Source organism: Corallococcus sp. Z5C101001 (assembly GCF_007352635.1).
GTDB lineage: Bacteria > Myxococcota > Myxococcia > Myxococcales > Myxococcaceae > Corallococcus > Corallococcus silvisoli.
Window position 1 is genome coordinate 624,505 of sequence record NZ_VKLU01000001.1, and the last position, 56,744, is coordinate 681,248.

At 70.6% G+C, this 56,744-nt stretch carries 49 protein-coding genes (2 of these 49 only partly in view); 23 read left to right on the forward strand and 26 right to left on the reverse strand.

The genetic code is table 11. The features are described from left to right. From FOF48_RS02620 to FOF48_RS02630, 3 genes are all read right to left on the reverse strand, one after another. Positions 1-301: the start of a DUF1611 domain-containing protein gene (locus FOF48_RS02620; protein WP_143898395.1), read on the reverse strand. It extends 2,687 nt beyond the left edge of the window; 301 of the gene's 2,988 nt are visible here — the first part of the coding sequence; it begins with the start codon at positions 299-301; its stop codon lies off the left edge, out of view. A gap of 42 nt (positions 302-343) precedes the next feature. Further along, positions 344-553 carry a hypothetical protein gene (locus FOF48_RS02625; RefSeq protein WP_143898397.1) on the reverse strand — a complete coding sequence of 70 codons (210 nt, stop codon included), beginning with the start codon at positions 551-553 and terminating at the stop codon, positions 344-346. 172 nt (positions 554-725) lie between these two features. Continuing rightward, positions 726-1,502, reverse strand: coding sequence for a hypothetical protein (locus FOF48_RS02630; protein ID WP_143898399.1), 777 nt, complete (start codon positions 1,500-1,502; stop codon positions 726-728). Between the two features lie 147 nt (positions 1,503-1,649). On the opposite strand from FOF48_RS02630, the gene FOF48_RS02635 reads away from it, so the two are divergent. Further along, entirely contained in the window at positions 1,650-2,141 is a 492-nt protein-coding gene (locus tag FOF48_RS02635; RefSeq protein ID WP_143898401.1) for a hypothetical protein, read from the forward strand. A 70-nt stretch (positions 2,142-2,211) separates the two neighbouring features. On the opposite strand, the gene FOF48_RS36275 is transcribed toward FOF48_RS02635, so the two are convergent. After that, entirely contained in the window at positions 2,212-2,859 is a 648-nt protein-coding gene (locus FOF48_RS36275) for a hypothetical protein (RefSeq protein WP_186001734.1), read from the reverse strand. Beyond that, positions 2,856-4,820, reverse strand: a complete 1,965-nt coding sequence (locus tag FOF48_RS36280) for an AHH domain-containing protein (RefSeq protein ID WP_186001735.1) — start codon at positions 4,818-4,820, stop codon at positions 2,856-2,858. Before FOF48_RS36280 ends, FOF48_RS36275 begins: the two co-directional genes overlap by 4 nt. 233 nt (positions 4,821-5,053) lie before the next feature. Between FOF48_RS36280 and FOF48_RS02660 the strand changes: the two genes are divergently transcribed. The 8 genes from FOF48_RS02660 (at position 5,054) to FOF48_RS02695 (ending at position 13,103) form a co-directional block, all read left to right on the forward strand. Continuing rightward, entirely contained in the window at positions 5,054-6,148 is a 1,095-nt protein-coding gene (locus tag FOF48_RS02660; protein ID WP_186001736.1) for a vWA domain-containing protein, read from the forward strand. Between the two features lie 95 nt (positions 6,149-6,243). Continuing rightward, the gene (locus tag FOF48_RS02665) at positions 6,244-7,275 is read left to right on the forward strand and encodes a hypothetical protein (RefSeq protein ID WP_143898402.1); all 1,032 of its coding nucleotides are present in this window, start codon (positions 6,244-6,246) and stop codon (positions 7,273-7,275) included. Between the two features lie 209 nt (positions 7,276-7,484). Beyond that, complete coding sequence (gene nfi, locus FOF48_RS02670; RefSeq protein WP_143898404.1) at positions 7,485-8,201, forward strand: deoxyribonuclease V; 717 nt, start codon at positions 7,485-7,487, stop codon at positions 8,199-8,201. Next, positions 8,198-8,413: a DUF2905 domain-containing protein gene (locus tag FOF48_RS02675; RefSeq protein WP_143898406.1), complete on the forward strand. Its 216-nt coding sequence runs from the start codon at positions 8,198-8,200 to the stop codon at positions 8,411-8,413. The genes nfi and FOF48_RS02675 overlap by 4 nt, the downstream gene beginning before the upstream one ends. 249 nt (positions 8,414-8,662) lie before the next feature. Beyond that, positions 8,663-11,011, forward strand: coding sequence for a GMC family oxidoreductase N-terminal domain-containing protein (locus tag FOF48_RS02680; RefSeq protein WP_143898408.1), 2,349 nt, complete (start codon positions 8,663-8,665; stop codon positions 11,009-11,011). 101 nt (positions 11,012-11,112) lie between these two features. Beyond that, entirely contained in the window at positions 11,113-11,628 is a 516-nt protein-coding gene (locus FOF48_RS02685) for a DUF2267 domain-containing protein (protein WP_143898410.1), read from the forward strand. A 42-nt stretch (positions 11,629-11,670) separates the two neighbouring features. Then, positions 11,671-11,928 (forward strand): acyl-CoA-binding protein, encoded by a 258-nt coding sequence (locus FOF48_RS02690; protein WP_143898412.1) that lies wholly within the window; start codon positions 11,671-11,673, stop codon positions 11,926-11,928. A gap of 5 nt (positions 11,929-11,933) precedes the next feature. Next, complete coding sequence (locus FOF48_RS02695) at positions 11,934-13,103, forward strand: metallophosphoesterase (protein ID WP_143898414.1); 1,170 nt, start codon at positions 11,934-11,936, stop codon at positions 13,101-13,103. A 12-nt stretch (positions 13,104-13,115) separates the two neighbouring features. Here FOF48_RS02695 and FOF48_RS02700 read toward each other — a convergent pair whose 3' ends face one another. The 3 genes from FOF48_RS02700 to FOF48_RS02710 are packed head-to-tail and all read right to left on the reverse strand — an operon-like array spanning position 13,116 to position 16,480. Next, entirely contained in the window at positions 13,116-13,541 is a 426-nt protein-coding gene (locus tag FOF48_RS02700; RefSeq protein WP_143898416.1) for a hypothetical protein, read from the reverse strand. A 49-nt stretch (positions 13,542-13,590) separates the two neighbouring features. Further along, positions 13,591-14,703, reverse strand: a complete 1,113-nt coding sequence (locus tag FOF48_RS02705; RefSeq protein ID WP_143898418.1) for a hypothetical protein — start codon at positions 14,701-14,703, stop codon at positions 13,591-13,593. A 16-nt stretch (positions 14,704-14,719) separates the two neighbouring features. Beyond that, positions 14,720-16,480, reverse strand: a complete 1,761-nt coding sequence (locus FOF48_RS02710) for a VWA domain-containing protein (RefSeq protein WP_143898420.1) — start codon at positions 16,478-16,480, stop codon at positions 14,720-14,722. A gap of 489 nt (positions 16,481-16,969) precedes the next feature. On the opposite strand from FOF48_RS02710, the gene FOF48_RS02715 reads away from it, so the two are divergent. Both FOF48_RS02715 and FOF48_RS02720 read left to right on the forward strand, forming a co-directional pair. Further along, positions 16,970-17,641, forward strand: a complete 672-nt coding sequence (locus FOF48_RS02715; RefSeq protein ID WP_143898422.1) for an RNA polymerase sigma factor — start codon at positions 16,970-16,972, stop codon at positions 17,639-17,641. A gap of 46 nt (positions 17,642-17,687) precedes the next feature. After that, positions 17,688-18,875, forward strand: coding sequence for a hypothetical protein (locus FOF48_RS02720; protein WP_143898424.1), 1,188 nt, complete (start codon positions 17,688-17,690; stop codon positions 18,873-18,875). Positions 18,876-18,938: 63 nt separating this feature from the next. Here the strand turns inward: FOF48_RS02720 and FOF48_RS02725 are convergent, their stop codons facing one another. The 4 genes from FOF48_RS02725 to FOF48_RS02740 form a co-directional block, all read right to left on the reverse strand. After that, complete coding sequence (locus tag FOF48_RS02725) at positions 18,939-20,213, reverse strand: AraC family transcriptional regulator (RefSeq protein ID WP_186001737.1); 1,275 nt, start codon at positions 20,211-20,213, stop codon at positions 18,939-18,941. An 11-nt stretch (positions 20,214-20,224) separates the two neighbouring features. Then, on the reverse strand, positions 20,225-20,767 hold the full coding sequence (locus FOF48_RS02730; protein WP_143898426.1) for a zf-HC2 domain-containing protein: 543 nt from the start codon (positions 20,765-20,767) through the stop codon (positions 20,225-20,227). Beyond that, positions 20,760-21,401 carry an RNA polymerase sigma factor gene (locus FOF48_RS02735; protein ID WP_143898428.1) on the reverse strand — a complete coding sequence of 214 codons (642 nt, stop codon included), beginning with the start codon at positions 21,399-21,401 and terminating at the stop codon, positions 20,760-20,762. Before FOF48_RS02735 ends, FOF48_RS02730 begins: the two co-directional genes overlap by 8 nt. A gap of 118 nt (positions 21,402-21,519) precedes the next feature. Continuing rightward, positions 21,520-22,002 carry a PaaI family thioesterase gene (locus tag FOF48_RS02740; RefSeq protein WP_143898430.1) on the reverse strand — a complete coding sequence of 161 codons (483 nt, stop codon included), beginning with the start codon at positions 22,000-22,002 and terminating at the stop codon, positions 21,520-21,522. A gap of 142 nt (positions 22,003-22,144) precedes the next feature. On the opposite strand from FOF48_RS02740, the gene FOF48_RS02745 reads away from it, so the two are divergent. From FOF48_RS02745 to FOF48_RS02760, 4 genes are all read left to right on the forward strand, one after another. Beyond that, positions 22,145-24,469: an ATP-dependent helicase gene (locus tag FOF48_RS02745; RefSeq protein ID WP_143898432.1), complete on the forward strand. Its 2,325-nt coding sequence runs from the start codon at positions 22,145-22,147 to the stop codon at positions 24,467-24,469. Positions 24,470-24,614: 145 nt separating this feature from the next. Next, positions 24,615-26,318 (forward strand): DUF1592 domain-containing protein, encoded by a 1,704-nt coding sequence (locus FOF48_RS02750; protein WP_143898434.1) that lies wholly within the window; start codon positions 24,615-24,617, stop codon positions 26,316-26,318. After that, positions 26,315-27,742: a DUF1552 domain-containing protein gene (locus FOF48_RS02755; protein WP_143898436.1), complete on the forward strand. Its 1,428-nt coding sequence runs from the start codon at positions 26,315-26,317 to the stop codon at positions 27,740-27,742. Before FOF48_RS02750 ends, FOF48_RS02755 begins: the two co-directional genes overlap by 4 nt. A 99-nt stretch (positions 27,743-27,841) precedes the next feature. Continuing rightward, positions 27,842-29,023, forward strand: a complete 1,182-nt coding sequence (locus tag FOF48_RS02760) for a lytic polysaccharide monooxygenase (RefSeq protein WP_143898438.1) — start codon at positions 27,842-27,844, stop codon at positions 29,021-29,023. A 78-nt stretch (positions 29,024-29,101) separates the two neighbouring features. Here FOF48_RS02760 and FOF48_RS02765 read toward each other — a convergent pair whose 3' ends face one another. From FOF48_RS02765 to FOF48_RS02775, 3 genes are read right to left on the reverse strand one after another with little or no spacing between them, the layout of a single operon-like run. Next, entirely contained in the window at positions 29,102-32,356 is a 3,255-nt protein-coding gene (locus FOF48_RS02765; protein WP_143898440.1) for a collagen binding domain-containing protein, read from the reverse strand. Between the two features lie 37 nt (positions 32,357-32,393). Then, positions 32,394-32,774 (reverse strand): hypothetical protein, encoded by a 381-nt coding sequence (locus FOF48_RS02770; RefSeq protein ID WP_143898442.1) that lies wholly within the window; start codon positions 32,772-32,774, stop codon positions 32,394-32,396. Further along, on the reverse strand, positions 32,771-33,643 hold the full coding sequence (locus tag FOF48_RS02775; protein WP_143898444.1) for a TIGR02587 family membrane protein: 873 nt from the start codon (positions 33,641-33,643) through the stop codon (positions 32,771-32,773). The genes FOF48_RS02770 and FOF48_RS02775 overlap by 4 nt, the downstream gene beginning before the upstream one ends. 241 nt (positions 33,644-33,884) lie before the next feature. Here FOF48_RS02775 and purU point away from each other — a divergent pair, with 241 nt between their 5' ends. Further along, complete coding sequence (purU, locus tag FOF48_RS02780; protein ID WP_143898446.1) at positions 33,885-34,748, forward strand: formyltetrahydrofolate deformylase; 864 nt, start codon at positions 33,885-33,887, stop codon at positions 34,746-34,748. Between the two features lie 4 nt (positions 34,749-34,752). On the opposite strand, the gene FOF48_RS02785 is transcribed toward purU, so the two are convergent. The 4 genes from FOF48_RS02785 to FOF48_RS02795 are packed head-to-tail and all read right to left on the reverse strand — an operon-like array spanning position 34,753 to position 38,700. Beyond that, a complete protein-coding gene (locus tag FOF48_RS02785; protein WP_255441831.1) occupies positions 34,753-36,138 on the reverse strand; it encodes a hypothetical protein in 1,386 nt (461 codons plus the stop codon). Between the two features lie 8 nt (positions 36,139-36,146). Next, positions 36,147-36,950 (reverse strand): tol-pal system YbgF family protein, encoded by an 804-nt coding sequence (locus tag FOF48_RS36285; protein WP_161663809.1) that lies wholly within the window; start codon positions 36,948-36,950, stop codon positions 36,147-36,149. Beyond that, positions 36,947-37,588, reverse strand: a complete 642-nt coding sequence (locus FOF48_RS02790) for an RNA polymerase sigma factor (protein ID WP_186001738.1) — start codon at positions 37,586-37,588, stop codon at positions 36,947-36,949. The genes FOF48_RS36285 and FOF48_RS02790 overlap by 4 nt, the downstream gene beginning before the upstream one ends. Then, on the reverse strand, positions 37,585-38,700 hold the full coding sequence (locus tag FOF48_RS02795) for a hypothetical protein (RefSeq protein WP_143898448.1): 1,116 nt from the start codon (positions 38,698-38,700) through the stop codon (positions 37,585-37,587). Before FOF48_RS02795 ends, FOF48_RS02790 begins: the two co-directional genes overlap by 4 nt. A 357-nt stretch (positions 38,701-39,057) precedes the next feature. Here FOF48_RS02795 and FOF48_RS02800 point away from each other — a divergent pair, with 357 nt between their 5' ends. Next, entirely contained in the window at positions 39,058-40,326 is a 1,269-nt protein-coding gene (locus FOF48_RS02800) for an MFS transporter (protein ID WP_143898450.1), read from the forward strand. Between the two features lie 3 nt (positions 40,327-40,329). Here FOF48_RS02800 and FOF48_RS37480 read toward each other — a convergent pair whose 3' ends face one another. Beyond that, entirely contained in the window at positions 40,330-41,415 is a 1,086-nt protein-coding gene (locus FOF48_RS37480) for a PQQ-binding-like beta-propeller repeat protein (RefSeq protein WP_268903911.1), read from the reverse strand. A 101-nt stretch (positions 41,416-41,516) separates the two neighbouring features. Between FOF48_RS37480 and add the strand changes: the two genes are divergently transcribed. Further along, positions 41,517-42,680 carry an adenosine deaminase gene (gene add, locus FOF48_RS02810; RefSeq protein WP_143898454.1) on the forward strand — a complete coding sequence of 388 codons (1,164 nt, stop codon included), beginning with the start codon at positions 41,517-41,519 and terminating at the stop codon, positions 42,678-42,680. 111 nt (positions 42,681-42,791) lie between these two features. Further along, entirely contained in the window at positions 42,792-43,265 is a 474-nt protein-coding gene (locus tag FOF48_RS02815) for a hypothetical protein (protein ID WP_186001739.1), read from the forward strand. A gap of 70 nt (positions 43,266-43,335) precedes the next feature. Here the strand turns inward: FOF48_RS02815 and glgC are convergent, their stop codons facing one another. Beyond that, the gene (glgC, locus tag FOF48_RS02820) at positions 43,336-44,565 is read right to left on the reverse strand and encodes a glucose-1-phosphate adenylyltransferase (RefSeq protein WP_143898456.1); all 1,230 of its coding nucleotides are present in this window, start codon (positions 44,563-44,565) and stop codon (positions 43,336-43,338) included. A 205-nt stretch (positions 44,566-44,770) separates the two neighbouring features. Here glgC and FOF48_RS02825 point away from each other — a divergent pair, with 205 nt between their 5' ends. Both FOF48_RS02825 and FOF48_RS36290 read left to right on the forward strand, forming a co-directional pair. Then, positions 44,771-45,652 (forward strand): GGDEF domain-containing protein, encoded by an 882-nt coding sequence (locus FOF48_RS02825; protein WP_143898458.1) that lies wholly within the window; start codon positions 44,771-44,773, stop codon positions 45,650-45,652. Positions 45,653-45,657: 5 nt separating this feature from the next. Continuing rightward, a complete protein-coding gene (locus tag FOF48_RS36290; RefSeq protein ID WP_186001740.1) occupies positions 45,658-45,831 on the forward strand; it encodes a hypothetical protein in 174 nt (57 codons plus the stop codon). 33 nt (positions 45,832-45,864) lie between these two features. Here the strand turns inward: FOF48_RS36290 and FOF48_RS02830 are convergent, their stop codons facing one another. From FOF48_RS02830 to FOF48_RS02850, 5 genes are all read right to left on the reverse strand, one after another. Beyond that, positions 45,865-46,893 (reverse strand): NAD-dependent epimerase/dehydratase family protein, encoded by a 1,029-nt coding sequence (locus FOF48_RS02830; protein ID WP_143898460.1) that lies wholly within the window; start codon positions 46,891-46,893, stop codon positions 45,865-45,867. Beyond that, entirely contained in the window at positions 46,890-51,299 is a 4,410-nt protein-coding gene (locus FOF48_RS02835; RefSeq protein ID WP_143898462.1) for an AMP-binding protein, read from the reverse strand. The genes FOF48_RS02830 and FOF48_RS02835 overlap by 4 nt, the downstream gene beginning before the upstream one ends. Positions 51,300-51,316: 17 nt before the next feature. After that, positions 51,317-52,927 carry a lactate racemase domain-containing protein gene (locus FOF48_RS02840; RefSeq protein ID WP_120605790.1) on the reverse strand — a complete coding sequence of 537 codons (1,611 nt, stop codon included), beginning with the start codon at positions 52,925-52,927 and terminating at the stop codon, positions 51,317-51,319. Between the two features lie 26 nt (positions 52,928-52,953). Beyond that, entirely contained in the window at positions 52,954-53,619 is a 666-nt protein-coding gene (locus FOF48_RS02845; protein ID WP_143899092.1) for an HAD family phosphatase, read from the reverse strand. 105 nt (positions 53,620-53,724) lie between these two features. Then, positions 53,725-54,729, reverse strand: coding sequence for an NAD(P)-dependent oxidoreductase (locus tag FOF48_RS02850; RefSeq protein WP_143898465.1), 1,005 nt, complete (start codon positions 54,727-54,729; stop codon positions 53,725-53,727). A 380-nt stretch (positions 54,730-55,109) separates the two neighbouring features. Here FOF48_RS02850 and FOF48_RS02855 point away from each other — a divergent pair, with 380 nt between their 5' ends. Together FOF48_RS02855 and treY are read left to right on the forward strand one after the other, a co-directional pair. Next, the gene (locus tag FOF48_RS02855; protein ID WP_120527703.1) at positions 55,110-55,442 is read left to right on the forward strand and encodes an SWIB/MDM2 domain-containing protein; all 333 of its coding nucleotides are present in this window, start codon (positions 55,110-55,112) and stop codon (positions 55,440-55,442) included. A 188-nt stretch (positions 55,443-55,630) separates the two neighbouring features. After that, positions 55,631-56,744, forward strand: the beginning of a protein-coding gene (gene treY / locus FOF48_RS02860) for a malto-oligosyltrehalose synthase (protein WP_186001741.1). Its footprint extends 1,994 nt past the window's final position; the window shows 1,114 of its 3,108 coding nt (coding positions 1-1,114); it begins with the start codon at positions 55,631-55,633; its stop codon lies off the right edge, out of view.

Below are 56,744 nucleotides of genomic sequence, written 5' to 3' on the forward strand. Positions count from 1 at the left end.
TGTAGAGGTCCAGCCGCGACGTGCGCTCCAGCTCGCGCGTGGCGATCCGCTGGAGCAGGCGCAGGTAGCCGGTGTAGCGCTCCTCGCACGCGAGGAGCTGTTCCACGAGGCACGGGGTGAAGGACATCACCAGCGTGCCCGCGAAGCGCTGGGCGTCCCAGCGCTCCAACATCCGGAACAGCGGGAGATACGTCTCCGTCAGCGCTTCGAAGAGCCAGTTCTCCGGCTCATCGAAGAGGGGCCCCTCGCCCAACACCTGCGGCATGTGGGTGTTGAGGATCAGGGTGAGGCGCGTATTCATGGAGGGACCACGAGACGGGAGACGCCGGAGCGGCGCGAGCGGCTAGGCGCAGTCCTCGGAGGGGGAGGTGGCTCCATCCTCCGAGCACACCCGGTGGGCCGGGTTGTTGAGGTCCTGCCAGACCGTCCCCGGCCCCGACGCGACGAGCGAGTAGGTGGTGGAGGAGAAGTTCGACGTGGCGAAGCCCAGGACGTCCGGGCCTCCATTCACCAACTCCAGCAACTCCGAGACATCCTTGCGCGTGTAACGCATGGCGAGGGCTCCAGGCTGAGGGGGACGTGAAGACGGAATCCTATGAAGGGCCCGTGCAGCGAGCAAGCCAGGTAAGAGTGGCTTCCCGAAGAATGTCCGTCGTCGCCCCGGACGCTTGAGGCCTCGCGGTGCCGCTGGCGCCCCTGTCTCCAGGCACGCGACGGGACATGGCTCAGTCGTTGGTGAGCGCTAGGGCCAGGGTGCGCCTGTCGCGGTCCTGGAGGGCCGAGCCCTGCCGGTACAGGGTCCGGGTCGTCCAGCAGGCCTCTTCGTCGGTGAGCGCGCCCAGGTCCTGGAGGTTGTCGGCCAGCCGCTGTGCTTGCTCCGCGCCGATGCCGGAGTTGAGTTCGACGAAGGCCTGGGTCACGTCCTCCTCCGCGGACGTCCGGGGCTCGGGGGATTGCCGCAGTTCGGCCGCCAGCGAGCTGGCCACGATGTCGCTGAAGCGCTGGAGGGACGCGTCGTCCATGCCGTTGACCAACCGGCCCAGCGACTCCTGCGGGAGATCGCCCCGGCCGACCGCGGCGCAGTCCATCGCTTCGGCTTTCTCCACCATGCGGGAGAGGAGCTCCATCCGCTGGACCAGCTGCTCGTCGGAGAGGCGGTTCAGCCCCGAGCGCGTCTTCAGCCGGATCTCCAACTCGCGCTCGTCTGGCTTCATCCCTGGCGTGGACTCGAACCAGTGGCGGATTTCAGGATGGGCCTTCGTGGCCAGGGCCCACGCCCGCAGATAGCGCTCCATGCCGGTGGCGGGCGTGCCAGAGGTCAGCGACTCCACCACGCGGTCGTAGCTCATGGGGCGCTGCTCGTACGCCCGCCAACCCAGACCTGACGCCAACCCCGCGACCACGACGCATGCCAGCGTGGCGTACCTTCCTGCCTTGAGCGTACGGGCCAGGAAGCCCGCGAGGGCCCCCGCCACACCGCCCACCAGACCGCTGATCAGCAAGCTCGACCCATCCATTCATCCCCCTCTGCGTTGATGCGTTGGCGCGAATGTAATGGATTGGCGCGGGGGCGGGAACGCGCTCACCGTGCCACCGGGCTTCTGGAGAGGACGGCTCCGGTGTCAGCGCGCTCGGCTAGGGTGGGCACCATGAGCGACCGTGCGGACATCGTCATCCTGAAGGGCGGAAAGGTGGAGATCCATCATCACCGTTGGGGGGCGACCGCGCTCGTCGAGCTGTTCCAGGACGGGCCGGAAGCCGCCGTCATGGCCTGCCGTGACAATGGCTCCGTGCGCACGAAGCGCCTGGACGACCTGCTGGCGGGAGCGGTCCTCGACCTGGATCGGCGGACGTTGATCCTCGCCGGAAAGGCCGAGGTGATTTTCGCCGGGTCGGAGCTGAAGTGGCCAGAAGACGCGGTGCTTCAGAACCTGGCACCCCACTGGCCGGGATGGACGCTGGGCTATGAGCCTTCCTATGTGATTGAGCCGCTGGCGCTCTATGTGCGGGGGCTGGGCATTCCGCTGGCGTCGCTGAATGAGCCCCATGTGGTGGCCGGCTTGCTCGGGAAGCCTCGCTGGACGGCGTTGGCCTACCGGCTCGACGCGGTCAGCGGGGGCGGAGCCGCAGGAGGACGGTAGGCACCGCGGCGCCGCGGAGCCCACGCCGAGCGCGAGCACCTTCTGGCGTGGGCGCGGCGCTCTCCGAACCTCAGCGCTGGGGGCGCCACCACAGGCCCTTCAGTCCGGCCTGGATGCACGCCTGCCGTGCCTCCTCCGTGAAGCAGTAGAAGGCCAGCTCGGGGACGGCGAACACGGGAGGGAAGCCGCCCGGCGGTGGGCGGAGCACGAGGGGGTTGGCCGCCTCATGTGCCAGCATGACCTCGCCAGACTCGTGGAAGGGGACGCCCTGGACGAGCGTGCGCTCGCGGTCCAGGCAGTCGGTCTCCTCCAGCAGCTGCAGGATGACGAACTCCTCGTTCTTCAGCGAGGCATCCGTCACCGGGTACGAGGTCCGCTGCCGCGTGAACCGGTCGCGCACGAGGGGTTTGATGCGCTCCGCGTAGATGACCGTGGGGATGAGGCGGTGCCGGAACGGGCCCACCGCTTCGAGCACGCGCACCATGCGCCGGGAGAGCAGCAGCATCCCGAAGGGCGCGGTGAACACGTGGTCGAGCCGGGCCACGTTCTCCAGGTTGCCGACGAACTCGATGACCTGGGGCGCGCCCTGCTCGCGCTGGTAGTCGACGCGGGGCTCGTGGAACGTCGCGGCGTCGGAGCCTTCGAACTCGATGAGCACGGCGTCGAACTCCCCCTCGTCCTCGATGTGAGAGGTGTCGGCCGTCAATGCATACATCATGCGATGTTCGACTCCGCGGGAGAGGGCAGCTCCAGCATGGCCAGCTTGAGCCCCACGACGATGCCATCCTCTCGCAGTTCCTTGAGGACATCGATGGGCAGCGTGCCGGTCTCGATGGCCTTGCGAAGCTCGTTTTCAACTTTCTGGATCGCGTCTTCGATGGCCTTGGGCGTCCAGCTGGCTTGAGGACCCTGCTTCAGCAGGGCCCGCTGGGCGGTATCCAACCGGGCGCTGACGTACTTGCTGTAGAGCGGATGCTGCCCCGAGTGACTGAGCTTCCCCTCCACGTTCTTCGCGACGGGCATGTCGAGGATGTTCGTTCCCCGGTCAATCGTATACCCCTTGACCCGCTCCAGGGCCTCTCGGAGCAGCGGGTGTTGCTGGGCGATGGCGTCGGGGATGAGGTGGTGCATGACGTTGCCGGAGGAGATGCGCGCCGCCGCCGCGCTCCGTGCCGCCGTGCCCTGGGTCTTCTCCACCCAATCCAGGTAGTTCTTCCGGTAGCGGCTGTAGACGCTGATGCGATTCGTCTTGCCGGCCTTGAGCACGACCATCCCGTTCTCGGTCACGGTGAGGGCTCCGTACTCGTTGCCCAGGGCCTGCCCGTTCGGTCGGCGGATCCGGTAGGGCTGGGGGCCCTCGCTCAACTTCTCCAGCCGGTAGCCCGCGTCCTGGAGCTCCTTCTTGAAGGCGTTGAACTCCGGCGTGCCTTCCTTCGGGATGCGGCGCCCGACGAACTTCTGGAGCTTGTCCCAGTTCGGGAGCTCCTCCAGCAGCTTCTCCAACTCCGCGTCCCCGAGCGGGCGCTCCGTCAGGGGCGACTCGAAAGCGGCGTTGTTCTTGACGGCCTTCGGTACCAGGGGCGTTCCGAACTCCCAGAGATTCCACGGCAGGGCAAGGGGCGGGCCGGCTGTGATTGAACCGGGCTGGAACACGGGAACCGCCACGGACTGACCGCCCATGCTCATCATGGCATAGCGGGGAGGGGTGATCTTCACGGCGCTGGCCAGCTTGAGCCCCTTGCCCATGTTGGACTTAACGCCCAGCAGCGCCAGCGCGGCCATGGCGATGCTCGTCAGCATCCGGAGGAAGGACTTGCTGGCTTCCTCGAGCTTTTCCCGCGAGCCATGGGCCTGCCAGGCCTGGGTGAGCCACCGCTCCGCGTGCTTCACGGCCTCCACTCCCGCGTCGAGGATCCCCTTCGCGCCGAAGGCCGCCAGCCCCAACTGGATGAGCGCGGCCGCGAGCTGGCCGACCCCCGTGGGCGTGGCCGCCAGCAAGGCGGACAGCGCCTCCGCGGTGAGGAAGGCCACGATGATTCCGGTGATCTCCAGCCAGTGCTCCCGGATGACATCGGCATACTCCTTGGCGACCTCTCCAAAGTACTGACCCGACTGCGTGACGGAGGTGACGATGTCCACCAGCGGTTGGGTGATCTGGCGCGCCTTGGCCAGCGCGCCACCGGTGAGGGAGCCGCTCGCCACGATGCCTTGGAGCTGGTTGGCGTACGCGATGCTGACCAGCCAGATGCGCTCCCCCGCGACCAGCTGAACGTCTCCGCGGACGCGCCGCACGCCCTTGCGGTCGCGCTCCGTGTTCACGTGGAGGATGACATTCTCGTAGAAGCGCAGGTCCCTCCCTGGCTCGATGCCCTGCCGGTAGATGCGCGCGGCGATGGGTTCCAGCCGGTCGCCCGGAAGGACCGGATGGAGCGTCGCCGTGGGTTCGGGCAGGTCGGTGGTGATGCGCAGGCGCTGCATATAGCCCCGCATCAGGTACTCGCCCGCCAGGGTCGCCACGTAGGCCCACCCGGGCGCCTGGGCATGGTCGTAAATGAGCGTCACCCGCGTTCCCGAGGGCAGGGGGGCGCGCGTCAGGCACTCCGAGCCTTGCATCTCCGCCGGGAGCGTCCGGAGGTTCGCGCCATCCCGATGATCGATGAACCCGAACTGGAGCGTCATGGTCCCCTCCGTTGGAGCGCACCCCGGAGGGGCGCTCGGGACGAACAGGATTCAACGACGCGGACGCGGAGTGAAGGACTGATGGAGTGGGTATGACAGGCCTTTCCTGGCCTCCGCGCCGGCCTGGGGCGGAATCCAGGCCCGGAGTGCCCCGGCGAGGCTCCGTCCATGTCAGACCCCACACGTATTGTTCTACCTGTCGCCGCAAGAAACGGACGAGGGGGAGCAACGCCATGGGGATGTCTGTGATTGATAATCGCGTCGAGGTCGTCTTCAGCTTTGACACCACGGGCAGCATGTACCCCTGCCTCGCGCAGGTGAGGAAGAAGCTGGGGAGCGCGGTGGCCCGGCTCGCGAAGGAGATCCCCGGCATCCGCATTGGCATCATCGCGCACGGGGACTACTGCGACGCGAAGTCCACCTACGTGACGAAGGCGCTGGACCTCACGGACGACGTGAAGGCGCTCACCCGCTTCGTGGAGAAGGTGGGGCAGACCGGGGGCGGAGACGCGCCCGAGTGCTACGAGCTGGTGTTGCACGAGGCGCGAAGCCTGTCCTGGACGGAGGGCTACACGAAGGCGTTGGTGCTCATCGGGGACGACGTGCCGCACCCGCCCCAGCACAACCCGAAGAAGCTGGACTGGCGCAAGGAGGTGGCCGCGCTCGGGGGCATGGGCGTGCCGGTGTATGGCGTGCAGGCGTTGAACCGCCGCCATGCGACGGCCTTCTACAAGGAGCTGGCGGAGAAGTCCGGCGGCTTCCACCTGAGCCTGGATCAGTTCGCGCACGTCACCGACATGCTGCTGGCCGTCTGCTACAAGCAGTCCTCGGACGCGCAGCTCCAGGCGTATGAAGCAGAGGTGTCGAACGAGGGCCGCATGAGCCGTGGCCTGAACGCCATGTTCAACACGATGCTCAAGCGCGCCACGTCCACGCTCTTCGGTGAGACGGACCTGCGGGCGGTGCCGCCAGGGCGCTTCCAGGTGCTGGAGGTGGACGAGGACAGCGCCATCAAGGAGTTCGTGACGGAGAACGGCCTGGGCTTCAGGACGGGTCGCGGTTTCTACGAATTCACGAAGACGGAAACCATTCAGGGCCGCAAGGAGGTGGTGCTGATGGACCGCAAGACGGGCGACCTCTACAGCGGTGAGCGGGCGCGGGAGATGCTGGGTCTGCCTCCGGGCGAGACGGTGCGCATCCGGCCCGCGAGCCTGGAGAAGTACGTCGTCTTCGTGCAGAGCACGTCCGCGAACCGGAAGCTACGGGGCGGTACGAAGTTCCTCTACGAGGTGGAGGACTGGGACGGGGCGCGCGGCGTGGCGGCGTGAGCGCGCTGCTCCGACCCCGCGGTGAGGCCAGCCCCTTGCGGCCCGGCGTGTGACGCCACTACAAACACACGGTGATCAACCGAGGGGGTTTTTCCGTGTATCGAAAGAATGTCCTCAGCGCCGTGCTCGCGCTGGGGTTGCTGACCACGATGAGTGCCCAGGCCGAGGTGGTGTTCGCCCAGGCGAACTTCCTGCTCAACAAGAACCAGCTCTCCGCGGTGAACTACCGCGGCAAGGGGACGAACATCCCCGTGGGCGCGAAGGTCGAGGTCCTGAAGCGCGACGACGACGAAGTGCGCTGCAAGGTGGTGGACTCCGGCGCCGAGTTCCGGTTCGTGACCCACCGCAGCCTGGGCAAGCCCATCGCGGTGCTGTTCGCCGGCTTCTTCGCCAAGGATGACCCGGCCGCGCGCATCGCCGCCCTGTCACCGGAGGATCAGAAGCAGGTCCGGGCGGGTGAGCTGGCCCGTGGCATGTCGCGGGAGGCCGTGCTGCTCGCCCTCGGGCCGCCGCCGCCGCACCGGACGCCGTCGTACCAGAGCAACCGTTGGACGTACTGGAGCTCGAAGCTCTCCACGTTCGAGGTCGTCTTCGGTGAGGACGGCAAGGTCGCGTCGTTCAGCAACGAGCCCGTGGCCGCGCCCGCGCCCACTCCGGCGCCGGCGGAGAAGTTCTTCCACGCGACCGCGAACTTCCATTTCGAGGAGGGCACCGTGTCCTGGGTGAACTACCTCAAGGGCCCCATCCTGCCGTTCAACACGCGGGTGGAGGTGCTGGACAAGGGGTCGTCCAAGGTGAAGTTCAAGGTCGTGGATTCGGGGCAGGAGTTCGTGTTCGAGAACGACTCGCGCTCGGGCGCGGACACCTGGAAGCTGTTCCAGGCGGCGTTCGCCCCGGAGGACCAGGCCAGCAAGCTGGAGGCGCTGACGGCGGAGGACCGCAAGAAGGTCTCGGCGTCGGAGGTGGAGCCCGGCATGTCCCGCGCGGCCGTGCGCATGGCGTGGGGGCCGCCGCCGCCGCATGAGACGCCTTCGTTCGACTCCAGCACCTGGACCTACTGGAAGACCAAGCTGTCCAAGGTGCACGTGAAGTTCGGCAAGGACGACAAGGTCGCCTCCATCGAGTAGCGCGGGAGCGGATCCACGCTCCTTCGCACGAGGGCGTCCCGTTCGCAGGGACGCCCTCGTCGTTTCAGGTGGGGGCTCGCCGGGCCCGTGTCCGTCCGTGAACGCTGGAGGCAGGCCCGGGGGCCGGTGGTGGGCGGGCAGGGGGCGCGCGGCGCGGCGGTTGGACTCCGGCGGGTTCGTGCACAGTGTGGGGAGCATGGGAGGGCTGCATGGAGCCGCCGCGAGCACCCCACGCCTGGAACGTGACGCCCACGGAGGCGGTGGCGCTGCAGAAGCGCCTGCGCGAGCAGCTCATCCTCCAGCCGCCTCCAGGCCTGAAGGTCACGCGGCTGGCGGGCGCGGACATCTCCACGGAGAAGGGCAACGACACGGGCTATGGCGGCATGGTGGTGCTCGACGCGGCGACCCTGGAGCCGGTGGCCCGGGCGGTGGCCGCGGTGCCGCTGACGTTCCCCTACGTCCCGGGCCTGCTGTCGTTCCGCGAGCTGCCAGTGCTCGCGGCGGTCTGGGAGCGGCTCGCGCTCCGGCCTGACGTGCTCGTCTTCGACGGCCATGGCACCGCGCACCCGCGCCGGTTGGGCATCGCCTGCCACGGTGGGCTGCTCTTCGACACTCCGTCCATTGGCTGCGCCAAGTCGCTGCTCGTGGGCACGCCCGGGAAGCTCGCGGAGCGCCGGGGGGCCACCTCGCCCATCCTCCACAAGGGAGAGGTGGTGGGCATGGCGGTCCGCACGCGCACGGGCGTCAGCCCTGTGTATGTCTCTCCCGGTCACCGCATGGACCTGGACACCGCGGTGGAGTGGGTGCTGAAGGCGAGCCCGCGCTACCGCGAACCAGAGACGACGCGCCACGCGCACCGGCTGGTGAATGCCTTCCGCCGCGCGGGCGGCGAGGCGGCGGAGCTGGAAGGGGGGCACGCCGGATGAAGCCCATGGGGCTGATGCTCGTGGTGGCGGGCCTGGGGCTCGTGGTCGTGGGCCTCCTGGTGTGGGCCGGGGCCTTCACCTGGTTCGGCCGGCTGCCCGGAGACATCCGCGTCGAGAGCGGCAACACGCGCTTCTACGCTCCGCTCGTGTCCATGCTGGTCCTCTCCGTGCTGCTCAGCCTGGGTGCCTGGGTGCTGCGCCGGCTCTTCTAGGCGGATTTTCTCTCAAGGACGCGGGGGCTCGGCGTCTGTCCGGCAGAACCTGTCCCGTCGGGTAGGCCGTGGGCTGTCCAGGCGGACAGGAAGGGGCCTGTCCGGAGGGACAGGGGGAAGACACCGACCGGGCGGGGAGTGGATCCGCGCCGGTGAACCGCGCAGCATGCGGCCCCCACCCTGGCGGTACCGGCTGGGAATCCAGGCAACATCCGGAAGACGGCGGGGGGCAGTCCGCCAGGAGCGAGCATGCGCAGGTTGTCGTCCCCATGGAGCGAGCTGGCCTCTCACTACCCGGTGGTCGTCGTGGGTTCGGGCTATGGCGGGGGGATCTCCGCCAGCCGCCTGGCGCGCGCGGGACAGCAGGTCTGCGTGTTGGAGCGCGGCCGGGAATTGCATCCCGGTGAGATGCCGCGCACGCCCACGCAGGCCATGGCCGAGTTCCAGCTCCACTGCGCCCCGGGCCAGGGGGACCTGGACGTGGGCAGCCCCACCGGCCTCATCGAGGTGCACCGCAACGGCGACGTGTCCGTCATCGACGGCTGCGGTCTGGGCGGCACGTCGCTCATCAACGCGGGCGTGACGATGCGGCCGGATCCGCGCGTGTTCGAGGACCCGCGCTGGCCCGAGGCCCTGCGCGCCGACCTGCACGGACTCCTGGAAGATGGCTTCGCGCACGCGGAGACGATGCTGCGGCCCCTGCCGTACCCGGAGGACCACCCGCCCCTCCAGAAGCTCAAGACGTTCGGCATCTCCGCGGAGAAGCTGGGCGGACGGCTGACGCGGCCGCCGGTGGCGGTGACGTTCGAGGCGGGCGTCAACGCCGCGGGCGTACGGCAGCCGGCCTGTTCGCTGTGCGGCGACTGCGCCACGGGCTGCAACACGGGCGCGAAGAACACCGTCCTGATGAACTACCTGCCGGACGCCCACGCGCACGGGGCCCGCATCTTCACCGAGGTGGCGGTGCGCGCGGTGGTGCCGGACGGCGCGAAGTGGCGCATCTACTACCGCCCCCTCAACACCGGCCGCGAGCGCTTCGACGCGCCCGACGCGTGGCTCACCGCCGACCGGGTCATCCTGGCGGCGGGCACCATGGGCACCACCGAAATCCTCCTGCGCTCGCGCGAGCGGGGCCTGCCGGTGTCGGCGAAGCTGGGCCACCGCTTCAGCAGCAACGGCGACGTGTTGGCCTTTGGCTACAACCTGGACATGCCCGTCCACGGCGTGGGCCACGGTGAGCACGACCACGCGAAGCGGGACCCGGTGGGCCCCTGCATCGCGGGCGTCATCGACGCGCGCGACACCGCGCGGCTGAACGAGGGGATGATCATCGAGGAGGGCGTCATCCCTGGCGCGCTCGCCTCGCTGATGCCCGCGGCGCTCGCGGGAGCCGCGGCGATGGTGGGCGAGGACACCGACGAGGGCATCCTGGACTGGGTCCAGGAGCGGCTGCGCCAGGCGGACAGCCTGGTGCGCGGCCCGGACCACGGCGCGGTGGAGCACACGCAGACGCTGATGGTGATGTCCCACGACGAAGGGAAGGGCGAGCTGCGGCTGGAGGGCGACCGCGTGCGCCTGCACTGGCCGGATGCCGGACGCGACCCCCAGCTCACCCGCATCGAGGAGCGCCTGCGCCGGGCCACCGCCGCGCTGGGCGGCACCTTCGTGCGCTACCCGCTCTGGTCGGAAGCCTTTGGCAAGGAGCTGCTGTGCACGCACCCGCTGGGCGGCTGTGTCATGGCGGAGCGGGCGGAGGACGGCGTGGTGGACCATGAAGGGCGCGTCTTCTCCGGTGCCTCCGGCAGCGCGGTGCATGAGGGGCTGTACGTGTCCGACGGCTCGGTGGTGCCGCGCTCGCTGGGCATCAACCCGCTGCTCACCATCTCCGCCGTCGCCGAGCGGGCGTGCGCCCTGATGGCGCGGCGCCATGGCTGGACCATCGACTACGCGCCGCTGCCGGAGGCGGACGCCCGTCCGGCCCCCGGGCCCGTGGGGGTTCGCTTCACGGAGACGATGCACGGCTTCGTCTCTGGCGACGTGGACGCCCCGCACCTCGAGGCCGGAGACCCCGAGCGCGACGACGCCACGCCCCTGCGCTTCATCCTCACCGTGACGGCGGAGGACCTGGACGCGACGCTGCGCGATGCTCGCCACCCGCTGAAGCTGATGGGGACGGTGACGGCGCCCGTGCTGTCTTCACATCCGCTGGTGGTGACGCGCGGCGAGCTGCGTCTGATGACACGCGAGCACGCGCGGCCCGGCGGCCAGCGGATGGAGTACCTGCTGCACCTGCTCAGCGAGTCCGGTGAGCCGTACTACCTGGAGGGCTACAAGGACCTCTACGACGACCCGGGCCCGGACCTGTGGAAGGACACCACCACGCTGCTCGTCTCCCTGCACCGAGGGGACGGGCCCGACGCGCCGTGCATCGGCCGGGGCTTCCTGCGGCTGACGGCGGAGGAGTTCGCCCGGCAGCTCACCACCCTGCGCGTGCTCAATGCCCGGGACGGCGGGCAGCGGTTGGAGGCGCTGGGCCGCTTCGGCGGCTTCTTCTTCGGCGCCCTCTGGGACACCTACGTCCGGCGCGTGGCCGCCTAGCAGCCGGGCGGCCGGCGGACAGTGCAGCAGGCCGCGCTCGCGTGCCCTCCGGGGCGGGCATGGTCACCCTGTTTCCCACCGGGACCGATAGGGAGGACCCCATGGCTGAAGACCGTGATCCGCAGCGCCGCTCGGGCGCGCCCCAGGACGAGGAGCGTGCGGAGGAGCGGCGCGAGCTGTCCATCGAGGAGCGGCGTGCGCGGCGCAGTGCGATGCGAGCAAGTCAGACGTATGCCCGCTTCATCGACCACCTCTGCGAACGGGGAGGCATGTCTCCCAGTGTCGCCCAGCAGGCGGCTGTCTCCGTCCTCTGCGGGCTGGAGCAGCGGCTGCACGCGGAGGAGTCCCACGATTTGGAGGCGCAGCTGCCGCGCAAGCTGACGGAGCTGTTGCATCGCTGTGAGCGCCACGACGCCGAGCCGCGCCCGGAGACGTTCGGCCGAGACGAGCTGCTCAGCCAGGTGGGGGAAGACCTCGCCCTGCACCCGGACGCGGTGGAGCCGGTGGTGCGGGCGGTGCTGGACGCCGTCCGTCACCAAATCAGCGAAGGCGAAGCCGAGGACGTGAGCGCCCATCTGCCGCAGGACATCCGCCATCTTTGGCTGCCGACGATGTGAGGCCGGCTGTTAAGGTCTCCGGCGCACCCTGCCGGAGACCCCATGGCCCTCGATGATGACTTCAGCGCCGCCCAGACCCGGGTGAAGACGCTGTCCAAGGCACCCTCGAACGACACGCTGCTGGAGCTGTATTCCCTCTTCAAGCAGGGCACCGAAGGGGACGTGCAGGGCAAGCGCCCCGGCATGCTCGATGTCAAGGGCCGCGCGAAGTACGACGCGTGGGCCGGCCGCAAGGGGCTGGCGAAGGACGCCGCGAAGCAGCAGTACGTGGCGCTCGTGGCCCGGCTCCTGCGCGGCTAGTCCCCATGCCCCGCTGGCTCAGCATGGCGTTGTTCCTCGTACCGGTCACCACGCTGTTGCTGGTGGCCAACGTCTACCTGTACCGCCGCCTCGTGCGGGATGTGAGCACGAGCGTGGCGGCGCGCCGCGCGGGGTTCGTGCTCTTCGCCGGGGGCTTCATCGGCTCCCTGGGGGCGCGGCTCCTGGGCGCGAGGCTGGACACGGAGGCGGCGCGGGCGACGGGCCTCCTGCTGCTCATCTGGATGGGGCTGGTGCTCTACCTGCTCCTGTTCACCCTGGTGCTGGACGTGGGCCGGCGCGTCGTCACCCGCGTGCGCAAGGCCCCGGAGCCGCCGTCACCCGCGCGCCGGGCCTTCCTCGCGCGCGGCGTGGCGGCCGGCGCCACGGTGGCGGGCGCGGCGGTGAGCACCTACGGCACCTGGCGTGCGTTCCATCCCCCGGAGGTGCTCGACATCCCGGTGCGGCTGCCCCGGCTGCCCAAGGCCCTGGAGGGCTTCACGCTGGTGCAGCTCTCCGACATCCACATTGGCGGGGTGTTGCAGCGCCGCTTCGTGGACGAGATGGTGGCGCGCGTCAACGCGCTCAAGCCGGACCTCATCGCCGTGACGGGGGACCTGGTGGACGGCTCCGTGCCGGAGCTGGGGCGCTACGTGGCCGGCTTCGGCGCGCTCAAGGCCCGGCACGGCGCGTACTTCATCACCGGCAACCACGACTACTACTCGGGTGTGGACGCATGGGTGGCGTTCGTCCAGGGGCTGGGCATCACCGTGCTGCGCAACCGCGCCGTCTCCATTGGCGATGCGGGCGCGTCCTTCGACCTGCTCGGCGTGGACGACTGGAGCGCGTGGAAGCTGGGCGAGCCCGGCTACGACCTGGACGCGGCGATGCGCGGACTGCGGCCGGATCGCGCATCGGTGCTGCTGGCGCACCAGCCGTCCAACTTCGACGAGGTCGCCCGCCGCGACGTGGGGCTCCAGATCTCCGGGCACACGCACGGCGGTCAGATGTTCCCCGGCAACCTGCTGGGAGACCTCGTCTGGGGCGAACAGAACGCGGGCCTGAGCCGGATGGGCAACAGCCACATCTACGTCAGCCGCGGCTGCGGCTTCGTGGGGCCGCCCATGCGCGTCGCCGCGCCCCCTGAAATCGCCCGCATCATCCTGCTGCCGGGCTGAGCGAGACAGGCGTCACGGCTTGCGAGGGGCCCCGTCCGACGGAGGCTCCGCATCGAGCGGGATTCCCGGACCGGGCCGGGGGCGGCCGTACAGCAGACCCGAGGCGATGCGCAGCGGCGCGGCCCATGGCGGCTCGTCCCGCACCCGCACGTCCTCGCCGCCAACGCGCGCCACCATCCCGTCCGGTGCCACCACGGAGAAGCGCAGGGACCGGCCCAGCGCCGTGCGCAGCGCGGCCATGGTCGTCTCGTCCTCCTCGGAGAACCCGAGGGGCCCCTCCGGATGGCTGTGGGCCACCTCCACCAGCGAGTCTCGCAGACTCCAGATGGCCTCCCACCGGGCGCGGGAGTCAGGCAGCGCCACGGGGTCGTCGAACGAGTCGCCCCACAGCACCACGTCTTCCGGCCCGATGAGCAGACACACCTCACGTGTCGACATGTTCCTCTCCCTTTCGTGGCGCCCGGGCTGACGCGGGGGGCGCGCGGTTTCAGACATGCCGCGTGATGACCAGCGCGTCCGTGTCGATGGCTTCCTTCAGCACCGACGGCAGGCTCTCCAACGTCACCGCCGCGTCCGCGCCCGCCAGACACACGCCCGCGTCGCGCACCCGCAGCGTCGCCGCCTCCACCACGGTGACGAAGCGCTCGCCCATGAAGGTGTAGATGACCTCCAACAGGCCGGAGCCCAGCCTCCGGTGGCTGAGCAGCCGCGCGCCCGCCTTGTCCAGCGCGCGCTCCACCCATGCGCCGAGCTCCGCCTCCGCTCGCCAGCGCTCCCCGGGCGTGAGGCCCTGCCCGTCCCAGGTCTCCAGCGCCCGGGCCGTCTCGCGCGCGGACGCATCCCGCCGCGTCTCCCACGTCTCCCGTTCCCGGCCCGTCAGCGCCCAGGCCAACTCGCGCGCGGACGCATCCCGCCGCGTCTCCTGTTCCCGGACCGCCAGCGCACGCGCCGCGTCGCGCGCCTCCGCGTCCCGCCGGGCCTCCTGCTCCGCCTGCATCCTCAGGAAACGCGCGCGCTCATCCGCGAGTCCACGCAGGCACAGTTCCGCCGCCGCGCGCCCCTCCCGCGCCACGTCGAGCACCCGCGCACGGGCTTCCCTGGGCGCGAAGGGGATGCCGGTGCCGCGCGACGCCGCCTCTAGCACCGCGAAGCCGAACGCCGCGCGCAGGGATGCTCCCACGCCACGCGCGTCTCCCAGGGGACGGTCCTCCTCCAGCGCGCGGCGCGCGACCTCCTCCGCCTCGCCCTCGAACTCCACGCCCTCGAAGAGCAGCGTGCCGTCATGCCAGCGGCGCGCCGTCACCGGCGACAGGCGCGGCGGCTCTTCCTCCGGCATCAGCGCCAGGGACTCCGCTACCGCGCCCTCGCGCACCAGCCGGGTGCCCCAGAGGTGCCCCCGCACGCGCGGCAGCGACCCCAGGCCTTGGGCCGGGGCCGGCTCGCGCGCGGTGGCCTGCCGGCCCTTCACCTCGAAGCGCCACCAGCCCGGGGTGACGGGCTGGGTGATGCGCAGGCGGCGTGAAGGCGCGTCCACGGTCCCACCGCCGAAATACGGCAGCACCGCCAACTCCACCTTTCCGAGCAGCTTCCGGTAGTCCACGCCCCTGCCTCCTGTTTCACGCCGCCTTCAGGAGCGGCGTGCTCATCACCCGGTCCACCCAGCCGGACTGGCTGGCCCCCACCGTGCGCGGGGCATCCATCAGCGCCTGGAGCACGCGCGGAACCTGGTAGGGGTCCGCGAACTGCCCCACGCTCACCTCGCTGAAGGGGACGCCCAACTGCGTCGCCCCCGAGCGCACCGTGCTGCCGCGCGCCCCCGCCACGCTCACCAGCAGCGCCATGGCCGCCACGGTGTAGCCGCACCCGTGGAAGGCCTTGGCGAACTGGTCGCCCGCCTCGCCCGCCTCGTCACCCACCACCATCACCACCAGCTTCGCCTCCGCCGGGATGCGCACGCCGGAGCGGTGCAGCGCGTTCACCGCCGCCCCGTGCACCGTGCCGCCGGACGCCTTCAGCCCGGACAGCATGTGCTGCACCGCCGTGCGGTTGGCCGCCTTGGGCTTGAGCACCGTGCCCATGGTGTCGAACGCCGCCACGTGCAGCTTGTCCAGCGGGAAGCCCGCGAGGATGCGCGACAGCGCCTCCTTGGACTGTTCGATGGCGCCCTCCATGGACCCCGACTTGTCGATGAGGAACATCACCCGCACGTCCGACTCCGCCGTCGCCTCCGCCACCGCCTTCTTCGCCGCGTTGTCGCTCGCCTCCTCCAGCTTGCGGCGCACGTCCTCGCTGCGGACGTTCTTCGCGATGTTCAGCGAGCGCTGATCCGTGGCGTTCGCCACCGCCCGCTCCCAGCGCGCCTTCACGCCGGGCTCCTGCAACAGGCCCAGCTCCTCCAGCGTGGGCGTCATCAGCCGCAGGTCCCGGTCCGACAACGACGGGAGCAGCGTCGCCAGGATGGCGGGCGTGAGGCCCACGTCCTTCGGCAGCCGGCCCACGACCTCCTTGTAGGAGAGCCGCTCCAGTTCAATCCACTCGCAGATCTCCGCCTCGCTCAGGCCGTCGAAGCGCTCGCGCTTCACCAGCGTGAGCCCCTGGAGCCCCACCTGACGGTGGCCGCCGTCGGCCTGCTTCTGCTTCCAGCCGAGCACCTCGAAGAAGCCCTGCGACTGGGGCTTGTAGCCGGCCTTGCGCGCCAGCTTCTTCAGGGTCTCCTTGTAGCCGGCCTTCACCAGGCCCTGGAGCATGGGGAGGTTCGCCTCGCGCGCGGCGAGCCACTTCTGCGCCACGCGCTTCCAGCGGCCCAGGGGCGGCTTGCGCGACGCGGGGTCACCGAAGCCCGCGGCGCGGTTGAGGCGCGCGATTTCAGGCGTCTCCAGCAGCTCCGCCACGCGCAGCACCGCCTTGGGCGTGAGCATCCGCGTGGAGCGGCGCACGTAGTGCAGGACCATGGCCTCGCCAATGGCGCGGAAGTCGTCGTCGTGGAAGGCCACCTGGCCCTGGCCGTCGCGCACGGGCTGGCCCGCGTGCTCCTGCACCAGCATCAGCGCGCAGGTGGCCACCTTCAGGTCGCGCCAGTCCGTCTGCGTCAGCGCGTACGACGCGAAGTGCGCCATCAGGGTGGGGTTGAGGCGGTACAGCTCCAGCAACTGGCCGTACAGCTTCACCGCCGCGGGCACGAACAGGCCCGGCGACACCTTGCGGCCGCGCGACTGGGCCTTCGCGTCCGCGTTCGCCGCGGCCACCCAGTTGCCGTTGACGTCCAGGCCGGGGCGGTGGTGCCACAGGTGGGCGGAGCCGCCGAGCACCAGGTCGAGCAGCCGCTCGGCCGGGCCCCGCTGCGTCTCCGGAAGGGTCGTCTGGGTGCGCGTCGTCATGGCCGTCGTCCCCCTTTCGGGACGGAGGCATGCCCGGGAGGGGCAGGCCTGGAGGTGGGAGGGAAAAGTGAGCGCCCGAGTGAGGAAGCCGGAAGGCTGAATCCACAGTTCAGTGCCGGACCGCCGGCGGTCCCCCCGCCTTGCGAGCGGAGGGGTGGAGTCGAACCACGGCGTGTAGGGCCTCTTCGGCCGGGCGCTCGAAAGCGATGCGCCCCCTGACGCCCCCTTGTCGGGATTCCTGACGGCGCATTTCCGGGCCTCTTTCCGGACGTTTGGCGCCTCGTGTCCCGCCTCTTTGGAGAAGACCCGGTGCGTCATCCACGGGGAGGGAAAAAGGCGCGTCAGGAAATACGAGGGGGCCGCGTCGAGGGTTCCCGTAACCATCGGAGGCTGTCCGCGGATGCCAACGTGGTACCTTGCCGCGCCACATCCCCGTAACCCAACTTCCCGGGATGACGGCCGTCCCGGGGCAGCCTCCAGGGCCTTCCGGTGTACGAGCAGCTCACGGATGAGGAATTGTTCGCGGAGGTGTCCCGCCGCCGCGCCACGGGCGAGGCCGTGGGGACCCCGTTGGGGGCCTTGTGCGCGCGGTGGGCGCGCCCGGCCCGCTACGTCATCAACAGGATCCAGGGCAGCTACGGGCGTGGCTCCCCAGCGGACGCCGACGAACTCTTCCAGGACGCGGTGGGGAAGTTCCTCGACCGCGGCCTGGACCAGTTCCGGGGCGTGTCCGAACAGATGCCGGGCAGGAGCGCGTCTCCCAAGACGTTCTTCCTGCGCATCGTCAAGCACGTCGCCATCGACTTCTACCGGCGGCACCGGGAGGAGCTCGCGCCCGCGCCGACGTCGCCCGATGACGTCATGGAAGAGACTCCGTCCGAGGTGGCCCGGGCGGTGGAGGGCGCACGGCGTCGCGAGGAGCGCGCCGAGGCGCAGGAGCTGTACTGGGCCGCTTTCGCCAGGCTCCAGCAGGAGCACCCCAAGGAGGCTTCCGCATGGGAGCTGTATCACCACGAGGACGTGGAGGATCACGAGGAATGCGCACGCCGTTTGGACATCAGCGTGGTGAACTCGTACAAGCGAGTCAGTCGGGCTCAGGCCTACCTGCGTTTATACCTGCTCGAACTTCAGCGGGATGGGCAGCCGGAGGAGCCGACGTGAAACCCCGCGGAGGGCTCCAGTCCTCCGCTTCGCCCGGGATGTCGCGATGAAGGGCGACGCGCTGTCCCGCTACCAGGCCCGGTACGCGCGCCTGGGCGCGGGCCCCCTCTCGGTGGGCGAACTGTTGGAGGTGGTGGGGGATGTGCTGCGCCGCTCGGATCGGCTCGGCACCGACGGGGTGGAAGAGGCCTTGAAGGGCCTGGGCCGCTCCGAAGTGGAAGCCTGGGTGCGCCAGCAGAAGCCGCAGGCGCTCCAGCCGCTCCTGCTGAGGGCCGCCGAGGAGTCGATGGAGGTGGCGCTGGGCGAGGAGGGAGACGAAGCCGAGCTGTGGCGCGCCTCCGCGCTGGAAGGACTCGCCGCCCGGGACCGGGCCGCCTCCTCCGCCCGCGCGCTCGTCACCTGGGAGATGCTGAAGGGTCCGCTGGACGGGGATGCCGCCGCCGCTCGCGAGCGCTTCCTGGGGACGCTGGGCCAACTGGACACCGCGCTGCGCCCCCGCGCGCGCTGGTTCATCCCCCTGAACGCCGAGCGCCGCACCGAGCGCGACCTGCTGGACCCCGTGGAGCGCCCCGGCGCCTGGTGGTTTTCCGCTCGGGCCGGCTGCGATGACCTGGTGGCGTCCTGGACGGGCCGCCCCATGAAGGATCCGGAGCACCTGAAGGACTGTGCCAGCTGTCGTGCGGACCGGGCGGACACCGCCGTGGTGGACTCGCCGCCGCGCCGGCACCTCACCGACGACGAGCTGTGGCGGTTGGATTCGGGGGAGATGGGCCGCGAGGAGCGCGAGCGCGTGGACGCGCACACCGCCGGGTGTGGCGAGTGCGCGCAGGCCGTGCTGGCGCTGGAAGAGGGCGACGCCGCCATCGACGAGGTGATGGAGCTGGAAGAGGGGGCGGGCGCCCCGCGCGCGGCGCGCGACTCCCGCGCGGACGTGTCCCGGCGTCCGGGCGCGGCCCGCCTGCCGGAGCACCGGGAGGTGCTGGAGGAGCGGCGCGACTTCCGCGTGGTGCTGGTGCGCGAACGTCAGCGGGTGCGGCTGCTGGTGCAGCCCCTGGGCTCCCGGACCGTGACGGCCGCCGTCTTCCTGTCGCCCGGGCGTCCGTCGCTCAAGCCGATGCAGGGGCCCGAAGGGCTGTCCTTCGACCTGTCCACGGCGCTGGCCTCCGGTGCGCACGCGGCCCACCTCACGGTGCAGGCCGGGCAGGAGACGCTGGAGCGCGACTTCGCCTTCTGAAGGCGGACGCGTGGTGCATCGGGCGGGCGGGAGGTGAAATCCTTCCGCCCTCGCCCTGCCTGCTCACTGGAGCTGGGATGCCGGCTCGTCCCTGCCGGACGCGTCGTACGGCTGCGGTGAGCGCACGGGACGCCGGGGCAGAGGGACGGGGCCTCGCGAGGGCGGGGCCCGCACGCCGCCGGCCAGGAAGGCCGCCACCAGCTGCGTGAGCGGTGGACGGGTGGCGAGCGCCACGCCGCACACCTCCAGCCGCTGTCCCTGGAAGCGTCCCTCCGTCGCCACGTACGCGTTGCAGTCCGGCTGCGTGGCGGCCGTGAGCTCGCGCTTCAGCACCTGCTTGTCGGCGCCCCACTGCATGGTGAGTGAGTCCGGCGCGAGCCGCACGGACAGGGGCTCACCGCCCCAGGTGCCTTCGATGAGGGTGGCGACGCCGCCGGCGCGCACCTTCACCGCGAGGTCCCGCAGACCGTAGCTGCCGTTCACCTCGATGCCGTGTTCGAAGAGTTCGTCGCCGCGCTCGCCCTTCCACGTGGCGTCCTTTCCACGCGCCAGCGGTGTCTTCGCTTCGACGCGCTCGGTGTCGAACCACGCGCTCCCCACGCGTCCCAGCGGCAGGCCCAGCCCGCCCTGGGATGGGGGCGCCTCTTCCAGGCCCTGGGGGCCGGAGGGCAGGGGCTGTGGCGTGGCGAGCAGGTCCGTCGTCTTCACCGACGCGTCCACCGTCTCGAAGCGCACGCCGCCCAGCCAGGCCTTCCCGGGGCCGCTCATGATGAGGCCCGCCATGATGGTGGTGGCCTCCCGGGGCACGTCCAGCACCACGTCGTAGCGCTTGCAGCCCTGGGTTCCCACCAGCGCGCGCGACTGCATGTTGTCGAAGGCGAGCGGCTGCCGGGGGTCCGCGCCCTCCACGCGCATCCAGAGGCCCGCCCAGCCCTTCACGTCCTGGTGGCGCACGGCGGCGGAGAAGCGCAGGCGCTTGCCCTGGAAGTCCTTCGCGTTGAAGGCCTGCATGAAGGTGCCGAAGCTGTCCGTGGCTTGCGTGCGCGAGCGCAGGAACGCGCTGCGGGTGCCTTCGCATGGGGAGTCCTCATCCACGCTGGCTTCGTAGTGCTGCGGAGCGCTCTCCGTGACGTACCAGCCCTGCGGCAGCTTCGTCCGCGTGGCGCTGGCGGGCATGCCCTCCGGGGCGGTGGGGGGCGCCGTCGCGCCGCTCTTCGCGGGCGCGGCGTCTGTCGTCGCGGAGGCCTTCGGAGATGTGGCGGCGGGCACCGTCTGGGCCCCGGCCAGGGGCATCCACAGCGCCAGCAGCAGAACGGGGATGCGGGTTCGCGGCGTCATCGCGGGAGTCCTCACAGGGCGGCCGGCCGCGAGTTCAGCTCGACCTGGGACAGCCCGCTGGACGCGTCGTAGCGGGGGACCTCGCCCCGTCCACCCGGATGGTACACGAGCAACCCGCGCGCGCCCGCGGCCCGCAGGCAGTGCTCCTGCGTGGCCAGGTCCGGGCACGCCACCACGATGTCCCCGGGCGCTCGTTCGTTCTCCGCCTCCAGCACCGCCGCGACCGGGGCCTCCACGGGCGTCACGGCTTCGGGCGACGTCCGCCCTTCGGTGCGCAGCAGCAGGAACACGGAGGCGGCCAGCGCCACCAGGGCCGCGGCGGCGGCCATGGGCCGGTGCCAGCGCGCGGGCCGCACGACGACCGCGTCGCGGGGCGTGGCGGCGGCGACCTGGTACAGCTGCTCCTCCAGCAGCGCCTCTTCCTGGAGCAGTCGCGCGCAGGGCTCGCACGTGAGGGTGTGCACCTCCAGCTCCGCCTCGGCGTCGGGCGGCAGCGCGCCCAGCAGGTACTGCTCCGTGCGGTCGCGGGTGAGGTGGGGGGTGGGGCTAGACATGGTTTTCCTCTTCGAGCGCGGTGCGCAGCTTCTTGCGGACCTCGCACAAAATCTGTCGCACGCGCTGGACGGACAGCCCGACGCGGGAGGCGACCTCCGCATGCGGAAGTCCCTGGCCGTCACAGGCCAGGAGAAAGACGTTCCGCGCGCTCGGCGATACCTGCTCCAGCGCGTCGCGGGCCCGCGCGAGCTGCTCCTCCGACAGGAGGCGCTTCTCCGCGGACTGCGTGGGGTCCACCGGCTGCTGCCGCTCCGGCAGGTCTTCCACGGTGCCGTCCACCGACTCGCGCCGCGCGCGCCGGGCCTCGTCCGACGCGAGGAACGAGGCCTGCGTGAGCGCCAGGTGGGGCAGGCGAAGCTCCGCGAGCAGGCCCCGCTGCTGCTGTTGGATGAGGCGCGCCCACGTCTCCTGGGCCAGCTCCTGGGCCCGGTCCACCCGGAGGCCCCGGGCGAGCAGCGACACCACCACCCGGCGCTGGTGACGCGCGATGAGCGCGTCCCACGCGGCACGGTCCCCGGCCAGGGCCCGCTTCGACAGCGCCTCTTCGTCCGGCGTCGCGGGCGAGGGAGCCCTGCCTGCGTCCTGCCGTGACTGGAGGGTCGTCATCCCCAAGCCCTGTACGGCTGCATCCATGCCCTCGTCCTGTGGCCCGCCGCGGGTGTCCTCCGGGGACGTCGCGTGCCCCGGGCTTCTGGGGAAACGCGGCGCCAGGACGGGCATATCGACGAAAAGGGGCAAGGGTGGGGGAAGGTCAGTTGGTGGCGGGGCTCTCGCCGTTGGCCCAGGGTTGGGAAGAGACGCGCACGACGCCCTGGCAGCGGGCGCACACCCGGCCCTCTGCGTCCAGCAGCCTGGCGGAGGCGAAGAGGGTGGACGGGCCGCCATGGTCGATGACGGCCTCCACCCGGAGGTGGTCGCCGGTGGCGGGGCGCTCGAAGCTGGTGGACAGCTGGATGGTGGCGCAGCGGCGGGTGGGGTCCCGGAGCGCCGGCGTGCAACCGATGGCGAAGTCGAAGAGGGCGGAGATGATGCCGCCGTTGACGGCGGAGCTGCCCAGGCCGCCCCGGTGCTGGGCCTGCACCGGGGCCAGCGTCACTCGCACCATGCGTCCCTCTGGAAAGGACATGTGGGCGCCGAAGTGGCGCAGGGTGAGGCTCTGGTTGAACTGCTCCGCGAAGCGGTCGAGTTGGGCCTGGGACGGAGGCGCGGGAGGGGGCGGAGGGGTGTCGGACATGGCGGATGTCCTTCTTTTATACCCCACGCTCCCGCCCGTCCCGGGGGCGGACGGCCCAGCGGGCGCCAGGGGGCGGCGGAAGACCCCACATGGGCGGGCGAAAGACGTTAGAAGGCGGGGTTCTTCCCCTGGTGGAAACCCCGTGAACGCCCACGAATCCGTCCTCCTCGAAGACCTCAACCCGCCCCAGGCGGAAGCCGTGCTCCACGGCGACGGCCCGCTGCTCGTGCTGTCGGGCGCCGGCAGCGGCAAGACGCGCGTCATCACCCGCCGGGTCGCCCACCTGGTGAAGGTGCGCCGCGTCTTCCCCTGGCGCATCCTGGCCGTCACCTTCACGAACAAGGCCGCGCGCGAGATGCGCGAGCGCCTCACGCACCTGATGGGCGCCCAGGCCAACGACCTGGTGGTGAGCACGTTCCACTCCGCCGCCGCCATGATCCTGCGCCGCGAGGCGGAGGCCGCGGGCCTGACGCGGTCGTTCGTCATCTACGACGACGGCGACCAGCTGAGCCTCGTCAAGCGCGCCATGCGCGACGCGGGCGTGGAGCCGGTGATGCAGCCGCGCGAAATCCTGCACCGCATCGACCAGGAGAAGAACGCCGCGCGCCTGCCGGACGACATGCACGTGGAGCAGGACGACGTCCGGGGGCAGCTGGTCAAGCGCGTGTACGCGGGCTACCAGAAGCTGCTCCGCGCGGCGAACGCCGTGGACTTCGGGGACCTGCTGCTGCTGCTCGTGAAGCTCTTCCGCGACCGGCCGGACGTGCTGGAGCGCTACCGCACGCGCTTCACCCACGTGCTGGTGGATGAGTTCCAGGACACCAACCCCGTGCAGTACGCGTTCCTGCGGCAGCTGGCCCCGCCGCCGTCCGCGAACCTGGTGGTGGTGGGAGACGACGACCAGTCCATCTACCGCTGGCGCGGCGCGAACGTGGACAACATCCTGAACTTCCCCCAGCAGTATCCGGGCGCGAAGGTGGTGAAGCTGGAGCAGAACTACCGCTCCGACCAGAACATCCTCACCGCCGCGCACGAGGTCATCTCCAAGAACCCGCGCCGCATGCAGAAGAAGCTCTGGAGCGAGCGGCCCCAGGGAGAGCACCTGGAGCTGCTGCTCCACCGCGACGAACGGGCGGAGGCGCAGGAGGTGGCCCGGCGCATCCTCGCCGTCCAGCGCGAGGGCTTCATCAAGTTCTCCAGCATGGCGGTGTTCTACCGGACCAACGCGCAGAGCCGCGTGCTGGAGGAGGCGCTGCGGCTGGCGCGCGTGCCGTACACGCTGGTGAGCGGGCGCAGCTTCTACGACCGCGCGGAGGTGCGTGACGCGTCCGCGTACCTGCGGCTGATGGTGTCCCCGCGCTCGGACGCGGACCTCTTGCGCGTGCTCAACGTGCCGGCGCGCGGCATCGGTGACACCACCGAGGAGCGGCTGACGGACTTCGCCAACCAGGAGGGACTGAGCCTCTACGAGGCCCTGGGCGAGCGCCACCGCATCCCCGCCCTCAACGCCACCGCGCAGAAGCGGCTGGGCGGCTTCCATCAGCTGCTCCAGTCGCTGCACGCCTTCGCCCAGACGGCGAAGGACGCGGCGGGCGCGGTGGACCAGATGCTCAAGGAGACGAAGCTGGTGGAGACGCTCGTCGCCGAGGGCAGCGACGAAGCGCTCACCCGCGCGGAGAACCTGAAGGAACTCGTGGGCGCGGCCCAGGAGTTCGACCTGAAGCGCGCCTCGGACGCGGTGGCCTCCGCGGCGGCCGCCGAGGCGCGGGAGGAGGAGGCGCCGGAGGGCGTGGACTCCGCGCCGCTCACCGCGGACGTGCCGTCGCTCCAGGCCTTCCTGGAGCAGATCAGCCTGGTGGGCGAAGCGGACGCGGAGGTGAGCGAGGGCCGCGTGGCGCTGATGACGTTGCACGCCGCCAAGGGCCTGGAGTTCGACGCCGTGTTCATGACGGGCCTGGAGGAGGGCGTCTTCCCGCACTCGCGCGCGCTGAAGAGCGAGGAGCCCGACGGCGGCGAGGAGATGGCCGAGGAGCGCCGCCTCTGCTACGTGGGCTTCACCCGCGCGCGCAAGCGGCTCTTCGTGAGCCTGGCGCAGTGCCGCTCCCTCTTCGGCGAGCTCAAATACAACCCGCCCAGCCGCTTCCTCGCGGACGTGCCGCAGGCGCTCTTCGGCTTCAAGGAGAACGACCTGCCGCCGCCGCCCCGCGCCTCCGCCGCCATGCCCCAGCGCCGCCGCGCGTGGGACGAGGACGAGACGGGCCCGCGCGTCGACCGCAGCTATTCGCAGGCGTCCGACATGGAGGGCGTGGGCGGGGACGTGCGCGGCATGCGCGTGCGCCACGAACAGTTTGGTTCCGGGCGCATCATCTCCGCGGAGGGCAGCGGTCCCAACGCCAAGGTCACGGTGGAGTTCGGCGGAAACGTGGGCCTCAAGCGTGTCATCGCGCGGTTCCTCATCCCCGGCTGAAGGGTGGGTTCCACACCCCCTGGATCTCGTGTCGACATTTGTTTTCAGTGGCGATGTGACAGGGGGATTGCCCGGCCGGTGTGCGGATTGACATCCAAACGCATCCCCATTGGGATGGCCTCCAACGAACGGAGGCGCTCCCCCGATGGCGCGACGTCGACGATGGTGGAGTTCCGCGCTGCTCGCGGCCTCCGTGGGTTTGCTGGGTGGCTGTGAAGGGCAGATCCTGGACGCGGCGAAGCCCGGCGGTCCGGGCCCGGGCGGCGGTCCAGACGGCACGAACAATCCCCCGGCGGCGGTGGAGCAGCCGGCCCGTTCGGTGCGTGTCGCCCGGCTGACGCATGCGCAGTGGGTGAGCAGCGTGCAGGCGCTGCTGAAGCTGGACGCGCCGCCCACGGCGCTGGCGCAGACGTTCCGCGCGGACCCGTCCCAGAGCGGCTTCCTCTTCGACAACGACGCTCGCGCGCTGTCGGTGGACGAGGCGCTGTGGGGCGCCTACCAGCGCGCGGCGGCGGACCTGGCCGGACAGGTGGCCACGGACGCGACGAAGCTGGGCAGGCTGTTGCCCGCGGGCACCACCACGGACGAAGCGCGCGCGAAGGCGTTCGTGGAGTCCTTCGGCCTGCGCGCCGCGCGTCGGCCGCTGACCGCGGACGAGGTGGCGGCGTATCTGGTGCTGTACCGCAAGGGACCGGAGGCCTACCCGACGATGGCGGCCTTCCAGGGCGGCCTGCGGATGGTGCTGGAGGGCTTCCTCCAGTCGCCCCTGTTCCTCTACCGCGTGGAGCGCAGCACGCAGGCGGCGGACGGGAAGGTGCCGCTGGACGCGTTCGAGGTGGCGTCACGCCTGAGCTACGCGCTCTGGAACTCCATGCCGGATGACGCGCTGTTCGCCGCCGCCCGCGATGGCCTGCTGGCGAAGCGCGAGGGCGTGGCGTCCGAGGCGCGCCGGATGATGGCGGACCCCCGGGCGCGCGACGTGGTGAGCGCGTACCACCAGGCCGTCTTCGACGTGCCCCGCTATTCCATCATCCGTCCGAACACCACGCGCTTCCCCAACGTCACCGCGAAGCTGGCGGAGTCCGCGGCGAAGGAGAACACGCTCTTCGTCCAGGACGTCGTCTTCGGCCGCAAGGGGCGCTTCGCGGACCTGCTCACGTCGCGCGACACGTTCGTCAACGACGAGCTGGCGCGCATCTATGGCCTCACCGGGACGTTCACCGCGGACTTCGTCCCGGCGACGCTGGACGGTGCGCAGCGCCGGGGCGTGCTCACCCAGGTGGGCTTCCTCGCGTCGCACGCGACGTCGTTGGACCCGGACCCCATCCACCGCGGCGTGTTCCTGTCGGAGCACCTGCTGTGTCAGAAGATTGGCGCGCCGCCGGCCAACATCCCCGCGCTGCCCGCGCCCAACGGCCGCACCAACCGGGAGGTGGTGACGTCGCACACGGAGGCGCCCGGCACGGTGTGCGCCAGCTGCCACGCGACGCTCATCAACCCGCTGGGCTTCCCCTTCGAGAACTTCGACGCCGTGGGCGGCTATCGCACGACGGACAACGGGCAGCCGGTGAACGCCACGTCGGCGCCGGCCATCGGCGGACAGAAGGTGTCGGTGAAGGACGCGCTGGACCTGGCGGACGCGCTCGCGAACGCGCAGGCGGTGCACGAGTGCTACGCGCGCCACTGGGTGGAGTTCCTGAGCGGACGCCCCGCGGCCACGGAGGACGAGGCGCTGGTGACGCGGCTGGGGAAGCTGTCGCAGGCGGGGCAGCTGCCCATCGTCGAGCTGGTCGTCGAAGTGGTCACGGGCGTGGGCTTCGTGAACCGCCACCCGGAGGAGCTGCCGTGAAACTGAGCCGTCGACTCGTGTTGCAGGGCCTGGGTGGGGCCGTGTTGGGGCTGCCGGTGCTGGAGGGGCTGCTGCCCCGGAAGGCCCATGCGGCGGAGGCGGGCGCGCTGCCCTTCGCCATCTTCCTGCGCCAGGCGGATGGCGTGGCCGCCGCGCAGAGCACCACGGAGCTGGGCAACGAGCCGGAGCGCTTCTGGCCGGAGCCGTTGGGCAACCTCTCCACCACGACGCTCGCGGGCAAGTCGCTGGTGGAGCTGGCGGACCACCGCGCGCGCCTGCTGGTGGTGCGCAACGTCAACATGAAGGACTACAACTACGGGGACGGCCACGCCCGGGGCGCCCTGCAGGCCCTCACCGGACGCGGCCCCGCCGTGGAGGGCGTGGGCGGCGACTCCGAGGCGTCCGGCGAGTCGCTGGACCACCGCATCGGCCGGGAGCTGAACCCCCAGAAGCGCGACTCGCTCTTCCTCTACGCGGGGCAGGCCGGCGGCTGGCTGGGCGGGCCCTGCATCTCCCACCGTGGCAGTGCGTCGCGCCGGGCCGCGCTGCACGACCCGTGGGTGGCCTACCAGACGATGGTGGGCGGCCCCGGGGGCCTCACGCCGGAGGCGCGCGAGCAGCTGCTCGTGCGCCAGAAGAGCCTCAACGACCTGGTGTCGGGCCAGCTGAAGGCGCTCCAGTCGCGGCCGGAGCTGAGCTCCACGGACCGGCAGCGGTTGGATCTGCACCTGTCCAACGTGCGCGACCTGGAGGTGGCGTTGAGCTGCCGCGCCCGCGCGGACGAGGAGCTGCGGCTCCAGCAGCAGGCGCCCGGCTACAACAGCACGGACGGCGACGAGGTGCTGGCCACGGTGCGGCTGCACATGGACATCGCGGTGCTGGCGGTGGCGTGCGGCACCACGCGCTCCGTGGCCATCCAGGTGGGCAATGGCAACGACAGCGCCACGCGCTACCGGGACCCCACGACGGGGCAGTTGATGGAGAACTTCCACTACATCTCCCACCGCCGGACGTCGCACGACTCTTCGGGCGGCATCATCGCCGGGTCGGACGTGCTGCACTCGCGGGTGGACGCGCAGTTCGCCCGGACCTTCAACTACCTGTTGGACCGGTTGGCGGCGTACGTCCTGCCGGATGGCAAGAAGCTGGTGGACCAGGGCGTGTCCGTCTGGTTCAACGACCTGGGCAACGGGCCGGCGCACTCGGCGCGCAACATCCCCTTCATCCTGGCGGGCAGCTGCAACGGCTACCTCAAGCAGGGCGTGGCGGTGACGGCGTCCGCGGGCAACACCAACCCCAACCTCAACAAGATGCTCAACACGCTGGGCGCCGCGGTGGGCCTGCGCAACGCGGCCGGGGGCGCGCTGGATGACTTCGGCGACCCCACGCTTCCCAAGGGCCTGCTGACGGAGATGCTGGCCTGAGCGACGGCGGTCGGGCAGGGCGCGGAGGACTTTTTCGCGCCTGCCTTTGACCCGAATGGATGACGCCCTTCCTCCCTTCCTCGCGAACAGGAGGAAGGGATGTTCCCATCGATTCGCAGGGCCCTCTCAGCATCGCTCGCCGTCGTGTCCCTGCTGTCCGCCAGCCAGGCGGCGGCGCACGGCTCCATGGAAGTGCCCATCAGCCGCGTCTACGGCTGTTTCAAGGAGGGGCCGGAGAATCCCCAGTCCGCCGCCTGCAAGGCCGCGGTGCAGGCGGGAGGAACCCAGGCGCTGTATGACTGGAACGGCGTCCGGCAGGGCGCCGCCGACGGGCGACACCGCGAAATCATCCCGGATGGCAAGCTGTGCAGCGCCGCCAATGAGAGCCACAAGGGCCTGGACCTGGCGCGCACGGACTGGCCGTCCACGCTCATCACCCCGGACAGCAGTGGCCGCTTCGAGTTCGTCTTCCACGCCACCGCGGTGCACGCCACGGGCTACTTCCAGCTCTTCGTGACGAAGGAGGGCTACAACCCGGCGCTGCCCCTGAAGTGGTCCGACCTGGAGGCGTCGCCCTTCTGCAACGTCACCAACGTGTCCGCGGTGAACAACCGCTACCGTCTCAACTGTCCCTTCCCGGCGAACAAGACGGGCGCCCACGTCATCTACGCCATCTGGCAGCGCGCCGACAGCCCGGAGGCCTTCTACGCCTGCACGGACGTGAAGTTCACCAACACGCCGCCCCCGCCGACGTCGTGGAAGGAATTGGGTCAGGTGCAGGCCCGCGAGGACCTGCCCAAGGGCAGCAAGGTGACGTTCCGTCTCTTCGACAGCGCGGGCCGCGACGCGGAGTCCCATCCGCTGACGCTCGACGCGGCCACCCCGGCGGCCACGTGGATCTACCGGCTGGCGCAGCAGGTGAACGCGGTCTCCAGCCGCGTGCAGGTGGGCGTGCTCCAGACCACCGGCACGGTGAAGCCCTCGGAGGATGCGCTGGGCAACCGCGTGTATGGGAAGGAGACGGGCTACACGTTCCAGGTCGACATCGAGAAGCCGTCCACGGGCGGCGGCGGTGATGGCGGCACCGGTGGTGGATCCGCGCAGTACAAGTACCCGGCCGGCATCTCCAACTACACGGCGGGCACGCGGGTGGAGGGCACGGACGGGCTCATCTACCAGTGCAAGCCCTTCCCGTACTCCGGCTGGTGCCAGGGCGTGGCGCTGTACTACGCGCCGGGCACGGGCATCGCCTGGGCGGATGCCTGGGAGCGCGTCCCGTAGGCGGACGCACCCTGCCAGGAACCACGCGAGCCGCCTTGTCTTGGGAGAGGCGGCTCGCGGCCCGGTCTCCAGCGCGTCTCAGCGCGCGAGGGGCGTCCAGACCGGCTTCACTTCGAGGATCCGCGTGCCTTCGGCGGGCACGTCCAGCTCCTCGCGGTGGAAGCGGTCCTTGCCTCGGGTGCCGACGATGAGGGTGTAGTGGCCCGCGGGGACTCGGCTGAAGACGGCCGCTGTGCCGCGCCACTCCTCCACTGGGTGCTGCTGGAGGCGCAGGTGTTCGAGGGCCCCGACGTCGCCCGGCGCGGGGACCTGCCCAGGCATCAGGAGCGCGGTGTCCGCGTCTTCCGGGAGCCGCAGCTCGACGGTGGCGCCGGTGCCCAGGGCGTCGAAGGCGAGCAGGACATCGCCGCTCGGAGGAATCCGGACCGTGCGTGCTGGGAAGACGGCTTTGTTCTCCGTGTCAGAGGGGTGGGCATTCACGGTGTAGAGGTCGGGGGGAATGCCATGGAAGGCGAAGTCCCCAGGCTCGAGGTTGCGTTGGAGTGTCGTGCCATCGGAGCGGGTGAAGGTGAGCCAGGCCGCGAGCGGCTGGCCCTTTGCGTCCCGGACATGGCCTGTCACCCGGGCGCCAGGGTCGAGCGAGACGGTGATGCTCTTCTCCGCCGCGCCGACCGCCACGCGCAGCGGCAGGTGCATCTGGGTGCGCACTTCGAGCGTGAACGGCGTGGTCGGCACGTGCTCCAGCAGCAGCCCGCCGTCCTGCCATGGCTTCATCCCGGAGGGGCGCAGGTAGGGAGGCCCGTCCACGGTGCTTTCCCCGTGGATCCAATAGCCGATGGACACCGTGGCCCACTCCCCCGAGTTGTCGCGGACGCGCCCGTTGAACGGCTCGCCCGTCGCGGCATCGCGCAGGAAGACTCGCAGGGTCCTTCCTCGTGTCAGCGTGATCGTGCCCACGTCCACGTCTTCGCCTCCTACGGGCGTGATGATGCGATTCACGGTCGCGAAGCCCCTTGCCTCCACCACCAACCGCTGGGGCCCCATCGGCTGGAAGAGGGGGTGATCGAAACGGCCGCCCGACTCGTGTGACGAGCGGCCGTTCACCGCGAAGCCGTCCAGCGCCTCTCCTCCCTCCGCGATGACGGAGCCCCGCACATGGGGGATGCGCCGGAGCAACAGCCGGACCTCACCCGCGTCGCTGCTCACCTCCACGGTGTCCTCGTCCCCGGGGTGGATGCCCTGCGAGCCGGAGGCATCCAGGACGTGGCCTTGCAGCTTCACGGTGAGCATGTAGCGGGGCGCGCTGAGCTGGCGCAGGGTGAAGCGGCCTTCTGCGTCCGTGAGGACGCCCTCGGGAGGCAGGCCCATCCTGGGCGTCGCGGCGATGTAGTGGGGCTGGTCCCCGTCCGGGATGTCCGCGCGGATGCCCACGCCGCGAAGGGGCAGGCCCTGGGCATTCACGACCACGCCCCGCAGCGTGCGGCCCTCCCTCAGCCGCAGGGTGATGGCCGACAGCCCCTTGTCCGTGACGTCCAGCGGTTGCGTGACGCTCGGGTCCAGGGCCCGTCCCGGGACCGTCGCCTCCGCCACGTACGCCCCCACGGGGATGCCCTGGAGCAACACCTGCCCCTCCACGTCCGTTTCGCCGACCTGGGCGGCTTCCCCTCTCGCGTCGCGCTTCCAGAGCGTGACGCGCGCGTCGCCCACCGGGGCTCCCGCCGTGCCCAGGACGGTGACGGACACGCTCGCGCCCTTTCGTGCCACCAGTCGCCCCTCCCGTGAGGGGCGCTCCACCGGGAATCGCTGGGGGATGAAGGCCGCGTCCTGGACTTCGATCCACGCGGGCCCCTCCTCCGCCGCGCCCAGGACGAAGCGTCCGGCCGCGTCCGAGCGGGTGCTGTCCACGACGATGGCCTCGGCGGGGCTCGAGGCCTCGTCCAGGTGAAGCAGGAGCTCCCGGTCCGCGAGCGGCTGTCCCTCTTCATCGACGAGGACCCCCTCCACGGTGACGGCGCGCTGGAGGGTGAAGTCGAGCGACGCGGCGTCCTCTTCGAACTCCTGGTACTTCGGCTCGGTGGGGACATGGCGCGGGGCACTGGCGCCCACGAAGTGGGGCAGGCGATAGAGGGGCCCCAGCCGGTAATGGCCCTTCGCGTCCGTCACGGTCTGTCCGCGTGGCGACGGCGAGTCCTCATCGAGTCGCTGTGCCTGGACCCGCGCACCGGGGACCGGACTCCCGCTCTCGTCCCGCACGGTTCCTTCCACGAACAGGCCGGGGCCGAGCGTGAGGCGCAGGTCCTCGCGGGGCTCGGTGTGGATGTGCGCGAAGGCGCCGTGCTCCGTGGTCTCCACGAAGAGGTGCCCGGGCGGCGTGTCCACCGAACGGAAGGCGAAGCGCCCCTGCGCATCCGTGACGGTGGTGCGCCACGCGGGCGCGACGCTGGGCACGTACAGCTTGACGGGGAGCCCGGGCGCGGGGGCTCCCGTCGCCGTCACCACCTGACCCGCGTAGCGCGCGGAAGGGTCCAGGATGAAGGTATCGCTGCCGAGCGCATTGGCGCGGATGCGCAGCAGGGGGCTCCGGTTTCCCGCGGTGACGAGGATGGCGTAGCCCGCGGGTGGCACGGGACCGATCCGGAAGCGTCCGTCCGTGCCGCTGGTCCCAGGAAAGAAGCGCGTGCTCTCGCGGGAGAAGACGGTGATCCGAGCCTCCGGGATGGGCTCCCGCTCGGGAGGGGGATTCGTGACGATGCCCTCGAAGAAGAGGCCTTCCTCGAGCGCGAGCACCACGCCCTCTCGGCCCGGCGCCACGTGGGTTCGCATCGCCACGCCCTGTCCGCTGGTGGCCTGGAGCGTGACCTCCCCTCCCAAGAGCCCATCGAGGACGAAGGTGCCGTCCTCCGCGCTGAGGGTCTCCGCGACGATGGGTGCTTCGCCTTCGCGCAGGTCCACCTGTTCCACGAGCTCGTCGAAGGCTTCTTCCCAGCACTCCATCAGCCGGGGCGGAGCGCCACCGGGGGCGGCGGGCGCGCTGTCCGAAGGAGGGCAGGAGCGCTCCGACAGCGTCACCTCGGGCTCCACGCGGGAGGCGGACACGCGCGCCCCCGCGACGGGACCGTGGACGTCGCGCACGACTCCGCGGATGCGCCGCGAGTCTTCGTCATGCGACGTCAGAAGGCGCGGGAGGAACACTCCCCAGGCGCGGGTGTCGGCGTCGCGGTGGGGCTGGGGCGCGGAGGTGTCGGCGGTGCGTGAAGCCGGAAAGGACAGCAGCGCCACGCCCAGGCCGATGATGAGCACCCCTGCCCAAGACAACACCCTCTTCGCACGCATGCCCTGTCCCCCGTCACGGAGTCAGGATAGCAGCGCGTCACGGCGTCGCGAATCCCATCGCCCGGGCTTCCACGCCCTCGGGAGAGGGCGCCTCGCGGAAGGACACCCAGCCCTCGCGCTTCGAATGGCGCGGCACGTACGCCAGCACGAACTCCGTCTCCTCCTTCGGCGTGCGTCCTCCCCGCGGGGACACGCGCACGTGGACTTCCTCGGCCGCGGTGTCGCCGTGGTTCGTCACCGTGATGGGCACCCTCCATTCGCCGCCGCCGTGTACGGGCGTGCCCACCTGCACGGTCAGGTCCGGCGGACCGTGTCCTGTCGTCCACGCCTCCACCGCGAGGTAGCCCAGCACCAGCGCCACGAGCACACAGCTCGCCGTGAACACGACGCCCTCCAGCCAGTTCCAGGACATCCTCATGATTGGATGAGCAGCCTTCCCGCCGACGCGCCCAGCGTCGACGCCAGTCCCAGCACCACCACCTGCGCCACGCACACGCTGGGCCCGTTGCCGTCGAACCGGCCGAAGAACCACAGCACGAGCGCGCTGGACACGAGCGCGATGGCGTAGGTGATGACCGTCCCCGCCAGCACGTCCCGGCGCAGGCGGCGGCGCGTGAAGCGCTTCGCCCGGGTGAAGTCGCTCTGGAACAGGATGAGCCCGCCCAGCAACAACGACAGCATGGCGAGCCCCAGCAGGCGCCAGGGTGATGTCTCCACGGCGATCATCACGACCTCCTCCGTGGGCGCCACGTTGGCGGCGAACAACACCGCGCCACAGAACGCGATGACGAGCTGGCCGGGGACGTGATCCGCGGACTCCAGCCGCTTCCGGTCCTCCTCCGTCGCCTCTTGCTGGTGCTGTCCGCCCAGCTGCGCGGTGCCCACCGACACGCCGATGGCCACCGTTCCCGCCTCCACCACCGCCATGCCCACCGCCTCTGGCAGCGAGGTGCCCCGGGTGATGCGGCCAATGAGCACCAGCACGACCACCGACACGAGCAGCCCCACGCCCAGCTCCTCCAGCGAGTCGGTGAAGACGTCGAACCAACACACGTCCCGGCGGAAACCGCCGTAGCGGTTGTACCCGAGCAGCAGCACGTACGTGCCCAGCAGATAGCCCAGCACGTTGGCCGGATGGGACGTGAAGCCCGCCCACCAGACCTCCATCGTGTAGAGCAGCGGGAGGCTGAAGAGCAGGCCGCCCGCGATGCCGCGGCCGTACTCGCGCAGCGACTCCTGCACCGGACGGCGGCGGCGGGGCGCGTCGGAGGGACGGGCTTCGGCCATGACAGCCCAGAATCTAGGTTCGCTTCGCCGGGAGGGAAGTCTCCCCCACGCGGAATGCCACGGGGGTGGGTGGCTTCGCGCAAGGCCCGTGCGGCGGCGATGTCATCGCGAGGTGGACAGGCCTTCCGACAGCCAGTGAACGCCGCGGGCCTGGACGGGCGGTGAAGCGTCCTGGGCATTGGACACTCCCCGGTGCGCCGGGCACGGCGGTCGCGGGCCGGGGCTATAGTCGCCGCCGCCCATGACCGAGCGCCCCACCCAGTACATCCTCACGCTGTCCTGTCCGGATCAGCGTGGCATCGTCCACGCCGTCTCCGGATGGCTCGCCGAGCACGGTTGCAACATCCTCGACAGCGCGCAGTACGGCGACCCGCAGACGCGGCTGTTCTTCATGCGCGTGCACTTCGCGGATGAGCTGGCGAAGACCGAACCCGCGGCGCTGCGCGAGGCGTTCGCGGTGCTCGCGCCGCGCTTCTCCATGGACTGGCACCTGCATGACGCGGCGGTGAAGCCCCGCATGCTGTTGATGGTCTCGAAGATTGGCCACTGCCTGAACGACCTGCTGTATCGCTACCGCAGCGGCATCCTGCCGGTGGAGATTCCGGCCATCGTGTCCAACCACCGGGACTTCTACCAACTGGCTGCGTCCCACGACATCCCGTTCCATCACCTGCCGGTGACGGCGGAGAACAAGGCCCAGCAGGAGGCGCGGCTGTTGGAGTTGGTGCACGAGCAGCGGGTGGACCTGGTGGTGCTCGCCCGGTACATGCAGATCCTCTCGGCGGAGACGTGCGATGCGCTGCGGGGGCGGCTCATCAACATCCACCATTCGTTCCTGCCCAGCTTCAAGGGGGCTCGGCCCTACCAGCAGGCGTACGACCGGGGCGTGAAGCTGATTGGCGCGACGGCCCACTTCGTCACGGGCGACCTGGACGAGGGACCCATCATCGAACAGGACGTGGAGCGCGTGGACCACACGCTGTCGCCCGAAGCGCTGACGGCCATGGGGCGCGACGTGGAGAGCGTGGTGCTGGGCCGCGCGGTGACGTGGTTCGTGCAGCACCGCATCCTGCTCAACGGGCACAAGACCGTCGTGTTCCGCTGAGGCGCTAGCCGTTGGGGCACGCGGCGCCAGCGGTGAGCACGTCCGCGTCGTGGTGCACCCGCACCGCGCCGGATGCTTCCAGGTGGCGAACGAAGAAGGACCCGAAGACCTCCGCGTTGCCGCTCAGGTTGAGCGCGGCCTGGGGCGCGTAGAGGTTGCCGGCGAGCGTGCTGCCGGCGGAGATGTCCAGCGCCTGCGTGCCGGCCACGTAGACGCGCACGCGCGAGGGCAGGGCGGAGGAGCCCAGCGTGAGCTGGCCGGATACGAGGAATCCCCCCGCGAGGAACAGGTCCAGCTCTCCCGGGGGCTGCACGTCCACGGTGAGCGCTTCGAGCAGGTTCACGCCGCCGGGGATGAACAGCGCGGTGCGGCCTCGGATGCGCAGCGTGGCGTGGCCGGGGCCGGCGACGCGCGTGAGCACGAAGCGGCCACACGGGAGCTCCAGCACGCGCTTCCCGGTGACGTCCACGAGGGCCGCCGGGTCCAGTCCGATGGCGGCGTTGTCGTTGTCCACGGTGTGGTGGGCGATGAGCGCGCCCGGATCGAAGCGGGACGCGGCGTCGCACGCGCAGGGGACGACGGACGCGACGGGCTCGCGGCGCAGCTCGGCGGCCTGGGCCGGGCCGGGCGTGAACTCCGGGGGAAGGGTGAGCACGCCGCCCACGGTGAACGCCGCGAGGGACACGTCGCCGTTCACCCATGCATCGCCGGCGACAGTGGCCGAGGTGCCGGGACCGGCGAGGGGGCCATTGCTGTGCAGGCTGCCTCCCACGGACAGGGGATTGCCGAGTTGAAGGCTGCCCACCTGGAGTGAGCCGCCCACCGTGACGCGGTCGTTCGCGGCGAGGCCACCATTGACGCCCACGTCGCCGCCCGTGCCCCCGGGAGTGTAGGGGCCCACGGTGCTCCGGAACGCATCCGTGGCGAATGGGGCGCTGAGCGACAGGCCCTCGCAGGAGCAGGCCGCGCGGCGGAACAGCGTCTGCGCGAGACGGCCGCTGCACAGCAGGGGGCCCGCGGCGGGATCCCCCAAGAGGAGGGGCGGTCCACTGTTCGCGCAGTGCTCGGCCCAGGCGTCCGGGATGTCGCCTCCGGCATCTGGAGAATGCAGCGTGGCGACCGGATCGCTCAGGGTGCATGCGGCGCTCAGCAGCGCGGCCCAGGGAAGGGCGCGTGCGAGGCCACGCTTCGTGGACGCGGCGTTCGTGCCGTGCTTCGCGGCCGCGAGTCCCATGCCGAAGACGTGCATGCCGAGCTTCGTGGAGGCGGCGCTCGCGCGATGCCTCGAGCCCGCGAGTCCCATGTCGAAGACGTGCGGGCCGAACTCCGTGCAGGGGAGGGCGCTTGGGGCCCGCCGTGAGCCTTCGGGCCGCATGCCGGTTGCGCGCATCCCGCGCATCATGGCGGCGACAACTCCCGCAGCCGACCGCGCGACGCGGCGCTCAGCGGCGAGTCGGGATGCAGCGCCAGGAACTCGCCCAGGGCCCGGGCCTCCGCCTCCGTATCGCCCAGGGCCCGGTGCGCTTCCGCCACGCCGTGGCGGGCCTCCGGATCCAAGATGCCCCCGGGCTGCAACCGCACCGCGTCCTGGAACTGCCGCAAGGCCCCGCGCGCATCTCCCAGGTGCTCCAGCCGCAGCGCCCCCGAGGCCACTCGCGCGACGTACGCGGCCAGGGACGACGGCTCCGCGCGGATGACGCGCAGGTACAACCCTTCCGCGTCCCTCCACTTCCCCTCCGAGCGAAGCGCGTTCGCCTGCCGCAGCAGGTCCTCCGGCTTCGACGACTCGCGCACGGTGAGGGTCGGATGGGCGGGGTGGGGATGTTCGATGACGAAGGGCTCGGGCGGCGCCTGTCTGGGCAGCGGCACCGGCTCCAGCGTGGCGATGCGCGTCGGCTCGGGGACGTGCGGCGTCAGCACCTCCGGCACGGGCCGCGCGGGCTGAGAGAAGTGCCACACGGCGGCGGCCGAGGCCCCGGCGAAGACGAGCGCCGCGCCCGTCATCAACCAGACCGGAGGCCGCCTGCGCCCGCGAGGCCGCTCGGGCACGTCCTGCACGAGCGCCGCGTCCAGCGCCGCCTGCACGAGCGCGCTCGAGCGCTGCCGGGAGAGCCGCCGCGCCGGTCCACTGCCGTCGTCCAGCGGGCGCAGGAGGTCGTCCACGGGCTCCGCGTCACCGTCGTCGGGGGGCAGGGGACTCATGCCGTTTCCCCCTCTGGTCCTTCCGCGTCCGAGGCCAGCGCGCGCAGCGCGGTGCGTCCCAGGCGCAGCCGGCTGCGCACGGTCTCGAAGGGGACGCCCAGCTCCGTCGAAATCTCCTGCACGCTCAATTCCAGGACGTGGTGCAGCACCAGCGCGTGCCGCTGCTCCGTCGAAAGCCTGTCCAACAACGTCACCAGGTGCCGGCGATGCAGGTACTCGTCCGCCGGCGCTTCGTCGGACGGCACCGTCAGCAACTCCACCGGGTCCTCACTGTAGCGGGCCTCGCGCCCGCGAGAACGCTTGAGCCACGCGAACGTGGTGCGCACCACCACCCGGTCCACCCAGCCGTGGAAGCGCCCCTCCCCGCGATAGGTGGGCAGGCCTCGCACCAGCGCGATCAGTGACTCCTGGGCGATGTCCTCCACGTCCGAGTCTCCCCGCACCAGGTAGCGCACCAGGTTGCGGACCCGGGGCAGCAGCTCCAGGAGCAGGGCTTCCGTCGCGGCGCGCTGACCCCGCACGGCCGCCGCCAACCGGGCGTCCTCCGCTTCCCGGGAGGCGACGGTCGCCTGTGAGCCCGAACTCCTCATGTCCCCCAGGGAGGGGGGCCGGCGCGAAAACGGGTCATCGGTGCTCATGGAAACATCACCATCCCCACTCCCAGCCGGGGCCGCACGGACCAGCCGTCCTCTCGAAGCACGAAGCCGCCCTCCACGGAGTAGCCCAGCCGCGGCCGCCCCAGGAGCACCTCCCCGGACAGCGCCGCCTCCAGCGCGAGCGCCGGTCCCAACCGCCACGCCACCCGCACCGCCGGCCCCACGACGAACGCCGCCAGCAGGCGCGAGGGCGCCGGCTCCACGTCCTGGGACCGGGCCTCCGTGCGCCGCCAGAAGCCCGCCACACCCGCCCCCAGTCCCACCGTCCCCTCCCAGCTCCCCGCGGTCGCGAAGGGCACGTCCGCCCACACCAGCGCCGCGCCCTGCCCCAGCTGGAGGTCCGTGTACGCGTCGCGAAGGTGCACGGGCCGCGCCGCCAGCACCTGCGCGCGAAGCCGCAGCACCCGGCCCGCCCACCCCGCGCCCAGGGACAGGCCCTGCTGCCCCCCGGAGTGATACCCGTCCAGCGCGGCGTGCAGCCCCACCTGGAGGAACGCTCCCTCGGAGGAGGGCATCGGAGCCGCCACCACCGGAGCCGCCGCCACCGGAGCCGCCGCCACGGGGGCTGGAGCAGGCGGAGGCGTTGGCGGGGGCGGCTCCACGGGAGGTGGGGGTGGGGGCGCGACGAGCTCGCCCAGGGGCTCACCCGCGTCCACCGCGCGCAGCGCCGAGCGCACCGTCAGCGCCAGCGCCTCCGCGCCCACGGACCACGTCAGCGTCTTCGGCGCTCCCTCCACCCGCGCGGTCCGCACGAACAGGTGCCCCGTCCGCGGGGCCGCCACCGACACGCTGAGCTCCAGCCCGTCCCGCCTGAACCACAGCACCGCGCGAGCGTCCTGGCGCGCCGCCATCCGCTCCGCCTCGCGCCACGCCCCACCGGGGCTCATCTCCAGGGCGGGCCCCACCTCCACCTCGAACACCACCGGCAGGTCGCTGCTCTGTCCTCGCACCCGCTCCAGCAGTGCGCGGTCCTCGGCCGCCCCCACGCGCACGACGGCCCGCCACGGCCCGGCCGCCCACGCGGGGCTGCCCATGGCCAGCAACACGCCCAGCCCCACCACGCGCTGCCACGCCACGACCTCCAACACGGACATGCTGTAAAACCTACCTTCCAGGGAATTCTTCTGGAAGCACCCCTCCGTGTGGATCGGCTGGCACCCCCTGGCGGGGACGCCAGGAGGGCGGAGCCCACCCTGCGCTGTCCTCCCGGGCCTGGCGCGGCTCCTCGCTGCTCCCGGGGTGGGGAAGTCTGCCCCCAGGCAGCGGATGTCTGTGTTTCACGCCGCGCCCGGCATCACCGCGCGGCCTCCCGCCTCCGGGTGTCTGTGTTTCACTTCCAGCGAAGTCCGAGCCCCCGCGAGACATCCCTGGCGGGCAGGCGCCCTCGGGAAAGGCCTCCCGGAGGAATCCAGGCTTGCCACGGGCGCGGCGAACGCTCCTAATCGCACGCCATGGCACGCCTCCGGGATTTGCGCGCGGTCCTGAACCTCACCGTCCTCGTGGCGGGTCTGGGGTACTTCGTCGATCTCTTCGACATCACGTTGTTCGGCGTGGTGCGGGTCGCGTCGCTGAAGGACCTGGGCCTCACCGACCCCGCGGACATCCTCCAGAGCGGGCTCGTCATCTACAACGCGCAGATGGCGGGGATGATGGTGGGTGGCCTCTTCTGGGGCGTGCTCGGGGACCGGCGGGGGCGGCTGTCGGTGATGTTCGGCTCCATCCTCCTGTACTCGGTGGCGAACCTGCTGAACCCCTTCGTCTGGGACGTGCCCAGCTATGCCGTGTGCCGCTTCCTGGGCGGCCTGGGGCTCGCGGGCGAGCTGGGCGCGGCCATCACCCTGGTGGCGGAGTCCCTGCCGAAGGAGAAGCGCGGCCTGGGCACCACCGTCGTCGCCACGCTGGGCATGCTGGGCATCGTCGTCGCGGCGCTGGTCGCCCAGCACCTGCACTGGAAGGCGGCCTACGTCACGGGCGGCGTGCTGGGGCTCCTGCTCCTCTTCGCCCGCTTCAAGGTGTCCGAGTCCGCCCTCTTCGCCCAGAAGGCGGGCCCCGCGAAGGGCAACGCGCTGCTGCTCTTCCAGGAGGGCCGCTTCCTGCGCTACCTGGGCTGCATCCTCGTGGGCGTGCCCATCTACTTCACCACGGGCATCCTCTTCGTCTTCGCGCCGGAGCTGACGGCGGGGCTCCACGTGCAGGGCACGGTGACGGCGGGCAACGCCATCCTCTTCGGCAGCATCGGCCTGACGCTGGGCGACCTGCTGTCGGGCGTGCTGAGCCAGTGGCTCCAGAGCCGCAAGCGCGCGGTGGGCTTCAGCCTGTGCGCGTGGTTCGCGCTGGTGCTCGTGTACGGGCTGATGCCGGGCCTCACGCCCACGCTCATCTACGTCTTGAGCTTCTTCATCGGCCTGACCGTGGGCTACTGGGCCATGCTGGTGACGATGGCGGCCGAGCAGTTCGGCACCAACATCCGCGCCACGGTGGCGACGACTGTGCCCAACTTCGTGCGCGGCTCCGCGGTGCTCGCGGCCAGCGCCTTCGGCTACCTCAAGGGCCACCTCACCGTGGCGCACGCGGCGCTCGCCGTGGGCTCGGTGTGCTTCGTCCTGGCGCTCGTGGCGCTGTCTCGGCTGGCGGAGACCTTCCACCGCGACCTGGACTTCGTGGAGTCGTCGGACGCCGCCGCGGCGGGCGCGGACTCGCGGCCCGGCTCCGCGGGCTAGCCGTCAGCGAGGAGGCGGCGCCCGCAGGCGCCACGCGAGCACCCGGCCGTCCAGGCCCAGCACGAACACCCGCGGCCCGCGCACCACCGGCCGCGTGCGCAGCGGCGTATCCGCGCGCACCGTGAACGCCTGCGTCCAGCCCGGGGCCTTGAGCGCGACCAGGCGGCCCTCGTGCCCGGACGTGGGCACCAGCAGCAGGTCCTCCAGCCCCACCTGCACCCGCCCCACCAGCGGGGAGGGCAGCTCCACCCGCGCGACCTCCCGGCCCTCGGAGGTGGACAGGCCCACCACCGACGAGGGCGCGGCCCCCAGCCACAGCGCGCCCAGCGCTCGGGCCGGAGGTCCCGTCACGCCGTCCGCGAAGGAGTGTTCCCAGCGCGTGCCGCCGTCCTTCACCGCCAGCGCCAGCACCCGCCCCGGGCGCGTGGCCACGAAGACGGTGTCGCGCTCCGAGTCCATCCCCACCACGTCCTTCACCGGCAGGGACCACCGCGCCGCGCCGCTCTCCGCGTCCAGCGCCCACACCCCGGCGTCGCCGAGCGCCACCACCAGCACCCCCTCCACCAGCACGGGCGCGGGCGGAGGCGAGGGCGCCACCCCGGGCACGGGCAGGGCGACCGCCGGGGCCCCGGCATCCCCTTCCGTTGCCCTGGGGGCCGCGGCCTGCTGGGGCTTCACCGCCGGCCGCTTCCAGCGCACCTGGCCGGAGTCCACCGCCAGGGCGCGCACCGAGCTGTCTGGAGCCACCAGGAAGACGGTGGTTCCGGCGCCATCCACCACCGGCGGCGTCAGCACGGGGGGCTCGCCTCCCAGGCGCCAGCGCTCCTTGCCATCCTCCAGCGCGAGGCAGACGACGTCGCCCACCACGTTGCCCGCGATGACCCCGTCGCCCGCGACGGCGGGGGCCACCGCCACCTCCCGGCCCAGCCGGGCGGTCCAGACCGGTTGGCCCTCCCGGTCCAGGCGCAACACCGCGCCGGCCTCGTTGCCCAGCAGCACCCCGTCCGCCAGCGCCGTGAGCCCGGTCCGCGACGAGGCGTCGCTGGAGAACTGGAACGCCGGGTCCGCCGGGGACCGCTGGCACGCCATGACGGCGAGCGTCAACGTCAGGCAGGGTACCAGGAGCGGGCGTGGACAGGCGCGAGACGGCATGGTTTGGGAGAGGATGACGCAAGCGAGGAACTTCGACCATGCCCACGATTCGTGAAGACGAAACCCCCAACGCCACCGGCATCCCCTCATCCGCCCGGCGCTCGGACATCATCCCGCCCCCCACGCTGGCGGTGACCGAGGAGCTGCTCCACGCGCTCCCCAAGACGGACCTGCACTGCCACCTGGACGGGTCCATGCGGCTGAAGACCATCCTGGAGCTGGCCGAGGAGCAGAAGATCAAGCTCATGGCCGACACCGAGGACGGCCTCGCCCGGGCCATCCACATGGGCCAGGTGTGCAAGAGCCTGGAGGAGTACCTGGTCGCGTTCGACGTGACGCTCTCCGTCCTCCAGACCGCGGAGTCCCTCTACCGCGCCGCCTATGAGCTGGCCGTGGACGCCGCCGCGGAGAACGTGCGCTGGCTGGAGGTGCGCTACTCGCCCGCGCTGCACCTGCAGAAGGGCCTGAAGATGACCACCGTCATCGACTCCGTGCTGGAGGGCCTGCGCGCCGCCAAGCGCGAGACGGGCATCAAGTGCGCCGTCATCGTCTGCGGCATCCGCCACATCAACCCGCAGACGTCCATGCGGCTGGCGGAGCTCTCCGTCGCGTACAAGAACCGCGGCGTCGTCGGCTTCGACCTGGCGGGCGCGGAGGCCAGCTTCCCGGCCAAGGACCACCTGGACGCCTTCCGCCTCATCCTCAAGAACAACGTCAACTGCACCGCGCACGCCGGTGAGGCGTTCGGTCCGGAGTCCATCTCCCAGGCCATCCACTCCCTGGGCGCGCACCGCATCGGCCACGGGACCCGGCTGCGCGAGGACGGGGACCTGCTCAACTACGTCAACGACCACCGCATCCCCATGGAGGTCTGCCCGTCCTCCAACGTCCAGACGGGCGCGGTGTCCTCCCTGGATTCGCACCCGCTCAAGTTCTACTTCGACTACGGCCTGCGCGTGACCATCAACACCGACAACCGCCTCATCACCGACACCACGGTGACGAAGGAGCTGTGGCTGGCGCACCGCCAGCTGGGCCTGTCGCTGGAGGACCTCACCACCGTCATCGTCTCCGGCTTCAAGAGCGCCTTCATGCCGTTCCGGGAGAAGCAGGACATGCTGCGGCAGGTGAACCAGGAGATCGCCACCACGCTCGCCGCGTTCGAGAAGCGCCCCGTCGCGGCCATGCGTCAGCCGGCCTGACGCTCCGCCACGCCCCTTTCTGTCGCCTGGGAATCCGCCGGGCGACAAAAGGGGCGCGGTGTCTGGCTTTTGGCTGGCGCGCGCGGCCTGGGGCTGGGTGGAATGCGCGCCATGGACGAAACCCCAGGCCTTCCCCCGACGCCGGAGTCCGAACTCTTTCGCGCCAAGGCGGCTCGGGACCTCTCCGTCCCCGCCATCCTGATGATGGTGATGGGCGGCATCTGGGTGCTGTATTCGCTCTTCGGCCTGCTGGCGCAGGCGGACACCGCCTCGCAGATGGCGGCCCTCGACAAGGTGCTGTCTCAGTACCCGCCCGACCTCCAGGAGAAGCTGCGCGGCTTCGTCGCCTACTCCAGCGCGCCGGGCTTCCGGGTCCTGACCCAGGTCCCCATCCTCGTGCTCAACGGGCTGGTGGTCTTCGGTGCCTGGAAGATGAAGAACCTCCAGAGCTACGGGCTGGCCATGACCGCCGCCATCCTGTGCTGCATCCCGTGCTGCGGCCCCTGCTGCTGCCTGGGGCTCATCCCGGGCATCTGGTCGCTCATCCTCCTCAACCGCCCGGACGTGAAGGCCGCCTTCACCTGAGGACCCCGTCGCGCGTGGGGCGCCCCGGCCCGATGTCCGCCGGGAGCGCCCGTCGCGTGCGGCCCTTCGCTCAGGTGACCTTCATCCCCTTGGGGATGACCACGACGCCACCGGAGGTGACGTGGAAGCGGCGCTTGTCCTCCGCCGTGTCGTAGCCAATGGTCATCCCGGGCGGGATCTCCACGTTCTTGTCGATGATGGCCCGCTTGATGCGGCAGCGCCGGCCGATGGTGACGTTCTCGAAGAGGATGGAGTCCTCCACCTCCGAATACGAGTTCACCCGCACCTTCGGCGACAGCACGGAGCGGTGCACGCGGCCGCCGGAGATGATGCAGCCCTCCGCCACCAGCGAGTCCGTGGCCATGCCCACGCGCTTGTTGTCCCGGTCCGCGAAGACGAACTTCGCCGGCGGGTAGTTGTTGGGCTGCGTGTGGATGGGCCAGCGGTCGTTGTAGAGGTTGAACGTCGGGTCCACCTCCACCAGGTCCATGTTGGACTGGTAGTACACGTCGATGTTGCCCACGTCCCGCCAGTAGCCGCGCTCCTTGTCCTCCTGGCCGGCCACCGTGTTCTGGGCGAAGTCGTACACGTACACGGGCTCGTGCTTGTACAGCTCGCTGATGATGGACTTGCCGAAGTCGTGCGCGCTCGTCTCGTCCGCGGCGTCGCGCACCACCTCCTTCACCAGCGTGTCCGTGCTGAAGAGGTAGTTGCCCATGGACGCCAGGCACATCCTCGGGTTGCCCGGCATGGGCGGCGGGTTGCGCGGCTTCTCCAGGAACTGGAGCATCCGCCCGTCCGGGCCCACGTCGATGATGCCGAACTCGTGCCCCTGTTCGATGGGCACGGGGATGGCCGCCACCGTGCACGCCGCCTTCTGCGCGATGTGGAAGTCCAGCATCTTGCGGACGTCCATCCGGTACACGTGGTCCGCGCCGAAGACGAAGATGTGGTCCGGCTCCTCGTCCGTGATGATGTTGAGGTTCTGGTAGATGGCGTCCGCGCTGCCCTTGTACCAGTCCAGGCCGGTGCGCATCTGCGCGGGCACGGCCTCCACGTAGTGGCCCAGGAACGCCGTCATCCGCCACGCGCGCGACAGGTGGTTGTTGAGCGAGTCGCTCTTGTACTGCGTCAGCACCTTCATCCGGTACACGCCGGAGTTGGCGAAGTTGGAGAGGACGAAGTCGATGATGCGATAGCGGCCCCCGAACGGCACCGCGGGCTTCGCGCGCTCGCGGGTGAGGGGTTCCAGGCGCGTCCCCGCGCCTCCCGCCAGGATCATGGCCAGCAGCTTTGACATAGGTCCCTCCCACGTTAGCCCCAGGCCGCCTTCCCACAATGCCCGTACGGGCCCTGCGACGCTTTCCGTTGAGTGCCGAACCGCATGGGGGATGGGAGTGAAACGACCTCTTCGTTTCCCAGCATGTAGGAGGAGGGGCGCAACCCGCTGCGTCCTCCCGGCTTGCGTGGCTTCCCCGGACCTGGCGTGCTAGCGTGGAGGGGCGATGTCTGGCGACCAAACGCGAGTCACCAAGATCTCCAGTCTCACCCCGGGACCCGAGCGCGGCACCGAGTGCTGTCTCGTGCAGATCCACGGACCGGAGCTGGGCAAGAAGTACGTGCTGGAAGAGACCGAGTTCACCATCGGTCGCGACCAGCACAACCACATCGTGGTGGACCTGGACAACGTGTCCCGCCGCCACGCTCGCATCTGGGGCCGCCAGGGGAAGATGTTCGTGGAGGACCTCCAGTCCACCAACGGCACCTACCTCAACGACCGGGAAGTGCTCCAGGCGCAGCCCTTGCGCAGCGGGGACCTGGTGAAGGTGGGCGGCTCCATCTTCAAGTTCCTCGATGGCGACAACATCGAGACGCAGTACCACGAGACCATCTACACGCTGACCATCGCGGACGGCCTCACCGGCATCAACAACAAGCGCTACTTCCTGGAGTACCTGGAGCGGGAGATGGGCCGCTCGCACCGGTACCAGCGCACGCTGTCGTTGATGATGTTCGACATCGACCACTTCAAGCAGATCAACGACGTGCACGGCCACCTGGCCGGCGACTACGTGCTGCGGGAGCTGGCCCAGTCCATCAAGCGGCTGGTGCGGCGCGAGCAGTGCTTCGCGCGCTACGGCGGCGAGGAGTTCGCCATCGTCATGCCGGAGGATGGGCCGGACAAGGCGCGCCTGTTCGCGGAGAAGATCCGCAAGCTGGTGGAGGACAAGCGCTTCCTCTTCGAGGACAAGGACATCCCGGTCACCATCTCCCTGGGCGTCGCGGAAGTGGCGTCGGAGATGTCGGAGCCGTCCCAGTTCATCAAGGTGGCGGACGCGAACCTCTACAAGGCCAAGAAGTCCGGCCGCAACCGCGTGGTGGGCTGAAGTCCATGGCGGCGGAAGGCGGCGGTCCTTCGTTCCTGGCCCGGCTCATCCTCGTCCTCCTGGGCCTGGGCTTCCTGGGCGCCGCCTGGGCGTGGCACCAGAAGGACACGGACCCCGCCGTCGCCCGGCTGGTGGAGCGCGTGAGCGGCGGCCGGGTGCACGGCGCGGCGGACCCGTAGGGCGTCCCACCGCGCCGCGGCTCCCCGCGGGGCTCAGGTGCCTTCGCGGGTCTCGGCCAGCCGGCCGCGCGTGCCGGGCAGGTTCCCGGGCGGCATCTTCCCGTAGAGGTACTGCACGGTGTCGAGCAGCGTCTCGTGGACGTCGCGGGCCTTGAAGCCCAGCTCGCGCTCGGCCTTGGCGGGCTCCAGGTAGAAGAAGTGCTCGCCAATCTCGACCTCCTGCGGGTCGAGCTTCGGCGTGGTGCCGCGCGCCTTCGCCCACTGCTCCAGCAGCTTGCCGCCCCAGAGGGTGAGCTCGCGCGGCAGCTTCATGCGCGGGGCGGGCACGCCGGTGAGGCGCTGGAGCCGGTCGAAGAAGTCCGCCATGGACATGTTCACGCCCATCAGGTGGCGGCCGTACACCTCGCCCCGGGTGAGCGCCTGCACGAAGGCGTCCGCCGCGTCGCGCGCGTCCACGAAGGAGATGCCGCCGCCGGGCATGGCGGGAATCTCCCGGTTGAGGAACTTCACCACCGTCCAGGTGGACGACAGCCGGTCATCCCCGGGCCCCATCAGCAGGCTGGGGTTGAGCACCACGAGCGGGATGGCGTGCTTGCGGCAGTACTCCAGCGCCAGCTTCTCCTCGTAGATCTTCGACAGGTAGTAGGGCCAGTTCGCGACGGTGGTGATGGGGTAGTCGTCGTCCTCCGTGCCCACGCGGTCCACCTTCGACACGGCGATGGTGCCGGAGGTGGAGCCCAGGATGACGCGCTTGACGCCCGCTTCGCGCACGTCGCGCAGGAACTCGCGCGTGCAGTCCACGTGCAGCTCGTACATCCGCCGCGCGTCCTTGTTCTGGAAGGAGACGAGCCCCGCCAGGTGGTAGACGGCGTCCACGCCGTCCAGCGCGCGGCGCACCGCCTCGCGGTCCTTCAGGTCGCCCTGCTGGACCTCCGTCTTCGCGAACGCGGGGCCCACGGGCTTCGAGCGCGCGATGAGGCGCACGTCGTGGCCCGCGGCCACCAGCTGGGGCACCAGGTGCGTGCCCAGGAACCCCGTGCCTCCGGTGACGAGCAGCTTCACGCGTCCTTCCCTTCCGGCAGGGCCCGGGCGGGCGGGGTGAAGTCCCGGTCCGCGCCCACCTGCTCCAGGTCCAACACCTTGCCTGCCCTCAGCGAGCGCACCGCCTCCTCCGCGATGTGCGTTACGTAGCGGTAGCCCTCCGAGCGCGCCATGCCCTGCGCCCGGGCCTTGAGCGACGCGTACTCCAGCGCCGGGCCCACGTGCACCTCCAGCTCCTTCGTCTTGGGGAACATGGAGCCCTTGGGCAGCGCTTCATACGCGCCGTGGATGTAGAGCGGCAGCACGTCCACCCCGTACGTGAGCGACAGGTAGCCCAGCGTCGGCTTGAACTCCATCAGCTCGCCCGTCTTGGAGCGCGTGCCCTCCGGGAAGATGAGCACGTTGAAGCCCTGGCGGAGCGCTTCGCCCGCCACGCGCAGCGACTCGCGCAGCGACCCCTGCCGGTCAATGGGGATGAGGTGCGTGAAGTTCTCGAACCACGCGCGCTTGAGCGGCGTGTCGAAGAAGTAGTCGCGCGCGGCCAGCGACACCATCCGCTCGCCCTGGTCGCCCAGCACCACCCGCACCAGCCCCGCGTCCAGGTGGCTGGCGTGGTTGGCGATGACCAGGAAGTTGCGGTTCTGCGGGATGAACGCCTTGCCCGTCACCTTCACGTCGAAGACGCCGCCGTAGAGCACCTTCTGCCCGAACGACAGCAGCTGCCGGCCCAGCGCGGACACGGACTCCGGGACGGGAATCTCCGCCTCCTCCGCGCGCGCGTTCTCCTTGGCGATGTCGCGCGCCCGCGTCTCCTGCGATGGCCGGCGCCCGGAGGCCAGCACCAGCTTGCGCAGGTCCTCCACCGTCTGCACCTGCGTCAGGTCTTCAATCGCGGGCAGCGGCACGCCCGCGCCCTCCAGCGCCACGGACATCTCCGTGAGCATCAGCGAGTCGAAGCCCAGATCGCCAATCAGCTGCGCGTCCGCGCGCACGTCCGACACCGGGCGGTGGCACACCTCCGCCACCAGCGGGAAGAGCCAGTCCGACACGCCGCCCGTGGTGGACGCCGCCTGCGCCTTCTCCTTCACGCGGCCCGCGGTGGCGGACACGCGGTCCAAGCGCTGCAGCTCCTCCACCACGCGCTTGCGCTTCACCTTGCGCGTGGACGTGCGGGGCAGCTCGCCGTCCCAGAAGCGCAGCACCTTCACGCGCCGGTAGAAGGGCATGCCCCCGCTCACCTTGCGGAAGTGCTCCTCCAACTCGTGGCGCACCTCTTCGCGGGGCCGGTCCTTGAAGTCCGGCACGCACAGGCACGCCACCTTCTCTCCGCCCGCCTCGTCCGGCAGGCCGACGATGGACAGCTCCTTCACGTGCGGGTGCTCCTGGTACAGCTCCTCCAGCTCGTCCGGGTAGACGTTCTTGCCGTTGGCGTCGACGATGACGTCCTTGGCGCGGCCCATCAGGTACAGCCGGCCCTCGTCATCCATGCGGCCCAGGTCGCCGGTGTGCAGCCAGCCGTCCTTCACCACGGCCTCGGTGGCCTCGCGGTCCCCGAAGTAGCCCGCCATCACGTTGGGGCCCTTGGCCAGCACCTCGCCAATGCCTTCGGTGTCCGGCGTTTGAATCTTGAACTCGATGCCGGGCAGCGCCTTGCCCACGGTGCCCTTCACGCGCTTGTTGGTGGCCTCGGACACCGCCAGCACCGGCGCGGCCTCCGTCAGGCCGTAGCCCTCTCGCATGGTGAAGCCCAGCTCGTGGAAGGCCTGGTGCACCTCTTCGGACAGCGCGGAGCCGCCCGACACCAGCACCTTCACCCGCCCGCCGAACTTGCGGTGCACCGGCCAGAACAGCAGCTTGCCCAGGTTGAGCGAGCTGCGGTTGCGCAGCTCGCCGTTGGCCGCCATCAGCGCCTTGAGCGCCTGCTCCACCAGCGGCGGGCGCGCGGCCATCTCCTGGGTGATCTTCCGGTGCAAGAGCTGCCAGAGCGCGGGCACGCCAATCATCGCGGTGACGCGGCCCGTCTCGAACACGTCGCCCAGCCGGTCCGACGTGAGCTCGTCGATGTAGGTGATCTCCGCGCCGCGCGAGAATGGCGTGAGGAAGCCGGCGGAGAACTCGAAGGTGTGGTGCAGGGGCAGCACGGACAGCACGCCGTCGCCCACGCCCACGTCGAACGCGCCCGCCAGCTTCGCCACCAGCGCCGCGAAGTTGCGGTGCGTGAGCATCACGCCCTTGGGCGTGCCGGTGGTGCCGGAGGTGAAGATGACGCTCGCCACGTCGTCGGCGGCGGCGGACTTGCGCACCGGCCCGATGCGGTCCGGGAACCGGGGGTCGCCCGTCATCGCCTCCGCGAGGCTCGTCACGCCCACGCCGTCACCCAGCGCGGTGAAGAGGCCGGGGAAGTCCTGCGCGGCCTGCTCGGACACCAGGCACTGCTTCGCCGCCGCGCGCTTCGCGATGTTGATGACCTCCGCCTCCGTGAGCGCGGGATCCACCGGGACCACGGTGCCGCCCGCGCGCAGGATGCCGAAGTAGCTGATGGCCCACTCCGGCCGGTTCTCCGACACCAGCAGCACGCGCTCGCCGCGCTGGAGGCCCGCGGCCAGGAGGAAGCTGCCCACGCGCGCGGCGTAGCGGTGCACCTCTCCGAAGGTGAAGCGCTCCTCCTTCTCTCCCGCCGCCATGCGGAAGGCCACCCGGTGGCGGTACGCGTGCACCGTGGCCTCGAACAGCTCCAGCAGGTCGCGCGCCGCGGGGATGGCGGTGCGCTTCTCGCGCTCCTCGTCCAGGCCGGGGAACACCCACTTCTCCAGGCCGGGCAGGTGCGTGCCCAGGAAGTACTCGCGCCAGTCGATGCGGTCCGGCGCCCAGTCAATCCTCGCGCGGTCCTGCGGCACCATGCGCTCGTAGACGGAGCGCGTGTTGTCACAGCGGAAGACGTACCGGTTCTCCCAGAGGAAGGGGAGGAACAGGTCGATGAGGCCGGTGAGGCTGCCCGCCTGCGACTCCACCTCGTCCAGCGCCGTCTTGGCCTTGTCCACCATCGCCTGGATGCGCGGGGCGCCCCAGGCGGGCCGCACCTCGTCCAGCGTCTTGCGCAGCAGCTTCGCGCCCTTGAGCAGCATGGGCGCGCTGAGCAGCTGGAACTCCTGCTTGCTCACGGGCTGCGGCTCGATGCGCGAGCGCAGCGAGTTGAGCAACGCGTTGCCCGTCTCGCGGTTGCGGTAGAAGCGGCGGCGGTACAGGCCCACCAGCTCCACGGACCGGCTCGCGAGGAACGGGTTCACGTCGCCGGAGGCCAGGTGGTAGACGCGGCGCTCCTCCACCTGGATGGCGTGCGCGGTGATGCCCAGCGTGGCGCCCGCCACCTGGTCCACCGGGATGATGTCCAGGATGGCGTGGTCGCCCGCGGGGATGCCGCGCTGACCCTTGATGCCCGCGTACGCCAGCGGCGCGGACGTGGTGAAGCCCTCGTTCCAGCCGGGGAAGGGGAAGTGCGCCGCGCTCTCCACGATGGAGGGGCGCACGATGGAGTAGCGCAGGCCCGGCGTCCCGGCCATCACCTGCTCACCCAGGTGCTTGGTGTACGTGTACGTGTTGGGCCAGCCCCAGTGCTGCGCGCGCTCCATGCCCGCGCGCACCAGCTCGCCGGACAGCCACAGCTTGCGCTCGCGGCCCACGGCCAGCCGCAGCGTCTTCTCGTCGGTGGCGTCGCGGCCCTCCTCCTCCAGCCGGTCCAGCGCCTTCTGGCGGAAGATGGACGTGAGGGCCTTGTCGTCCGCCTGCTCGCGCAGGCGGGCCACGGTCTTCTCCGCGTCCGCCAGCTCCTGCTCCAGGCTGAAGTCGCGCCCGTCCATCTCCTCCCGCTTGGGGAAGTAGCCCAGCACCGGCTCGTCCTCGAAGACGAGCCCGCTGCGGTTGCCCGCGACGAACGCGGTGGACATGTGGATGAGCGGCACGGCCCACTTGAGCGCCAGCTCCACCGCGTTCTTCACGCCGTGGGTGTTGACGTTGAGGCCCACCTCCAGCGACGGGTTGAAGGACACCAGGCCCGCGCAGTTGACGATGGCGTGCACCTGCCCGGTGAGCGCCGCGACCTGCGCCTCCTCCAGGCCCACCCAGGGGTCGGTGATGTCGCCGTCCAGGACGGTGCACTTCGCCTTCAGGTACGCCATGGCCCCGTCGTCGCCCAGGCGGTCGCGCAGGGGCTGGAAGGGCTCGCTGGGGGCGACCTTGTCGAAGAAGCGGCGCTCCGCGGACGCGGCGCTGCCCTTGCGCACGACGACGTAGACCCGGTCCAGCACGTCGCCGTAGCGGGAGAGCAGCATCGACAGCGTCACCTTGCCCACGAAGCCGGTGGTGCCGACGAAGACGATGCGCTTGCCGGTGAAGACCTCGGTGACGTTCAGCTCGGAGGGCGTGGCCATGTCCGTGTGCGACCCTTTCACTTCACGTCCACCATCACCGTGGGCGCGATGCGCAGCAGGCTGATGGACGCCGAGCGCCCCATGAAGCCGCGCGCCTCTTCAATCGCCTCGGAGAGGGTGTCGGTGCGGTCCCAGCCGAGCAGGGCCGGGACGTGGTTGTTCTCCGCGCCCGCGACGATGACCTTGCCCACGTGCTGGCGGCCGTTCTCGCCCCAGTACCACATGTAGAAGGGGTGGACGCCGTGGTAGGCGTTGCCCTTGCGGTACAGGTGCACGTAGCTGGGGTTCTCCGCGAACTCCTTCTCGTACTTGTGCTCCAGCTTCATGGAGTCCCGCGTCTCCGGCAGCAGCCGGTGGAAGAACTCGATGTAGCTGGGGTGCTGCACGGGGTCGAACTCGTCGTAGGCCGGGTGCAGGAGGATGAGCACGCCCCCCTTCTTCACCAGCGGCACGCCCCGGTTGAGGTTGTAGAAGTAGCCCAGCCCCATCACCTGCACGAGCAGCGGGTTGAGGATGGAGTTGACGCTGTAGGGGCTGACGAACGGGATGGGGAAGATGACGATGTCGCTCTGCCCCTCCACCGGCACCACGTACTGCTTCCAGCTCTGCTCCAGCGTCTTCGCGTGCGTGGGCTCCGTGGCCCCCGCGAACACGCCCGTCACGTCATAGGGCGCGGGGATGGCGTTGAGCACCTTGCGCGCCGCGGCGCGGGGCAGCTTGGACAGCGTGAAGCGCAGGGCCTGGAACTTCAGCCGGTCCGCCTCCGTGTAGTCCTCTTCCTTCTTCGCCAGGAAGTCCGTGGGCGCGCCGAACATGCGGTTGTTCAGCGTGGTCTCGATGTGGAAGACCTTGAGCGTGTTGTCGATGACCGTCCCGATGCGCGAGTTCTTCGTGTAGAGCGCGCTCGCCTTCGGCTCCATGTAGCTGTCCGACTCGCGGATGGTCTTCGGGTTGTGGTGGTGCCGCAGCGACGCGTAGTTCGTCACGCCCGTGCCCATGGACTTGTGCCCGCCGTTCATGGGCACGAAGTTGATGTTCACGTAGACGATGAGGTCGCTCTCCGCGACGCGGCGGTTCACCGCCACGACCTCGTTGTGGCTGGTGCGCTCCAGCTCCGTCATCCCGTCCGGATCTTCCGCGTCGTGGTTGTAGTAGCGGTCCGGGTAGTAGGCGTCGAAGATCTTCTCGCCCACCATGCGCTTCATCTCGCCTTCGGTCATCCGGCGGTGCAGCGCGTTGGCGATGACCAGGTGCACGTCATCCACGCCGGAGTCGGCGCACAGCTCCAGCACGACCTCCAGGATGGACTGGCGCACGTCCGGCGTGACCATGGGCGGCAGGGGCACGCTGATGTCGTCGATGACGCACGTCAGCCGCATGCCGGGGCGCAGGAGCGCGTGCAGCGGGTCCATGCCCTCCGGGTGGTTGATGGCCCAGCGGATGGCGGCCTTCACGTTGGGCACGCCCTCCAGCGGGGGGCGGGGGAAGATGACCCGGGTACCCACGGGCAGGTCTTCCTGGAGGAAGCCTTCACCGTAGAAGAGCGCCCGAGGGGGGCTGCCCTTCTCCGTGATGACCACCTGGCTTTCCTCGTCGTACAGCTTCTGGAGCGTCTTGAGCGGGCGCATGGCAGGGGCGGGGGAAGGAGTGGGGGTTACTTCAGGTCCAGGATGGGCCAGTTGTACGCGCGCGCGAGCGAGCGCAGCCGCAGGTCCGGGTTCACCGCGGTGGGCCGTCCCACCACGGCGAGCATGGCGTAGTCGGAGGCGCTGTCCGAATAGCCATGGCACTGGTTGAGGGCCAGGCCCTCGCGCTCACAGTAGGCGCGGATGGCGTTGGCCTTGTTGGCGCCTTCGATGATGGGCGGAATCACCTTGCCGGTGGCCTTGCCGCCCACGAACTGCATCTTGTTGGCGATGACGTCGTCGCAGCCCAGGTGCCGGGCCAGCGGGCGCATGGTGAAGTCCAGCGCACCGGTCACGAGCACGATGCGGCAGCCGGCGCGGCGCGCCTCGTCGATGAGGTCCTGCGTCTGCTCGTACAGGGCGGGCTTGAGGACGTCCTCGAACATGTCCTCCGCGATGGTGACCAGCCGGTCCTCGCTGAGGCCCGCGTAGTAGCGGTAGAAGAACTCGTTGAAGGCCTTGCGGTTGACGGCGTCCAGGATGCCGAACACCGGCAGGCCCAGGGCGGTGCCCAGGGTGCGGCCCGCGATCCCCCGGAGGGAACCCCGGTTGGTCGCGTAGTAGGCGTAGACGTGGACGATGTTCGTCCGCACCAACGTCCCGTCGACGTCGAAGAAGGCGGCTTTGGCGGGCACTTTGGGGGGCATGGTCGGTCGGGCTTCCTCCCATCCTGGAGGGGGTCCGGTCAACGATGCCGGAAGGGGGCGGGGTGGGGGGAACCGCCCTGGGAGCGCATGGGGCTATAACCAGCCCTGAGCGCGATACCATTCACCGCTGCGTGTGATCGACTCCGCCAGGTTTCTTCGTGGACGGAAGCCCAGCAGCCGTTCGGCCTTGGCCCCCGAGCACGTCCAGGCCGGGGCTAGCAGCTGCCGCGCCAGCTTCCGGTTGAGGGGGAGCTTGCGGCCCGTCAGCCGCGTGACGCCATCCGCCACCGTCGCCAGGGCCGTCAGCACCGGGGGGTTCAGGCGCCACGTGCGCGGATGGTAGCCCAGCGCCTTCGCCCCCAGGTCCTGCATCTGTTCCAGGGTCAGCCGCTCCGGGCCCGCGCAGAAGAACGCCTCGCCCAGGGCCTCCGGCCGCTCCGCCAGGACGAGCAGCAGGTCCACCACGTCCTCCACGTCCACCAGGGACAGCGGCCGGGGACCGCCGGCCAGCTCCAGCCGGATGCCCTGCTTGCCCAGCTTGAAGAACGTCAGGTTTTCCCGGTCTCCGGGCCCGAGGATGCGGGGCGGGCGGATCACCGTGACGGGCAGCCGGTCCTGGAAGGAGAACGCGATGCGCTCCGCCTCCGCCTTGCTCTCGCCGTACCACTCGTGGGGGTGGAACGCGTCCTCCTCCACATGGGGCCTGTCCGGGGTGGAGGGCCCGTGCGAGGCCAGCGACCCGCACATCACCAGCCGGGGCCGGGTGCCGCCGGGCGGGGCCTCCAGGGCGGCCAGGGCCTCGCAGAGGTGCTGGGTGCCGCCCGCGTTGACGCGCATGAACTCGTCCCGCAGCGCGGCGCGTCGGATGCCGGCCAGGTGGAAGACGACGTCCACGCCCTTCACCGCGGCGTCCAGCGAGGCCCGGTCCGTCACGTCGCCGACGAGGCGCGTCCAGGGGTGCCCTTCGAGCGCCTTCTCCAACTCGCGGGTGTCCGTGGTGGGGCGCAGCAGGCAACAGACGCGGTCGCCGCGAGCGGCCAGGGCCCGCGCGAGCCAGGTCCCCAGGAAGCCACCGGCGCCGGTGATGAGGGCATTCATGGATGCTGTTTCATCCGAAAAGCCACATCCCGTCCACCGCCGAAATGGGGCCCCCCGTCCTAGAGGGGGCGCGGGTCCGTGGCGCCGACTTTCCGCCTCCGGACGCGTTCCGGGGCGCATTCCCCGAGGGAAAACGGCCTCCGGAGCCTGTTTCTGGGGCTCCGGACGCGCCGCGAGGCTTCCGCTCCCGAGGGAAGAATGCGCTGCGGGGCCGAGTTCTAGCCTTCGAATCCATCGCTCCGAGGCTTCTCCGAGGGAAAAAGCACGCGATGGGCGCTGTTTTTCGAGCGGGGCCGTGCTACTACGCGCCATCGGCTCTAGCTTGAAGATGCAAGCACGCCGTGCAACGTCCCCTTCGGAGGGGAGGAGACACAAGACGAATGGCCGCCAAGAAAGCCGCTGCGAAGAAGACCGCTGCTCCCGCCGCCAAGAAGGCCCCTGCTGCCAAGAAGGCCGCGGGCCGTAAGCCGAACGCCGCGTTCATGAAGGAGATGACGCCTTCCACCGAGCTGGCGGCGATCGTCGGTAACAAGCCGCTGCCCCGCACCGCGGTGGTCAGCAAGATCTGGGACTACATCAAGAAGAACAACCTCCAGGACGCGAAGAACAAGCGCCAGATCAACGCCGACGACAAGCTGAAGCCCATCTTCGGCGGCAAGAAGAACGTCACCATGTTCGAGATGACCGCGCTGGTGAACAAGCACCTGAGCTGAGCGGTGCAGGGCCCGTCGGGGCCGTCGCCGGTCGCCCGAAGGACCCCGAGGGCTCGTCACGCATCGCGCGGGACGGGCCCTCCGCCTTTTTCCCCTGTCCACCCGGAGCCCACCGGAGCGTTGAAAAGGGGGCGAAGGCCCATCTGCCCGCTGGCGGACGCGCTGCGTCGGACCTAGCTCTGCGGGTCATGTACCAGGACGGGTTCGAGGCTGGGGAGCGCTCCGTACGGCAGGCGGACGCGGATGGCGCGCACACGACAGTGGAGGCCTTGGCGGAGGGCCTGTTCGAGCAGGTGCGGAGCCAGGTGCAGTCGCGGCGCGTCACGCCGTTGTCCACCTACCGGATGCAGCTGCACCAGGGCTTCACCTTCCAGCAGGCGAAGGCCGTGGTGCCGTACCTGGCCCGGCTGGGCGTGAGCGACTTCTACGCGTCCCCCTACCTCAAGGCCACGCCGGGCAGCACCCATGGCTATGACTGCGTGGACCACCAACGGCTCAACCCGGAGGTGGGCTCACCGGAGGACCACGAGGCCTTCTGCGACGCCCTGCGCGAGCACCAGATGGGGCAGGTGCTGGACGTGGTGCCCAACCACATGGGCATCGAGCGCGACAACCGGCTGTGGTGGGACGTGCTGGAGAACGGCCCGTCATCCGTCTACGCGAAGTTCTTCGACGTGGACTGGCGGCCGGTGAAGGACGAGCTGGCGGACAAGGTGCTCCTGCCCATCCTGGGCGACCAGTACGGCATCGTGCTGGAGCGCGGGGAGCTGAAGCTGTCGTACGCGTCCGGCGCCTTCCACCTGCACTACTACGACCACCGGCTGCCGGTGGCCCCGCGCCAGTACGCCAGCCTCCTGGGGCATGGCCTGGAGCGGCTGCGGAATCAGCTGGGCGAGGCGTCGCCGCACCTGGTGGAGCTGCTCTCCATCCTCACCGCGCTGGAGCACCTGCCCCCGCGCACGGAGGTGAACCCGGCGAAGGTGGTGGAGCGCCACCGCGAGAAGGAGGTCATCAAGCGGCGGCTGGCCGCGGTGGTGGCGGACAGCGAGGTGCTGGCGGAGTACGTGGAGGAGAACGTCCGGGTGTTCAACGGCACGCCCGGCAACGTGCGCTCCTTCGACATGCTGGACGCGCTGCTGCAGGGGTGCAGCTACCGGCTGGCGCACTGGCGGGTGGCGGGGGAGGAGATCAACTACCGCCGCTTCTTCGACATCAATGGCCTCGCGGCCATCCGCGTGGAGGACCCGGACGTCTTCCAGGAAGCCCACCAGCTCATCTTCGACTGGCTGCGCGAGGAGCGGG

Bases quoted from the DNA above. Each gene is read 5' to 3' on its own strand.
- FOF48_RS02690 (WP_143898412.1), top strand. From the start codon at position 11,671: ATGGCCCTCGATGATGACTTCAGCGCCGCCCAGACCCGGGTGAAGACG.
- FOF48_RS02790 (WP_186001738.1), bottom strand. From the start codon at position 37,588: ATGAGCACCGATGACCCGTTTTCGCGCCGGCCCCCCTCCCTGGGGGAC.
- nfi (WP_143898404.1), top strand. From the start codon at position 7,485: ATGGAGCCGCCGCGAGCACCCCACGCCTGGAACGTGACGCCCACGGAG.
- FOF48_RS02770 (WP_143898442.1), bottom strand. From the start codon at position 32,774: ATGAGGATGTCCTGGAACTGGCTGGAGGGCGTCGTGTTCACGGCGAGC.
- FOF48_RS02825 (WP_143898458.1), top strand. From the start codon at position 44,771: ATGTCTGGCGACCAAACGCGAGTCACCAAGATCTCCAGTCTCACCCCG.
- FOF48_RS02725 (WP_186001737.1), bottom strand. From the start codon at position 20,213: ATGACGCCGCGAACCCGCATCCCCGTTCTGCTGCTGGCGCTGTGGATG.
- FOF48_RS02680 (WP_143898408.1), top strand. From the start codon at position 8,663: ATGCGCAGGTTGTCGTCCCCATGGAGCGAGCTGGCCTCTCACTACCCG.
- FOF48_RS02800 (WP_143898450.1), top strand. From the start codon at position 39,058: ATGGCACGCCTCCGGGATTTGCGCGCGGTCCTGAACCTCACCGTCCTC.
- FOF48_RS02765 (WP_143898440.1), bottom strand. From the start codon at position 32,356: ATGCGTGCGAAGAGGGTGTTGTCTTGGGCAGGGGTGCTCATCATCGGC.
- FOF48_RS02730 (WP_143898426.1), bottom strand. From the start codon at position 20,767: ATGTCTAGCCCCACCCCCCACCTCACCCGCGACCGCACGGAGCAGTAC.
- FOF48_RS02685 (WP_143898410.1), top strand. From the start codon at position 11,113: ATGGCTGAAGACCGTGATCCGCAGCGCCGCTCGGGCGCGCCCCAGGAC.
- FOF48_RS36285 (WP_161663809.1), bottom strand. From the start codon at position 36,950: ATGAGTCCCCTGCCCCCCGACGACGGTGACGCGGAGCCCGTGGACGAC.
- FOF48_RS02760 (WP_143898438.1), top strand. From the start codon at position 27,842: ATGTTCCCATCGATTCGCAGGGCCCTCTCAGCATCGCTCGCCGTCGTG.
- FOF48_RS02675 (WP_143898406.1), top strand. From the start codon at position 8,198: ATGAAGCCCATGGGGCTGATGCTCGTGGTGGCGGGCCTGGGGCTCGTG.
- FOF48_RS02750 (WP_143898434.1), top strand. From the start codon at position 24,615: ATGGCGCGACGTCGACGATGGTGGAGTTCCGCGCTGCTCGCGGCCTCC.
- FOF48_RS02815 (WP_186001739.1), top strand. From the start codon at position 42,792: ATGGACGAAACCCCAGGCCTTCCCCCGACGCCGGAGTCCGAACTCTTT.
- FOF48_RS02775 (WP_143898444.1), bottom strand. From the start codon at position 33,643: ATGGCCGAAGCCCGTCCCTCCGACGCGCCCCGCCGCCGCCGTCCGGTG.
- glgC (WP_143898456.1), bottom strand. From the start codon at position 44,565: ATGTCAAAGCTGCTGGCCATGATCCTGGCGGGAGGCGCGGGGACGCGC.
- FOF48_RS02785 (WP_255441831.1), bottom strand. From the start codon at position 36,138: ATGCGCGCAACCGGCATGCGGCCCGAAGGCTCACGGCGGGCCCCAAGC.
- FOF48_RS02660 (WP_186001736.1), top strand. From the start codon at position 5,054: ATGGGGATGTCTGTGATTGATAATCGCGTCGAGGTCGTCTTCAGCTTT.
- FOF48_RS02855 (WP_120527703.1), top strand. From the start codon at position 55,110: ATGGCCGCCAAGAAAGCCGCTGCGAAGAAGACCGCTGCTCCCGCCGCC.
- FOF48_RS02835 (WP_143898462.1), bottom strand. From the start codon at position 51,299: ATGGCCACGCCCTCCGAGCTGAACGTCACCGAGGTCTTCACCGGCAAG.
- FOF48_RS02710 (WP_143898420.1), bottom strand. From the start codon at position 16,480: ATGACGACGCGCACCCAGACGACCCTTCCGGAGACGCAGCGGGGCCCG.
- FOF48_RS02840 (WP_120605790.1), bottom strand. From the start codon at position 52,927: ATGCGCCCGCTCAAGACGCTCCAGAAGCTGTACGACGAGGAAAGCCAG.
- purU (WP_143898446.1), top strand. From the start codon at position 33,885: ATGACCGAGCGCCCCACCCAGTACATCCTCACGCTGTCCTGTCCGGAT.
- FOF48_RS02740 (WP_143898430.1), bottom strand. From the start codon at position 22,002: ATGTCCGACACCCCTCCGCCCCCTCCCGCGCCTCCGTCCCAGGCCCAA.
- FOF48_RS02700 (WP_143898416.1), bottom strand. From the start codon at position 13,541: ATGTCGACACGTGAGGTGTGTCTGCTCATCGGGCCGGAAGACGTGGTG.
- FOF48_RS36290 (WP_186001740.1), top strand. From the start codon at position 45,658: ATGGCGGCGGAAGGCGGCGGTCCTTCGTTCCTGGCCCGGCTCATCCTC.
- FOF48_RS36275 (WP_186001734.1), bottom strand. From the start codon at position 2,859: ATGATGTATGCATTGACGGCCGACACCTCTCACATCGAGGACGAGGGG.
- FOF48_RS02795 (WP_143898448.1), bottom strand. From the start codon at position 38,700: ATGTCCGTGTTGGAGGTCGTGGCGTGGCAGCGCGTGGTGGGGCTGGGC.
- add (WP_143898454.1), top strand. From the start codon at position 41,517: ATGCCCACGATTCGTGAAGACGAAACCCCCAACGCCACCGGCATCCCC.
- FOF48_RS02850 (WP_143898465.1), bottom strand. From the start codon at position 54,729: ATGAATGCCCTCATCACCGGCGCCGGTGGCTTCCTGGGGACCTGGCTC.
- FOF48_RS36280 (WP_186001735.1), bottom strand. From the start codon at position 4,820: ATGACGCTCCAGTTCGGGTTCATCGATCATCGGGATGGCGCGAACCTC.
- FOF48_RS02735 (WP_143898428.1), bottom strand. From the start codon at position 21,401: ATGGATGCAGCCGTACAGGGCTTGGGGATGACGACCCTCCAGTCACGG.
- FOF48_RS37480 (WP_268903911.1), bottom strand. From the start codon at position 41,415: ATGGCGTGCCAGCGGTCCCCGGCGGACCCGGCGTTCCAGTTCTCCAGC.
- FOF48_RS02695 (WP_143898414.1), top strand. From the start codon at position 11,934: ATGCCCCGCTGGCTCAGCATGGCGTTGTTCCTCGTACCGGTCACCACG.
- FOF48_RS02635 (WP_143898401.1), top strand. From the start codon at position 1,650: ATGAGCGACCGTGCGGACATCGTCATCCTGAAGGGCGGAAAGGTGGAG.
- FOF48_RS02720 (WP_143898424.1), top strand. From the start codon at position 17,688: ATGAAGGGCGACGCGCTGTCCCGCTACCAGGCCCGGTACGCGCGCCTG.
- FOF48_RS02625 (WP_143898397.1), bottom strand. From the start codon at position 553: ATGCGTTACACGCGCAAGGATGTCTCGGAGTTGCTGGAGTTGGTGAAT.